Origin of the sequence: Antarcticirhabdus aurantiaca, assembly GCF_009765365.1 — a bacterium.
GTDB lineage: Bacteria > Pseudomonadota > Alphaproteobacteria > Rhizobiales > Rhizobiaceae > Antarcticirhabdus > Antarcticirhabdus aurantiaca.
Window position 1 is genome coordinate 110,442 of sequence record NZ_VTOM01000014.1, and the last position, 55,238, is coordinate 165,679.

Consider the following 55,238-nt stretch of genomic DNA (forward strand, 5'->3'; position numbering starts at 1 on the left):
AGTCGTCGGCGGCGCGCTGCGCGGCCAGCGCCTCCATGTCGCCGGCGACGCGCCCTTCTGCGAGCGCCGGCCCGTCCACCACCGCGACGACGCCGTCGACGGTGACGCGCCCCTTGATCGCCGGCCACTGGAAGGCCTGGACGAGGGGCTTGGGGAGGGCGAGGCCGGAGGTCTCGATCAGGATGTGCTCGACCTTGGGCTCGCGCGACAGGATCGCGTCGAGTGCGGGCACGAAGTCGTCGGCCACGGTGCAGCAGATGCAGCCGTTGGCGAGCTCGACGACGTTCTCCTCCGGGCAGCTCTCGACGCCGCAGCCCCTCAGGATCTCGCCGTCGATGCCGACGTCGCCGAATTCGTTGACGATGACGGCGAGGCGGCGGCCGCCGGCATTCTCCAGGACGTGGCGGATCAACGTCGTCTTGCCGGCGCCCAGGAAGCCGGTGACGACGGTGCAGGGCACGCGGGACAGGTCGACGGCGGAAGGGTTGCTCATGTCTCGTCCAGGATCGATGCGGGAGGGATGCGGGCGACGAGCCCGCGCTTCAAACAGTCGGGCCGGCCGCGCCAGGGCATGATGCCGTCCGCGGCCTCGGACAGAAGGCGAGCGCCGAGAACGAGGTCGGGACCGCTCTCGTCGCTCAGGTCGCCGAAGACGTAGGACCATCCCGTCTGCGACAGGACCGCGGCCGACAGGCGGCGCTTGCAGTTGCCGAGGCACTCGACGGCCGAGACGCGAACGCCCGTGCCGGCAGCGGCCTGCGCCGCGGCGGCGGCCAAGCGCTCGCCGGGCCGCGGGCGCGCGTCGGCGCCGTCCGGGCCGCGGCAGGAGGAACAGACGACGATGCGGGCCGACAGCGGCTCGGGCGCCGGCTCGGCTGGCGCGTCGTCGCGCGGAAGGATTCGTTCGGGTGAACGCAAAACGGCAGAACTCCTCGCCCGGACCACCCGCCGGGCTCGTCGGATCTCGTCGGCGCGGCGGCAGGTCTCCTGGCTCGCGGGTCAAACGCCTCCGGCCGCCTTCCCGGGCCGAACATTGGCCCAGTGGCATCCGGCCGGATGCTCGCCGCTCACAGTTGCGGGGACAGCTGCGGAATCGGACGTGACTCACGTCCCCACCGCATTCCCTTTTGCGCCTCCCCGGCAAGAGGGAGGACCGTCGCGTCCCGGCATCTAGGCGCCGCCGGGGAGCGGTGTCAACGCGGGGTTCGATTGACGAATGGACGGCGCGGACGTAGAGGCGGGCCGATGACGAACGCACCCTTCCTCGCCGGAACCTATTACGCGCCGCTTCCATAGGCGGCGGGGTGCTTTCACGTGTCCTTCAACCGCTGCGTGGCCAGCGGTCGGGACACCCGGCAGGAACAGCGTCTGGCGCCGCAGCTCATCCGCGGAGCCTCCTTCCATGTCCATTCCCACCCTCGGCCGGCGCTCGCGCCCCGGCAGCCTCGGCCTGTTCGGCTTCGGCGCCTTCGGCCGCCTCGCCGCGCGGCATCTGGCAAGTCATTTCACGATTCGCGTGTTCGACCCGGCCCTCGATCCCGGCGAGCCCCTGCCGCCGAGCGTCGCGGCCTCGACGCTGGAGCGGGCGGCGGAGTGCGACGTCGTGGTCCTCGCTCTGCCCGTCGAGGGGATGGCCGACGCGTTGCGGGGGATCGCGCCGCATCTGCGGCCGGGTGCGCTGGTGCTCGACGTCGGCTCGGTGAAGACGGACCCGGCGCGGCTCATGGACGAGCTTCTGCCGGCGCATGTCGACGTCGTCGCGACGCATCCGCTCTTCGGGCCGGAAAGCGCGCGCGGCGGGCTCGCCGGCCTCAAGATCGCGCTGTGCCCGGTGCGGGGGCGGGGGCTCCGCTGGATCGAAGCCTTCCTGCGCCGCGCCTTCGGCCTGGAGGTCGTGGTCACCACGCCGGAGGCGCACGACCGCGAGGCGGCGATGGCGCAGGGGCTGACGCACCTCATCGCCAAGGTGCTGGTGGAGATGGGGCCGCTGCCGGAGCGGATCACGACGCGCAGCTTCGACCTGCTGCGCGAGGCGATCGGCATGGTGCGCAACGACGCGCCGTGCGTCTTCGACGCCATCGAGCGCGCCAATCCGCACGCGCCCGCCGTGCGCCGCCGCTTCCTGGAGCTGACCGCGGCACTCGGCGCCCGGCTCGACGCGCCGCCGCCCGCTTGAATGCGGGCTCGCGAGGGGCTTTCGGAATCGCCGGGATGGTCTATGCTCGCCCGCGTCGTCGGTTCTTCCGCGAGGAAGACTTGAGGGAACGCGGTCGGTTCGTCGGAAGACGGGCCGGAAGCCGCGGCTGCCCCCGCAACTGTGAGCGGCGAGCCCTTCGTCCATCCGTGCCACTGGTCCGATCCCGGGCCGGGAAGGCGGGCGAGGGCGCTTGAGCCGCGAGCCAGGAGACCTGCCGGCGGCGGCGCGCAACTCGTTCAAGCCTTCGGGTGGAAGGCGGAAGGACCCCATCATGACCACGACCACGGTTTCCCAGACCGCGACCTCCTCGACCGGCCGCCGCGTGCAGCTCGGCCTCGCGGCGCTCCTCGGCTTCTTCATCGTCGGTTTCACCGGCCTGTCGCAGGTCGAGGCGGTGCACAACGCCGCGCACGACTACCGGCATTCGCTCGGCTTCCCCTGCCACTGAGGGGATCGACCGACATGACAATCTTCCGCAACGCCGTGTTCCTCGCGGCGCTGGCGGGGCTCGTCGCCGGCCTGGCGCTCGCGCTTCTCCAGACCTTCACCACGGTTCCGCTGATCCTCCAGGCGGAAACCTACGAGACCTCGGCGCCCGCGCCTGCGGCTGACCACTCGCACGCGGCCGGCACGCCCGCCCACGACCACGCCGCGCCGGCGGAGGACGCGCACGGTCACGACGGCTGGATGCCGGCCGACGGCTTCGAGCGCTTCGCCTTCACGCTCGGCGCCAACATCGTCTCCGGCATCGGCTTCGCGCTCCTCCTGGTGACGCTCAGCGAGGCGTCGGGCGGCATCGCCTCCTGGCGCCAGGGGCTGCTCTGGGGCCTCGGCGGTTTCGCGGCCTTTACGCTGGCCCCCGGCCTCGGCCTGCCGCCGGAGCTGCCGGGCATGCCGGCCGCCGACCTCGTCGCCCGTCAGGTCTGGTGGCTGGGAGCGGTTGTCGCGACGGGGGCCGGATTGTGGCTCCTGGCTCTCGCGCGCTCGCCGCTGGCGAGCCTTGCGGGCGTCGCGCTCCTCGTCGCCCCGCACCTCGTCGGCGCGCCGCAGCCGGTGAGCCACGAAACGGCGGTGCCGGCAGGCCTCCACCACGACTTCGTGGTGGCCGTCACCGTCACCAACCTCCTGTTCTGGCTGGTGCTCGGCGCGGCTGCGGGAGCCTTGCGCTCGCGCCTCGACATGGGCGCGGCGCCGCGCCTCGAAGGGCGTCCGGCCTGAGCGGCGGGAGCCTCACCCTCGTTCTCGGCGGCGCGCGCTCGGGCAAGAGCCGCCACGCCGAGGGCCTCGTCGCGGAGCATTCCGCGCCCTGGCTCTACCTCGCGACGGGCCAGGCCTTCGACGCGGAGATGGAGGAGCGCATCCGCCATCACCGCGACCGGCGCGACGAGCGTTGGCACACGATCGACGCGCCGCTCGACCTCTGCGCGGCGCTCGACGCCGCGCCGGAGGGACGGCCTGTCCTGATCGACTGCCTGACCCTCTGGCTGTCGAACCACATGCTGGCCGGCCATGACGTCGAGGCGGAGAGCGAGCGGCTGTGCGCTCGGCTCGCCGCGCCGCGCGGGCCGTGGGTGGCGGTCTCCAACGAGGTCGGGCTCGGCATCGTGCCGGACAACGCGCTGGCCCGCGCCTTTCGCGACGCGCAGGGGCGGCTGAACCAGCGCGTGGCGGCCGTGGCGAGCGGCGTCCTCTTCATGGCGGCAGGCCTGCCGATGAAGCTGAAATGAGCGAAGCATGACGGATATCGACGAGGCGGAGGCCGCGCGCCACCGCGAGAAGATGAAGAAGCGCAAGGAGGTCCAGGACGCCGAGGTTGCCTCCAAGGCGATCGCCGAGAAGGGCCTCCTGATCGTCCACACCGGCAAGGGCAAGGGCAAGACGACCGCCGCCTTCGGCCTGGCGCTGCGCATGCTCGGCTACGGGAAGACGGTCGGCGTCGTCCAGTTCGTGAAGGGCGCCTGGCACACGGGCGAGCGCGACGCCTTCGCGGCCTTTGGCGACCGGGTGCGCTGGCACTCCATGGGCGAGGGCTTCACCTGGGAAACGCAGGATCTGCAGCGCGACGTCGCCGCGGCCGAGGCCGCCTGGGCGCAGGCCAAGGCGCTGATGGCGGACCCGGACGTCGCGCTCCTCGTCCTCGACGAGATCAACATCGCCCTGCGCTACGACTACCTGTCGCTCGCCGACGTCGTGGAAACGCTGCGCGGCCGGCGCGCGGGGCTGCACGTCGTCGCGACCGGGCGCAACGCCAAGCCGGAGCTGATCGAGGCGGCCGACCTCGTCACCGAGTTCGAGGCGGTGAAGCACCACTTCGCCGCCGGCGTGAAGGCGCAGGAAGGCATCGAGTTCTGAGCATGGGGCAGGCGCGGGCGCGGGCGATCATGGTCCAGGGCACGGGCTCGGACGTCGGCAAGTCGCTGATCGTCGCGGGACTCGCGCGGGCGCTGACGCGGCGCGGCTTCTCGGTGCGCCCGTTCAAGCCGCAGAACATGTCGAACAACGCCGCCGTCACCGCCGACGGCGGCGAGATCGGCCGGGCCCAGAGCCTCCAGGCGCGCGCGGCAGGCGTGCCGACCTCCGTCCACATGAACCCGGTGCTCTTGAAGCCGCAAAGCGAGACGGGCGCGCAGATCGTCGTCCAGGGCCGCGTCTACGGAACGGCCAGGGCGGCGGAGTATCAGGGCGTGAAGCCGAAGCTCCTGCCCTTCGTGCTCGACAGCTTCGCCCGGCTGCGAGCCGAGGCCGACATCGTTCTCGTCGAGGGCGCGGGCAGTGCTTCGGAAGTGAACCTGCGCGCCAACGACATCGCCAACATGGGCTTCGCCGAGGCAGCGAGCGTGCCGGTTATCCTTCTCGGCGACATCGACCGCGGCGGCGTCATCGCCAGCCTCGTCGGCACGCGCCACGTCCTGCCGGAGGCGGACGCCGCGCGCATCGTCGGCTTCCTGGTCAACCGCTTCCGCGGCGATCCCGCGCTCTTCGCCGAGGGCATGGCGACCATCGCCGACAGGACCGGCTGGCGCGCGCTCGGCCTCGTGCCGCACTTCCCCGACGCGCGCCGCCTGCCGGCTGAGGACGCGCTGGCGCTGACCCATGATGCCGGCCGGCCGGGCAGCGGCGGGCGCGTGCGCATCGCCGTGCCGATCCTGCCGCACATCGCCAATTTCGACGACCTCGATCCGCTGGAAGCCGAGCCGGACGTCGACCTCGTCCGAGTCCGGCCCGGAGAGGCGATCCCCGGCGATGCGAGCCTCGTCCTGCTGCCGGGCTCGAAGGCGACGCTGGCCGATCTCGCGGCGCTCCGGCGGGAGGGCTGGGACGTCGATATCGCGGCGCACCGTCGGCGCGGCGGACACGTGCTGGGCCTGTGCGGCGGCTACCAGATGATGGGCCGCTCCGTCGCCGATCCCGACGGGATCGAGGGGCCGCCGGGCGCGGCGCCGGGGCTCGGGCTCCTCGACGTCGAGACGCGGCTTTCGGGCTCGAAGCGGCTGGAAAGCGTGTCCGGCCGCACGCTTGCCGACGACGCGCCGTTCTCGGGCTACGAGATGCACATGGGCGTCACGGCGGGGCCGGACGCGGCGCGACCCTTCGCGCGCATCGGTGGCGCGGACGAGGGCGCGGTCTCGGCGGACGGGCGCGCCTGCGGCACCTATGTCCACGGGCTCTTCGCCGACGACCGGCAGCGCGCCGCCTGGCTGGCGCGGCTCGGCGGAACGCCGGCCGGCATCGACTACGAGGCGGGCGTCGAGGCGGCGCTGGACGGACTCGCGACCCACCTCGAACGACACGTCGATATCGATGCGATCCTGTCCCTCAGCCGATGAGCGCGGCGGCGTAGAAGACGCCCGCGCAAAGCGCCAGCAGGAGCGCCGACAGGAGCGTATGCGCCGCGCGCTCGACCTGGAGCGCCGCGCGGATGTCGGCGGCGGTGGCGTCGCGCCGGCCGCCCGCGTTCATGACGGCGTCGTCCACCAGGACGCCGCCATAGGCGCGCGGGCCCGCGAGGCCGAGGCCGAGCGCGCCGGCCATCGCCGCTTCCGGCCAGCCGGCGTTGGGCGAGCGATGGCGCCGCGCATCGCGCCGCACGGCCGCCCAGGCGGAGTGCCCGGAAGCGCCGGGCACCAGCCAGGCCGCACCGACGATCAGGAGCGCCGACAGGCGCGAGGCCGGCAGGTTGATCCAGTCGTCGAAGATGGCGGCGGCGCGGCCGAAGTCCTCGTGGCGGGCCGTGCGGTGACCGATCATGCTGTCGGCCGTGTTCGCCGCCTTGTAGGCGATGATGCCCGGCAGGCCGCCCACCGCCAGCCAGAAGGCGGGCGCCACGACGCCGTCGGAGAAGTTCTCGGACAGGCTCTCGATCGCGGCGCGCGACACCCCCGCCTCGTCCAGCGCTTCGGGATCGCGCCCGACGATCATCGACACGGCCCGGCGGCCGCCCGCGAGCCCCTCCGTTTCCAGCCCTTGCGCGACGCGTGCGACGTGCTCGTCGAGGCTCTTCTGCGCGATCAGCGTGCTGGCGAGGAGAGTGGCGGGAAGGATGGCGACGAGGCCGAAGGCTGCGTCCAGCACGCTGGCGAGGATCACGCCAGCCAGCGCCGGCACGCCGACGATCACGGCGAGTGCGCGCTGGCCGGCGAGGCGGCGCGCGGCGGGAGCGGCGCCGTCATGGTTCCAGTGCTCGTCGAGACGGCCGACGAGCCGGCCGATCCAGGTCACGGGATGGCCGATCCGGCGATAGGTCTCGGCCGGGTAGCCGGCGGCGCGCTCGACGAGAAGGGCGAGAAGGGCGAGTTCGAGGTACATGGGCACGATTGACGAGGTGCGCGACCATGGCGGAAGCCTCGGGCGCGCGTGGCTGAACTTTCCGGATGCGCCGGAACCCTGGGTCGACCTGTCGACCGGCATCAACCCGCACCCCTATCCCGTCGGGCCGATCCCCGCCAGCGCCTGGACGCGCCTGCCGGAGGACGCCGACGCCGACGCGCTTCGCGATCGCGCCGCCGAGGTCTACGGCGCGCCGGGCGGAGCCAATCTGGCGGACGCGCCGGGCACGCAGATCCTCCTGCCGCTGGTGGCGGGGCTCGTGCCGCCCGGCCGCGCGCGGGTGCTCGGGCCGACCTATGCCGAGCACGTCCGGGCCGCGCGCATCGCGGGCCACGCCGCCGCGGAGGTGGCGAGCCTCGACGAACTCGCGGAGGCCGATCTCGCCGTCCTCGTGAACCCCAACAATCCGGACGGGCGGCTCGTCGCCCCCGACGATCTGCGCGACCTCGCCCGGCGGCTGGCGCGGCGGGGCGGATTCCTCGTCATTGACGAGGCCTTCATGGACGTTCTGGCGCCCGCGCCGAGCCTTGCCGGCGCCATCGAGGAACACCCGAATCTCGTGGTGCTGCGCTCCTTCGGCAAGTTCTTCGGCCTCGCGGGGGCGCGGCTCGGCTTCGCCGTAGCGGCGAAGGAGACGGCGGCGCTTCTGCGGGCACGCCTCGGTCCCTGGGCTGTACCGGGGCCGACCTTGCATGTCGGGCTCCAAGCGCTCGCCGATGGACGCTGGCAGGCCGAGATGCGCGCCCGCCTCGCCGCCGAGGCAGCGCGGCTCGACGCGGTTCTGGCGGCACGCGGGCTCGCGCCATCCGGCGGCACCAGCCTTTATCGCTTCCTGCGCACGCCCCGCGCGGCCGACATCTTCGAGGCCTGCGGGCGCCGCGGGATCTGGCTGCGGCGTTTCGAGTCCATGCCGGATGCCCTGCGGATCGGCCTGCCGCCCGACGCGCAGGGGCTCGCGCGCCTCGACGAGGCGCTGGGAAGCCTCGGATGAGCGCGATCCTCGTCTCGCCGGCCTCGCAGGTGCGCGCCGTCCTCGACGCCCGATCGCCCGGCCGCTTCGTTGCGCTCCGCTCCCCGGGAGCGACGGCCTTCCATCCCGAGACCATCGCGTCGGCCGACCAGCTGCACCTGGAGATGAACGACATCGCCTTCGATCGGCCCGGCCTCGTTTCGCCGCGGGTCGAGCAGGTCGAGGCTCTGCTCGCTCTCGCCCAAGGTTGGGACCGTCGCGCGCCGCTCCTCGTCCACTGCTATGCCGGCATCTCGCGCTCGACCGCCGCGGCGCTCTTGATCGCGGCGATGCTTCGACCGGAAGCGGAGGAGCGCCAGCTCGCCGCCGAGCTGCGACGCCTCTCGCCCGCGGCGACGCCGAACCCCTACCTCGTGCGCCTCGGCGACGCGCTGCTTCGTCGCTCGGGCCGGCTCGTCGCGGCGGTCGAAGAGATCGGGCGGGGTGCGGAGGCCTTCGAGGGCACGCCCTTCGCCTGGAACGTGTCCTAGCCGTCCAGGCTCGAATCGATCAGGCGGCTGAAGGCTTCGAAAACCTCGGGCCTGACCGCCTTCAGCCGCTCCAGGCGCTCGATCTCGTCGGGCAGGAGCGAGGGCGAGCGCAGCGCGGGTCGCTGTGGGAAGAACCAGGCGGGTGGAAGCTCCAGCGCGTCCGCGACGGCCTTCAACCGCCCGGCGGACGGGCGGCTCGCGCCGGTCTCGTATTTCAGCACCTGCTGCGCGCTGATGCCGAGCCGCGACGCGAGAGCCTCCAGCGTCAGGCCGCGCTTCATGCGCCCTTCGCGCAGACGGGCTGCGATGATCCGATCGACGGCCTGGATGTCTTGGTCGATCGCCGGCTTGTCCATCCTCGTCCTCGATCCGATGATCTGCAATCACCGGTTCATGGATCGGGACGCGACTTGCGCGGAACTGGTGCTAAGCGGCGCGACGCAAATAGCGCGACGCCCCGAGGTCTTGCGCGTCGATCTCGGCCGCGCGCCCCGAGAAGAGGTCGGCCAGGAGCTTCCCCGAGCCGCAGCTCATCGTCCAGCCCAGCGTCCCGTGGCCGGTGTTGAGGAAGAGGCCGCCCACTTTGGTCGGGCCGATGATCGGCGTTCCGTCCGGCGTCATCGGGCGAAGGCCCGACCAGAAGCTCGCGGCCTTGAGGTCGCCGCCGGGAAAGAGGTCGGTCACGGAATGCTCGAGCGTCTGCCGCCGCTTGTCCGGCCGGTCGTTCGTGAAGCCGGAGATCTCGGCCATGCCGCCGACGCGGATGCGGTCGCCGAGGCGGGTGATGGCGATCTTGTAGGTCTCGTCCATCACGGTCGATTCCGGCGCGCGCGACGGATCGACGATCGGGATCGTCAGCGAGTAGCCCTTCACCGGGTAGACGGGAACGTCGATGCCGAGCGGGCCGACGAGCTTGGGCGTGTAGGAGCCCATCGCCGCGACCACCGCGTCGGCGCGAACGTGCCCCGTGTCGAGCCGCACGCCCACGGCGCGCCCCTTCTCGACCTCGATGCTCTCGATCGTCCGGCCCCACTGGAACGTCACGCCGCTGCTGGCGCAGAGCTCCGCGAGGGCGTTGGCGAACTTGAAGCAATCGCCCGTCTCGTCCTGCGGCGTCTGGAGGCCGCCGACGAACTTGTCACGGGCATTCGCGAGAGCCGGCTCCGCGCGGATGCAGGCGTCGCGATCGAGGATCTCGTAGGGAATGCCGTCGGCCGCCAGCGCCTTCACGTCCTTGGCCGAAGCGTCGAGCTGCGCCTCAGTGCGGAAGAGCTGGAGCGTGCCCTTCATCCGCTGATCGTAGACGATGTTGGTCTCGCGCCGCAGCTCCGCGAGGCAGAGGCGGCTGTAGTCGGACAGGCGCAGCATCCGGCTCTTGTTGCGTGCATAGGCCTCGCTCGTGCAGTTGGCGAGCATCTTCGCCAGCCAGGACAGCATGGCTGGGTCGAGCTTCGGCCGCAGGATCAGCGGCGCGTGCTCCATCATCAGCCACTTGATGGCCTTTCTCGGAATGCCGGGCGCGGCCCAGGGCGAGCAGTAGCCGAACGACACCTCGCCGGCATTGGCGAAGCTCGTCTCAAGCGCCGGGCCGGCCTGCCGGTCGACCACCACGACCTCGTGGCCCGCCCGCGAAAGGTACCAGGCGGAGGTGACGCCGATGATGCCGGCTCCGAGAACGACGACCTTCATGAACGAACTCCGGACGTGTCAGCAAAGATAGCGCCGCTCGTAGCGGTGCCCGAGCGAGGTGAGGATCTCGTAGGAGATGGTGCCGGCGGCTTCCGCCACCGCGTCGAGCGACTGGCTCGGCCCGATCAGCTCGATGAGGTCGCCGCCTTTGAGGGCGCCCGCCGGAAGTGCTGACGCGTCGAGGATGAGCGAGTCCATCGAAACGCGCCCGACGACCGGCAGCCGCCGTCCTGCGACGAAGCCGGCAAGGCGGTTGCTGAGCGCGCGCGGCCAGCCGTCGGCATAGCCGAGGCCGAGCGTCGCGAGGCGCATCGGGCCGTCCGCGACGCGGGTGAAGCCATAGCCGATGCCCGCGCCCGCCGGCACCTCGCGCGTCTGGATGACGCGTCCGTCGAGGCGGACCACGGGCCGCATCGGGTTCGCCGCGCCGCCCGTCGGCGCGCCGCCGTAGAGCGCGACGCCGGGGCGCGCGAGGTCGAAGCGGAAGTCGGGTCCGAGAAACAGGCCGGCCGAATTGGCGAGCGAGCGCCGCGCGGCGGGGAGCTTGGCTTCCATCGCGCGGAAAGCGGCGAGCTGGGCGGCATTGGCGGGATGATCGGGATCGTCGGCGCAGGCGAGGTGGCTCATCACCAGCACCGTCTCGACGCCGGCGAGACGCGACGGGTCGCGGACGAGGCTCTCGACCTCGTCCGCGGCGAGCCCGAGGCGCGACATGCCGGAATCCACCTGGATCGCCGCCGGCAGTCGCCCGCCGCGGCGCCGCCCCTCGGCGCCCCAGGCGCGGACCTGATCCAGCGCGTTGAGGACGGGGCGGACCCGAGCGTCGGCGCAGAGGCGCTCGTCGCCGGGCGCGAGGCCGTTGAGGACGAAGATCTCGGCGTCGGCCGGCAGGACGGGCCGCAGGGCGAGCGCTTCGCCGAGATGGGCGACGAAGAAGGTGCGGCAGCCCTCGTCCCAGAGCGCCGGCGCGACCCGCTCCGCCCCGAGGCCGTAGGCATTCGCCTTGACGACGCCCGCCACCGCCGCGCCGCCGACGCGCTGGCGCAGCAGCCGGTAGTTCGCCCGGAGCGCCGAAAGATCGATCGTCAGGACGCCGCCAGCCGCGGCGCCGGACGCGTCCGCGCGGGGTGCCGAGGCTCCGCCGCCGATGCGCGGGCCGGATGCGGGAACTGCCTTCGCGAGAGCCGACATCGCCTGTCTCCCATGGATGGGGCACAGGGGCATGATGATCGAAAAATCCTCGAATGTTCGTTCCTTCTGTCGAAGATTATGCGATCTTGAGCGGAAAAATCGCACGATCTTCGAAGGACACGCATCATCATGCCCGAGCTCGATCGGCTCGACCGCCGCATCGTCCAGGCGCTGCGCCGCGACGGGCGCATGAGCAACGTCGCGTTGGCCAAGGAGGTCGGCCTCTCGCCCTCCGCCTGTTTGCGGCGGGTTCAGATCCTGGAGCAGCAGGGAACGATCCGCGGCTACACCGCCATCGTCGCCGCGCCCGGCGAGCGAGAGCGTCACGTCGTGATCGTGCGCATCAGCGTGGAGCGCCAGACCGAAGACGTCCTGAACCGCTTCGAGGCGGAGGTGCTGAAGCACCCGGAGATCCGCGAGTGCTACCTGATGACGGGCGAGGAGGACTACCTCCTGCGCCTGGAGGCCGACGGCGCCGGCGACTACGAGCGCATCCACAAGGAAGTGCTTTCGCGCCTTCCGGGCGTGTCCCGCATCAATTCCAGCTTCGCCATCCGCTCGGTGCTGTGAAGCGGCGCAGGGTTGCGTCCTCGGCCACGGGCGGGCAACACAGGAGATCAAGCGCGTTCGGTTTGGGAGGATCGGTCATGCGGGCGAGTCGAACGATTCCGTGGGAGCGTTCATGCAGTTCGACCTGACGGACGAGCAGCGCGAGATCCAGGAGCTGGCGCGGCGCTTCACGGCGGACCGCATCACGCCGTTCGCCGCGGACTGGGACGAGCGCTCCATCTTTCCGCGCGATACGATCCGCGCGGCGGCCGAGCTCGGCTTCGGCGCGATCTACGTGTCGGAGGAGGGCTGGGGAATCGCGCTCGGCCGGCTCGAATCCGCCCTGATCATGGAAGCCATGGCCTATGGCTGCCCCTCCACGGCGGCCTTCATCTCCATCCACAACATGGCCGCCTGGATGCTCGACCGCTTCGGGCCGCCGGAGCTGAAGGCGGCGCACCTTACCGCCCTCGTCACGATGGAGCGCATGGCGTCCTACTGCCTGACCGAGGCCTCCTCCGGCTCGGACGCGGCGGCGCTGAAGACCAGGGCGGTTCGCGACGGTGACACCTACGTCGTCACCGGTTCCAAGCAGTTCATTTCCGGCGCCGGCGAGAACGAGGTCTACCTCGTGATGGTGCGCACCGGCGGCGAGGGGCCGGGCGGCATCTCCTGCCTCCTGATCGAGAAGGACATGCCGGGCGTGTCCTTCGGCGCGCAGGAGAAGAAGCTCGGCTGGCATTCGCAGCCGACCGCCGCGCTGATCCTCGACGGCGTGCGCGTGCCGGTCGGAAACCGGCTGGGCACGGAGGGCGAGGGGTTCAAGATCGCCATGGCCGGGCTCGACGGCGGACGCGTCAACATCGGCGCCTGCTCGCTCGGCGGGGCGCAGCGCTGCCTGGACGAAGCGGTGCGCTACACGCGGGATCGCAAGCAGTTCGGCCGCGCCGTCGCGGAGTTCCAGAACACGCAGTTCGCCCTCGCCGACATGGAGACCGAGCTCCAGGCCGCGCGCCAACTCCTCTACGCGGCGGCGGAGAAGGTGACGGCGGATGCGCCTGACAAGACGCGCTTCGCCGCCATGGCCAAGCGCCTCGCGACCGACACCGGCTCCAAGGTCGCCGACGCCGCCCTCCAGCTCCACGGCGGCTACGGCTACCTCAGGGATTATCCGATCGAGCGCTTCTGGCGCGATCTGCGCGTCCATTCCATCCTGGAAGGAACGAACCAGGTGATGCGCATGATCGTCGGGCGCGAGCTGACGCGGGATTGAAGGGATAGGCATGACAGATGAGGTGATCGTCGCCGTCGAGGGCCGGGCCGGCCGGCTGCGGCTGAACCGGCCGAAGGCGATCCATGCCCTGAACCGGCCGATGTGCGCGAGCATGCTGGACGCGCTCGACGCCTTCGGGACGGACGGACGCGTCGAGGTCGTCATGATCGACCATGCCGAGGGCCGCGGCTTCTGCGCCGGCGGCGACATCCGCGCGGCGGCCGAATCGGGCAAGACCGGCGGGGCGGAGGCGAAGGCCTTCTTCTTCACCGAGTACCAGCTCAACCACCGGCTCTTCACCTACGAAAAGCCCGTCGTCGCCTTCATGGACGGCATCACCATGGGCGGGGGCGTCGGCCTGTCGCTGCCGGCGCGCTTGCGCGTCGCGACGGAGAACACGCGCTTCGCCATGCCCGAAACCGGCATCGGCCTGTTCCCCGACGTCGGCGGCGGCTGGTACCTGTCGCGTCTTCCCGGCCGCACGGGGCAGTTCCTGGCGCTGACCGGACACCGGCTGAACGGCGCGGAATGTGTGGCACTCGGCCTCGCGACCCACCTCCTGCCGGCTGCACGCCTCGACGAGGCCAAGCGCCGGATCGCCGATGCGCCGGACGACCGAGCCGCGATCCTCGACGACCTGTCGGAGCCGGCCGGCGAGGCGCCGATCCTCGCGCATGCCGAGGCCATCGACCGGCTGTTCGCATCCGACGATCTCGACGAGGTTCTCGCCGCGCTCGACGCCGACGGCGGCGATTTCGCGCGCGCCCAGCGCGCCGTCCTCGCCACCAAGTCGCCGCAGACCATGAAGGTCGCGTTGCGCCTCCTGAAGGAGGGCGGCGGCATGACCGACTTCGCCGACGAGATGGCGCAGGAATACGCCGTCGCCTGTCGGATCGTCGTCAAGCACGACTTCATCGAGGGCGTGCGCGCCGTCATCGTCGACAAGGACAACGCGCCGCGCTGGAGCCCGGCGCCGGACGCGGCCGGGATCGACGCGATCTTCGCGCCGCTGCCGGAAGCGCAGGCCTGGACACCCCACGAAGGAGCCCGCCCATGAGCTACGAGACGCTGCTCGTCGAGACCCGCGGCACGGTGACGCTCGTCACGCTGAATCGGCCGGACGCGCTGAACGCGCTGAATTCCCAGGTCCTGGCCGATCTCGTCGCGGCCTTCGCGGCCTTCGATGCCGATCCGTCGCAGGGCTGCGCCGTGCTCACCGGCTCGGCCAAGGCCTTCGCGGCGGGCGCCGACATCAAGGAGATGCAGGCGATGGACTTCGCCGGCATGTACGGCGGCGACCATTTCGCCGGCTATCTGCGCTTCACCGCGACGAGGAAGCCGGTGATCGCGGCCGTGTCGGGCTTCGCGCTCGGCGGCGGCTGCGAGCTCGCCATGATGTGCGACATCATCATCGCCGCGGACAACGCCAAGTTCGGCCAGCCCGAGATCAAGCTCGGCGTCGCGCCCGGCATGGGCGGCACGCAGCGGCTGACACGCGCGGTCGGCAAGGCCAAGGCCATGGAGCTCTGCCTGACCGGCCGGCTGATGGATGCGGCCGAGGCCGAGCGCTCGGGCCTTGTCGCCCGCGTCGTGCCGGCGGACAACCTCCTGGCGGAAGCGATCAAGGCCGCAGAGACCATCGCCGGCATGGCGCCGATCGCGGTCAAGGCGGTGAAGGAGATGGTCAACTCGGCCTACGAGACGACGCTGACCCAGGGCATCCAGTTCGAGCGCCGTCTCTTCGCCGGCCTGTTCGGCACCGCCGACCAGACCGAGGGCATGGCCGCCTTCGTGGAGAAGCGGCCGGCGAACTGGACGGGACGCTGAAGAAGGGAATGGATATGGCGCGCATCGCCTTTATCGGGCTCGGCAACATGGGCGGCGGCATGGCCGCCAACCTCGCGAAGGCCAGGCATTCCGTCGTCGCCTTCGACCTGTCGGAGGCGGCGCTGGAGCGCGCAGAGGCCGCGGGCTGCGAGCGGGCCACGAACGCGCGGGAGGCCTGCGCCGAGGCCGCGGCCGTCGTCACCATGCTGCCCGCCGGCCGCAACGTCGAGGCGGTCTACACCGCCGAGGTCTTCGGCGCGGCGCCCGCGAGCGCGGTCCTGATCGACTGCTCCACCATCGACGTCGCGACCGCCCGGCGCGTTTCGGCGATCGCCGAGGAGCGCGGCTACGACATGGTCGACGCGCCGGTGTCCGGCGGCATCGCAGCCGCCGCCGCGGGCACGCTGACCTTCATGGTCGGCGGCTCGGACGAAGCCTTCGCCAAGGCCGAGCCGATCCTGTCGGCCATGGGCAAGGCGGTGATCCACGCGGGCGCCGGCGGTTCGGGGCAGGCGGCGAAGATCTGCAACAACATGGTGCTCGGCGCGACCATGGTCGCGACCTGCGAGGCCTTTCTCCTGGCGAGAAAGCTCGGCCTCGATCCCCAGACCTTCTACGACATCGCCAGCCAGTCCTCCGGGCAGAGCTGGTCGCTGACGAGCTACGCGCCGCTCCCTGGCGTCGGCCCGCAGACCCCCGCCGACCGCGACTACCAAGGGGGTTTCGCGGCCGCGCTGATGCTGAAGGACCTGACGCTGGCGATGGAGGCCGGCACGCAGGCCGGCGCAGACACGCCGATGGGCCGGCGCGCCGCCGAGCTCTACGCCGCCTTCGTCGAGGACGGGCACGCGACGACGGACTTTTCCGGCATCATCCGCATGCTGGAGGCCCGCTCCGAAGGCGGCGCCTGACGCGCGGGCCGCCGAGCCGATCGGGTCGCGTCCACGGATCGCGTCCGATCGGCGGCCAAGCGGGTAGACGTCCGCGTCGTCCTCCCCAACTTGTGCCCGATGACGATCCTCGCTAGGCCGTCGGCCCGGCGGGTGATCGACCGAACCGAACTGGTGAAGACGGGGTAGTGTTCGACGCATGGCGTTGAGTCTGGAGTCGCTCGGCGGTGGGATGGGAGCCCTGATCCGCAATGCGGACTGGTCCGCGTCGCCGCTCGGATTGCCCAAAACCTGGCCGCCCCACCTTTGCACGACGCTCGACCTGATTTCGGGCGCACAGGCGGAGATCGTGGTGTTCTGGGGCGACGACTACGTCGCGCTCTACAACGAGGCCTATGCCCCGACGATCGGCGAGAAGCATCCCCGCGCCTTCGGCCGGCCGGCCCGCGAGAACTGGGCGGAGCTCTGGGACGACCTCGAGCCGCTCCTTGCCGACGTGCGCCGGACCGGCAAGACGCTGGCGGCCAAGGACCGCCCCTTCCGCATCGAGCGCCGCGGCTTCCTGGAGGACGTCTTCTTCGACATCAGCTACTCGGCGCTGCGCGGCGAGAACGGCGAGGTCGAGGGCGTCCTGTGCATCGTCACGGATACGACGGAGCGGGTGCTGGCCGCGCGCACCCTCGCCGAGAGCGAGCAGCGCTTCCGCAACATGGCCGACCACGCGCCGGTCATGATGTGGGTGACCGATCCCGACGGACGCTGCACCTACCTCAACAGCGCCTGGTATGACGCGACCGGTCAGTCGCGCGAGGAGGCCGAGGGCTTCGGCTGGCTGAAGGCCGTGCATCCCGCCGACGCCGCGGCCTCCGAGCGGGCCTTCCGGGACGCCAATGCCGGCCAGTACCCGTTTCGGGTGGAGTACCGGCTGCGCTATGCCGACGGGACCTATCGCTGGGCGATCGACGCGGCCTCGCCGCGTTTCGGTTCGGACGGCGGCTTCCTTGGCTTCATCGGCTCGGTGATCGACATCGACGAGCGGCACGCCTCGGAGGAGCGCCTGCGCGCCAGCGAGGCGAACTTCCAGGCCATCGCCAACTCGATCGACCAGATGGTCTGGGCGACGCAGCCGGACGGCTTCCACGACTACTACAACGAGCGCTGGTACGAATTCACCGGCGTTCCGCGCGGCACCACGGACGGCGAGGGTTGGAACGACATGTTCCATCCCGAGGATCGCGAGCGCGCCTGGGCTCGCTGGCGCGAGAGCCTTGCCACCGGCGAGCCCTACCGCATCGAGTACCGCCTCCGGCACCGATCGGGCGAGTATCGCTGGGTGCTCGGCCGCGCCCAGGCGGTGCGCGACGACGAGGGGCGGATCATCCGCTGGTTCGGCACCTGCACCGACGTCCACGAGATCAAGCTCGCGGAGGCGCGGCGCGACTTCCTTTTGGCCCTCAGCGCCCGGATGCTCGCCGAGCGCGATCCGTCGACCGTATCGCTGGCGGTCGCCGAGATGCTCGGCCACCATCTCGGCGTCGGGCGGTTGGGCTTCGGCGAGATCGACGTCGGCGGGCAGGTCGTGCGCGTCGAGCGCGACTGGACCGGACGACCGGGCATGGTCAGCCTCGCGGGCGAGGCGCGGATGCTGGAGGGCTTCGGACCGCGGATCATCGACGAGCTGAAGGCGGGACGCACGCTCGTCGTCGCGGACTGCTTCGAGGATCCGCGCGTCGGTCCGGAATTCGCGGAGAGCTGGAACAGCATCGGATGCCGCGCGCTCGTCGTCGTCCCGCTGCATCGCGACGGCATGCTGAACGCGATCCTCTACCTTCACGAGCCCGAGCCGCGCCGGTGGACCGAGAGCGACGTGCTTCTCGCCGAGGAGGTCGCGGAGCGCACGCGCGAGGCGGTGGAGCGCGCCCGCGTCGAGGTGATCCTGCGCGACCTCAACGCCAATCTGGAGGAGCGCATCGCCGCGCGCACGGCCGAGCTCCAGCGCGCCCAGGAGATCCTGCGCCAGGCGCAGAAGATGGAGGCGGTCGGGCAGCTCACCGGCGGCATCGCCCACGACTTCAACAACATGCTGTCCGTCATCATCGGCTCGCTCGACCTTCTCGGCCGGCGCGTCGCGGAGGACGACGCCCGCAGCCGCCGCTACGTCGACAACGCCATGGAGGGCGCGCGCCGCGCCGCGACGCTGACGCACCGGCTCCTGGCCTTCTCGCGCCAGCAGCCGCTGAGCCCGGAGCCCGTCGACGCCAACAAGCTCGTCGCCGGGATGTCGGAGCTTCTGCGCCACACGCTGAGCGGGACGATCCGGCTGGAAACCGTGCTCGGCGGCGGCCTTTGGCGCTGCAACGTCGATCCGAACCAGCTCGAGAACGTCATCGTCAACCTGGCGGTCAACGCGCGCGATGCGATGCCGAACGGCGGCCGGCTGACGATCGAGACCCAGAACGCCCATCTCGACGACCGCTACGTCGCCCGCAACGTCGGGCTCGTGCCCGGCCAGTACGTCCTCGTCGCCGTGACCGACACGGGCACGGGCATGAGCGACGAGGTCATCGAGAAGGCCTTCGACCCGTTCTTCACCACCAAGGAGATCGGCAAGGGCACCGGCCTCGGTCTCAGTCAGGTCTACGGCTTCGTGAAGCAGTCGGGCGGCCACGTGAAGATCTATTCGGAGGTCGGGCTCGGCACGACCGTCAAGATCTACCTGCCGCGCCATACCGGCGAGGAGGACGAGGCGACGGCCAGCGCGCAGCCCGCGGGAGCGGACGGCGGACTGGAGCTGATCCTCGTCGTCGAGGACGACGAGAGCGTGCGCCGCGTGACCTTGGACGCGGTTCAGGAGCTCGGCTACCGGACGCTCGAAGCGGACGGCGCGACGGAAGCGCTGCGCCTTCTCGACATGCATCCAGAGATCGCGCTGCTCTTCACGGACATCGTCATGCCGGAAATCGACGGGCGCAACCTCGCCGACGAAGCGATGCGGCGACGGCCCGGTCTCAAGGTCGTGTTCACCACCGGCTACACGCGCAACGCCGTGGTGCACAACGGCGTGCTCGACGCGGGCGTGCGTCTCCTGACCAAGCCCTTCACGCTGGACGAGCTGTCGGCCAAGCTGCGCGAGGCGCTCGACGAGGGCTGAGCGTCAGCCGCACAGCGGCAGGTCGATCGTGCAGCGCACGCCGTCCGCGGTCAGCTCGTAGGCGGTCCGGGCCTTGAGCTGATAGGGCAGGGCGCGCTCGATCAGCTCGCGGCCGTACCCGCCGCCGCGGGGCTGCGCATCGTCCGCCGGCACGTCGGGAACCCCGCTTTCGTGCCAGTCGACGCGCAGCCGCGCTTCTCCGTGGCCGTCCCACTCGACGCTCCAGCGCACGCTGAGCTGACCTTCCGGCGCGGCGAGCGCGCCGTACTTCACGGCGTTCGTCGTCAATTCGTGCAGCGCGAGCGCGAAGGTCTGCACCGTCGCCGAGCGCAGCCGCACGCCGGACGGGCCGTCGAGGGCAAGCTTGCCGATCCATTCATCGTCGAGCACGCCCCGGGCCGAAAGCTCGCTGCGCAGCAGCTCGTCGAAGGTGATCCGCTGGCCTTCGTCGAGCCTGGACAGGAGGCCGTTAACGCGGGCGAGGGCGGCGAGCCGCTCCCGAAAGAGGAGCATGAAGTCCTCGATCGAATCCAGGCCGGTGGACGTTCGCTGGGCCAGCGAGCGCACGACGCCGAGGAGGTTGCGGGTGCGGTGCTGCAGCTCGGCGATCAGCACCTGCTGGCGGTCCTGCCATTCGTGGCGTTGGGTCACGTCGCGCTGCAGGCCGATCATGCGAAACGGCGCGCCGACGTCGTCGTAGAAGAACATGCCGGTGGACGCGCACCAGGCGATGTCGCCGTCCAGCCGCCTGATGCGGAACTCGGCTTCGAAGGGTTGGTGGCCGTCGCGCGCGGCGGCCAGCATGGCCTCCACGTGGGGGCGGTCCTCCGGGTGGATCGTCGAGAACCAGAACTCCAGGCTCGGCTGGATGGTGCCGACCTCCAGCCCGTGCATCCTGAACACCTGGTCCGACCAGATTACGGTGCCGGACAGAATGTTCCAGTCCCAGGTCGCGAAATTGCCGGCCTGCAGAGCGAGCCGCAGCCGCTGTTCGCTCTGGCGCAACGCCTCCTCGGCCTCGCGCCGGGCCGTCAGGTCCGTCACGACGACGAGCAGCGTTTCGACCTCGCCGGCCGCGTCGCGCAGCGGCGTCAGGCTGCTGTGCGCCCAGACGATGCGGCCGTCCGGGCGGACGTAGCGCTTGTCGAGGCCGGTGGTCTCGCCCGTCTTCACGGTCCGCGCGACGGCCTCCATGCTCGGCTGGAGATCCGCGTGGAAGGTCACGTCCGCGACGCCGAGCCCGAGCAGCATCTCCCGCGGGCGTCCGAGGAGTCGGCAGAGCGCGTCGTTGACGATCAGGAAGCGACCGTCGAGGCCGATCCGCGTCAGCCCGACGGCGGCGCTGTCGAACAGAACCTCGTAGGAGTTGCGGGCGGCGTCCGCCGACCCCGTATCCGGCTCCGGCGCGTCCGCGCCCGGGCTGTGGCGCCGGCCCGGCATCACCGCCGCTTCATCGCGTCGGCGAGCGCCGCGCCGAAGGCGCCGCGCGCGTCGGCCGGCGGCTTCGCCTCGCGCCGCTCCGGCCGGGGCGCGGCGCCGGGGCGCGGTGCCTGCTGGGACGGCCGGCCCTCGTCCTCGGTCTTCGACTTCATGGAGAGCGAGATGCGCTTGCGCTTCGGATCGACCTCGAGGACGCGCACGCGAACGACCTGCCCCGCCTTCACAACTTCGGCCGGGTCCTTCACGAAGCGGTCGGCGAGCTGCGAGACGTGGACGAGGCCGTCCTGGTGGACGCCGATGTCGACGAAGGCGCCGAAGGCCGCGACGTTGGTCACGGTCCCTTCCAGCATCATGCCGGGCTTGAGGTCGCCGATCTCGTCGACGCCATCCGCGAAGGTCGCCGTGCGGAAGGCCGGGCGCGGGTCGCGGCCGGGCTTTTCCAGCTCGGTTAGGATGTCCTTGACCGTCGGCAGGCCGAAGCCGTCGCCGACGAAGCGGTTCGGGTCGAGGGTCTTCAGCGTCGCGCTGTCGCCCATCAGCGCCCGCACGTCCTTGGCGGCCGCCGCGACGATCTTCTTGGCCACGGGATAGGATTCGGGATGCACCGCCGACGCGTCCAGAGGCTCGGCGCCGTCGCGGATCCGGAGGAAGCCCGCGCACTGCTCGAAGGCCTTCGGCCCGAGGCGCGGCACGTCGAGGAGCTTGCGCCGCGTCTTGAAGGGACCCTGCGCGTCGCGATGCGCGACGATCGCCTCGGCGAGCGAGGGGCCGATGCCCGAGACGTGGGACAGGAGCGCGGCGGAGGCCGTGTTCACGTCGACGCCGACGGCGTTCACCGCGTCCTCGACAACCGTTTCCAGCGCCCGCGACAGCGCGCCCTGATCGACGTCGTGCTGGTACTGGCCGACGCCGATCGCCTTCGGGTCGACCTTGACGATCTCGGCGAGGGGGTCCTGCAGGCGCCGGGCGATGGACGCGGCCCCGCGCAGCGACACGTCGACGCCCGGAAGCTCGCGCGAGGCGACCTCGGACGCGGAGTACACCGAGGCACCGGCCTCGGAGACCACGACCTTCGTCGGCCTGGCGCCGGGCAGGGCGGCGATGACGCTTTCCGCCAGCTTCTCGGTTTCGCGGCTCGCCGTGCCGTTCCCGATGGCGACGAGCTCGACGGCGTGCTTCGCGATGAGCTTGGCCAGCGTCGCCGAGGCGCCGGCGACGTCGTTGCGGGGCTGGAACGGGTAGACCGTCGCGGTGTCGACGAGGCGCCCCGTCGCGTCCACGACCGCGACCTTCACGCCGGTGCGGATGCCCGGATCGAGGCCCATCGTGGCTTTCGCGCCGGCGGGAGCGGCGAGAAGGATGTCCTTGAGATTGCGCGAGAAGACGCGGATCGCCTCGGCGTCTGCGCCTTCCTTCATCGTGCCCATCAACTCGGCCGAGAGATGGCCGTGGATCTTCTGGCGCCAGGCCCACCGCGCGACGCCCATCAGCCATGCGTCGGCCGGCGAGCCGCCGGAGGTCCTCACGTTGAACTGGCGCGCGATCATCGCCTCGACGGGCTTCACCGGCGAGGGATCGTCCGCGTCGACCTCGATGTCGAGCGAGACGACGCCTTCCTTGGCCGCGCGCAGCAGCGCCAGAACGCGGTGGCTCGGCGCCGTCGCCCACTTCTCCTCGTGGTCGAAGTAGTCCGAGAACTTCGCGCCCGCCTCCTCCTTGCCCTTCACGACGCGGGCGCGGATGCGCGCCCGGGTGACGAGGTGGTTGCGGATCGCCCCGACGAGGGCGGGCGTCTCGGCCATGGTCTCGGCGACGATGTCGCGCGCCCCTTCGAGAGCCGCCTTGGCGTCCGGCACCTGGTCGTTGAGGAAGCGCGCGGCGAGCTTGGCCGGGTCGGCGGAACGGTCGGAGAGGATCGTTTCCGCGAGCGGCCCGAGACCCTTCTCCCGCGCGGCGTCGGCACGGGTACGGCGCTTGGGGCGGAACGGGAGGTAAAGGTCTTCGAGCACGGCGCGTGTCGTCGCGCCTTCGATCTGGCGGGCGAGCGCGTCGGTGAGCTTGCCCTGCTCGCGAACGGAGCGCAGCACGGTTTCGCGCCGCGACTCCAGCTCGCGCAGGTAGGCGAGGCGGGTTTCCAGCGTGCGCAGCTGCGCGTCGTCGAGCCCGCCCGTCGCTTCCTTGCGGTAGCGCGCGACGAAAGGCACCGTCGCGCCGCCGTCGAGCAGGGCCACGGCAGCCGAGACCTGTCCGGCGCCGGCGCCGATCTCGCCGGCGATGATGGTTTCGATGCTGGGGCGGGCGGCAGCGGCCATGCGGTGTGTCCTTCGTGCGTTCGGTCGATGGTTAAACCTTCGATCCGTGGCGGCGGCAAGACATCGCGGGCGCTTGACGAGTCCGTTACCGCGTCGCAGATATCCGGCACCGAACGGCCTTGCGCGGGCCGTCATCAGACGGATTCGTCAATCTATGCCCAGCCACAGTTGCAGTCGAACAATTAGGCCGTTGGCCGGCTGAGGGACGGGATCCAGCGTCTCCCGGGCGGCGGTCGTCCGGTTGCGGGAGACTTTTCGATGATCTTCAGAACGCATTCCGCGAGCCAGGCCCGCCGCTCCTCCGACGTGGGTATGATGCTCGCCCTCGCGCTCGGCGCCGTGTTCGGACCCGTCATCGCCGTCGACCTCGTCGCGTTTCTCGCGGGATGGGCGGGACAATGATCACGCTTCACACGGTGGACGGCGGACGCCTCGTTTCGGCCGGCAGCGACTGCTCGCGGCTGCCGGAGGGGCTGGTCTGGGTCGACCTGCACAACCCGACCAAGGACGAGGAGAAGGCCGTCGAGTCGATGCTCGGCATCCAGGTGCCGACGCAGCTCGAAATGGCCGAGATCGAGGAATCGTCGCGCCTCTACGAGGAGGGCGGCGCGCTCGTCATGACCGCCGTCCTGATCGAGAACGCGACGCACAAGCGGCCGGCGCGCACGCCGGTCACCTTCGTCCTGACGAAAGAGCGCCTGATCACCGTGCGCTACGCCGATCCCATGCCCTTCCGCGCCTTCGAGGCCAAGCGGCACAAGGCGCCCGAGAGCTACACGACGGCGACGCTCCTCTTCATCGCGCTCCTCGACAGCATCGTTGAGCGCATCGCCGATCTCATCGAGGTCGCCGAAACGGCGGTGGGAGACGTCTCGACCCGGATCTTCTACGACGAGGAGGTCAAGCCGAACGCCGAGGAGCGCAGCGCGAACCTGCGCAACCTCCTCATCCTTCTCGGCCGCAAGAACCGCATGCTGGCGATCCTGCGCGAGAGCCTCCTCAGCCTCAACCGGCTGATCCTCTTCGTGCGCGCCGGCGCGAGCTTCATCAAGGACGGCGCCAACGGCAAGCTGAAGGCGGTGGAGCGCGACATCCGCTCGCTGGCGGAGTACGAGGCCCGGGTCGAGGCGGAAATCGCCTATCTCCAGGATTCGACCCTCGGCCTCATCAACATCGAGCAGAACACCATCATCAAGGTGTTCTCGATCGCCGCCGTCCTGTTCCTGCCGCCGACCCTCGTCGGCACGATCTACGGGATGAACTTCGAGCATATGCCGGAGCTCTCCTGGCGCGTCGGCTACCCGCTGGCGCTCGTGATGATGATCGTCTCGGCGATCATTCCGTTCTGGTGGTTCAAGCGGAAGGGCTGGCTCTGAGCCGACCGGCTGCGGAAGGTCGGGCGGGGCCGTCACCCGGAACCGGCCAAGCCCCCCTTCGTTGAAACGCGAAGAGGGCCGGCAACCTCCGGCCGCAACGGGAGACAGCCGCCATGGCACAGCAGCAGACCGACGCCCAGAAGGAAACCGTCGCGCGCGTCATGCACGAATTCAAGCACGGCGAACTGCGGGTCCGAGGCACCGGCGCCAAGGTGACGGACCGCAGCCAGGCCGTCGCCATTGCCCTACGCGAAGCCGGGGCGACGAACCAGGAAGACCCGGAGACGAACCGCGAGACCCTGCGCAAGACCAAGTCGAAGGAAGCGCGCGGGAAAACAGCGCAGGCCGAAGCCGAAGGCAAGGGCGCGCAGAAGCGCACGATGGACGCGGCAACGAAGCGCCGAACGGCAAGCGACAGCCAGGGCCGGACCAAGCAGGCGCTCTACGCCGAGGCCCGCAAGCGCGACATTCCCGGCCGCTCGTCCATGACGAAGTCCGAGCTGGAGCGCGCGCTCGCCAAGTGAGCCGTCACTCCGCGGACGCGCCGGCGGACAAGGGCAGGTCGATGGTGCAGCTGACGCCGTCCGGCGTCAGCTGGTAGGTCGTCCGTGCGCCCAACTGGTAGGGCAGCGCCCGCTCGATCAGCTCGCGCCCGTAGCCGCCGCCGCGCGGCGGAGCGTCCGGCGCGGGCATGTCGGGAACGTCCATTTCCGTCCACTCGACCCGCAGTCGCCGCGCCCCGTCGTCGTCCTTGTAGGTCGCCCAGGCGACGGTGAGCCGACCGGCGGGTGCGGCGAGGGCGCCGTACTTCACCGCGTTGGTCGCCAGCTCGTGGATGGCGAGGGCGAAGGTCTGAACCGTCGCGGAGCGCAGCCGCACCCCGGCCGTCCCCAGAAGAACCACGCGTCCGTCCTGCTCGTCGGGATCGACGCCGAGGGCGCCCAGTTCGGTGCGCACCAGCGTGTCGAAGGTCAGCCGCTCGTGCTGGTCCAGCCGCGACAGGAGACTGTTGACGCGCGAAAGGGCGCCGAGGCGGGCGCGGTAGCTCGGCAGGAAGACGCTCAGCGACGTCGTATTCCCGGCCATCCGGTCGGCCATGGCGCGCACGACCCCGAGAATGTTGCGCGTGCGGTGCTGCAGCTCCGCGACGAGGACGATTTGGCGGTCGGCGAGTTCGCGCTCCTCGGTGATGTCGCGGCTGATGCTGCCGATGCCGGCGATCGTCCCGTTCGAGCCGGGCACGGGAAAGTCGGTGTTGCGCACCCAGCGGATCTCGCCATCCGACGAGCGCCGGATGCGGTAGTCGAGACTGACGCGCTCGCCCTTGCGAACCCGCCGGATGGCCTTCAGCGCGGTGCGACGGTCCTCGGGCAGGATCATCTTCAGCCAGTTGCGCACGTCGTTGCCCGCGAGCGCCACCTCGCGCGGCACGCCGTAGATCCGCTCGAACGCCGGCGTCAGGTAGCTCCAGCGAAGCGTTTGGGCATCCCGGATCCAGAGGACGTCCGAGGACGCCTCGCCGAAGCGCCGCAGCCGCTCTTCGCTCTGCGCCAGGGCCTCCGCCATGCGCTTGCTCAGGAGGGCCTGGAGGATCGCGGGGGCGAGCGCTTCGGCCGCTTTGCGCTCGTCCTCGCCGTAGCCGCCCTCGCGGTTGCCGAGCCCGACCATGCCGATGGTCTGCCCGTCATGGACGAGGGGCACGCCGAGGAAGCTCCGCAGCGGCGGGTGCCCGGCGGGCGTGCCGATGCGATCGGGATGGGTCGCCGGGTCGTTCGCGATCAGGCTCCGGCCCTCGACCAGGACCCGACCGTAGATGCCGTGGATCTTCAGGCCGACGGGCGCCTTACGATACGGAAACCTCGGATCGTCCATGGCGAAGGCCTGCCAGCCTCGATCGCTGATCGACAGCTCGTCGAAGCGGTTCGTCGCGAAGTTGACCTCGCCCATGAAGCTGAAGCCGCTCTCCGTCACGTCCTCTGCGACGGCGAGGCACAGGCGGCCGAGCTCCTCGGCCGTGCTGGCGCCCAGAGCCTCGCGGAAGATGCGGGCGATCCCTTCGAGGACGGCGTTCTTCCGCCGCAGGCGCCTTTCCATCTGCAGCTGGCCGGTGACGTTCGCCCCGACGCCGACGAGCCGGGGCGACGCGCCGTCGGCCATTCGCGACGGCGTTCCGCGCGCCTCTATCCAGATCGGCGACCCGTCCTCCGGATGGATGATGGGAGCGGTTTCGCGGAAGTCCGATCGCCCGCCGATCGCCGCGAGGGCCGCCAGCCTGTGCCGCTCCTGCTCGTCGGACGCAACGTCCGCCGGGATGCGCCGCATGATGTCCCAGGCGTCCCGGTGATCGGGCAGCTCGCGGGTTTCGGCGAGGTCGTCGGAAAACTCCATCCGCCCCGTCGCCGCGTCGACGCTCCAGAGATAGAGCCCCGCCGACTTCATCGCCAACCGCAACTGCCGCTCGGAGCGCCGCAGGGCTTGCATGGCCCGGGCCCGGTCCGCGGCATCCCAGGTCTGCTCGGCCGCGTCCCGGACGAGCCGGATCTCGTCGTCCGACCAGCGGCGAGGCGTCCGCGACGCCGTCGCCATGCAGGCGACGAGCCTTCCGCTGTCGAGAACGGGCAGCGCGAGAAGGGCGCGGATCGATCGCGCGGCCAGTCCCTGCCGCTCCTCGTCAAAGAGAAGCGAAGCGACCTCGACATCGGAGAGGGCGATCGGGCGTCCCGCCGCCAGCGCCTGGAGGATCGAAGGGCAGAGGGCGACGACGTTTGAAGCGGAAGGGCCTGATCCGCCTGATCGCAGATGATCCGCTTCGAAGAGGGCGGCCGTGTCCGATCCTGCGAGGCGCAGGTAGAAGCAGCGGTCCGCGTCGAGCCGCTCGCCGAGAAGGCGGGCGGCCTCGGCCTGGATCGCTTCCGGATCGGCAAGCGGCCGAAGGCGGTGGGACAGCGCGAGAAGAAAGCTGTCGCGGGTCAATTCCGCCGGTGCCTCCCCGTCGATCGCACCGAGGCGCTTGGCCGCCCGCGGGCCCGTCGTCTCCGCCAGCGCGACGAGCACGCCGGCGATCCCGTTTCCCTCCCCGCGGATCGGGCTGTAGCTCAGCCTGAACCGGTGGTCCGCCCGATCGCCGCCGCATGCGGGCGGAAAGGGCGCGTCCTCGCAGATGACGGTTTCCCCGCCGCGAACGCGCTCGAAGATCGGCGCATCGCGCCGCCACGCGTCCGGCCACCACGCGGCGATGGGCTCTCCCAGGCCCGCGGCGGGCCGCAGGCCCATGAGATCGCGGTAGCCGTCATTGTAGATCTGAACGAGGTCGCGTCCGAGAAGCGCGAGCATGGGGACGCCGCACGACAGCACGAGGTCGACCGCCGCTTTGACGCTCGGCGACCAGGCATCGGACGCGCCGAGCGCCGTCGCGGACCAGTCGCGGCATCTCACCCATCCCGCCATCTCGCTGGTGCCGTCGGGCCAACTCGTCGGCTCGTTCGGTTCGACCTGGATCATGCGCACGTTCCGCTATCCTCACGCGTCCACCATAGGTCAGGCGGGGGGTGGAGTTGCAATCTTCGGTAACATAGCTGGCCGTTGATGCATGCGGGAGACGCCGCGCCCCCCGAAATTTCGCGGTCGGTATTGCTTACCCGGCCGGCTAACGAGGCATGGCCCGCCTGCCGATGCGACCTAGCTCCCGACCGTGTTTGACGAGGAGCGATGCGATGAACGGGACCGAGAGCGAAACGCGTACCGCGACGGATGCCGAGCTTGGGCTTCTCGATCGGTACTGGCGGGCGGCCAACTACCTGTCCGTCGGCCAGATCTACCTCATGGACAACCCGCTCCTGCGCGAGCCGCTGCGGGCCGAGCACGTGAAGCCGCGGCTCCTCGGCCACTGGGGTACGACGCCGGGCCTCAACTTCGTCTACGCCCACCTCAACCGCGTGATCGCCGCGCGCGACGTATCGGTGCTCTACGTCTGCGGTCCCGGCCATGGCGGGCCGGGCATGGTCGCCAACACCTGGCTGGAGGGGACCTACAGCGAGATCTATCCCAAGGTCTCGGAAGACACGGCGGGCATGGCCCGATTGTTCCGCCAGTTCTCCTTTCCCGGCGGCATCCCCAGCCACGTGGCGCCGGAAACGCCGGGCTCCATCCACGAGGGCGGCGAGCTCGGCTACGCGCTCGTCCACGCCTTCGGCGCCGCCTTCGACGCGCCGGACCTCGTGGTCGCCTGCGTCGTCGGCGATGGCGAGGCCGAAACGGGGCCGCTGGCAGCCTCCTGGCATTCCAACAAGTTCCTGAACCCCGCGACCGACGGGGCTGTCCTGCCGATCCTCCACCTCAACGGTTACAAGATCGCCAACCCGACGATCCTGGCGCGCCTGGACGACGACGAACTGCGCCAGCTCTTCACCGGCTACGGCTACGAGCCGGTCTTCGTTGAGGGCGAGGAGCCGATGCCGATGCACCGCGCGATGTCGCAGGCGCTTGATCGCTGCTTCGACCGCATCGCCGCGATCCAGGCCGCGGCGCGCAGCGGCGGAGTTGACGAGCGGCCGCGCTGGCCGATGATCGTCCTTCGCAGCCCCAAGGGCTGGACCGGCCCGAAGGAGGTCGACGGCAAGAAGGTCGAAGGCTTCTGGCGCGCCCATCAGGTGCCCGTCTCGGCGGCGCGCCAGGACGAGGGCCACCGCGCCATCCTGGAGCGCTGGATGCGCTCCTACGAGCCCGACGACCTCTTCGACGCGAACGGCCGCCTGAAGCCGGAACTCGCGGCCCTGGCGCCCAAGGGCGAGCGGCGCATGGGCGCCAATCCGCGCGCGAACGGCGGCCTTCTGAAGACGGACCTTCGCCGTCCGGACCCGGCCGAGTTCGCCCTCGACGTCGGCACGCCGGGCGGCACCATCGGCGAGGCGACGAGCGTTCTCGGCCGCTATCTGGCGCGGGTCATGACGCTGAACGAGGAGACCCGCAACTTCCGCGTCTTCGGACCCGACGAGACCGCATCCAACCGCCTGTCCGCGCTGTTCGAGACGACCGACCGGACCTGGATGGAGCCGCGGCTGCCCTATGACGACCACCTGGCACCGGACGGCCGGGTGATGGAGGTGCTCAGCGAGCACCTCTGCCAGGGCTGGCTGGAGGGCTACCTCCTGACCGGCCGGCACGGCTTCTTCTCCTGCTACGAGGCCTTCATCCACATCGTGGATTCGATGTTCAACCAGCATTCCAAATGGCTGAAGGTCACGCGCCACCTGCCTTGGCGGGCGCCGATCGCCTCGCTGAACTACCTCCTGACCTCTCACGTCTGGCGGCAGGACCATAACGGCTTCAGCCACCAGGACCCCGGCTTCGTCGACCACATCGCCAACAAGAAGAGCGACATCGTCCGCGTCTATTTTCCGCCGGACGCCAACACGCTGCTCTGGGTCGCCGACCACTGCCTGGGCACCTGGAACCGGGTGAACGTCATCGTCGCGGGCAAGCAGCCGGCGCCGCAATGGTTGAGCTACGAGGCCGCGCGCCGCCACTGCGAGGCGGGCGCGGGGATCTGGCGCTGGGCCGGCGCCAACGACGTCGAGGTGGGCGAGCCCGACCTCGTGATCGCCTGTGCCGGCGACGTTCCGACCCTGGAGGCGCTCGCGGCCGTCGACCTCCTGCGGCAGTCGCTGCCGAGCCTGCGCATCCGCGTCGTCAACGTCGTCGACCTGATGGCGCTGCAGTCGCCGGACCAGCACCCGCACGGCCTGACCGACGAGCGCTTCGACGCGCTGTTCACGCGCGACCGGCCGGTGGTCTTCGCCTATCACGGCTATCCCGCGCTCGTTCACCGCCTGACCTACAAGCGCGCCAACCACCGCAACATCCACGTGCGCGGATACATGGAGGAGGGCACGACGACGACACCCTTCGACATGGTCGTACTGAACGGGCTCGACCGGTTCAGCCTCGGGATCCTGGCGGTCGAGCGGCTGGGCGGGCTCGGCGAGGCGGGCGAGGCGGCGAAGTCACGCTTCGAGGCCAAGCTCGCCGAGCACAAGCGCTACATCGTCGAGCACGGCGAGGACATGCCGGAGATTTCCGGCTGGAGCTGGCCCTACGGCACGGCCGCCGAAGCGGGCGATTGAGGCATGAGCGACGCCGTCCTCGCGCTGAACGCCGGTTCCTCCTCGATCAAGTTCGCGCTCTACGCCCGCGCCGGCGACGACCTCGTCCTCGCGCGGCGCGGCGAGGTCGAGGACGTGGGCGGCGACGGCCGCTTCCGGGCGCGCGATGCCGACGGCACCGCGCTCGCCGACGAGGACTGGGGCGGGGCGGGCGAAGAGGCGCCCGCGCGGCTTCTGGACTGGATCGAGGACCATCTTGGGGCGGAACGGCTCGCGGCGGTCGGCCATCGCATCGTCCACGGCGGCGACGACTTCTGCGCGCCGGTGCGGCTCGACGAGCGCACGGTCGCGCGCCTCGAAGCGCTGACGCCGCTGGCGCCGCTGCACCAGCCGCGCAGCCTTTCGGCGGCGAAGGCGCTCGCGCGCGAGCGGCCGGACCTCGTCCAGGTCGGCTGCTTCGACACGGCCTTCCACGCGACGATCCCGCCCGCGTCCCGGCGCTTCGCCATTCCCCGCCGTTTCGAGGCGGAGGGCGTGCGCCGCTTCGGCTTCCACGGCCTGTCCTACACCCACGTCGCCGAGCGCCTGCCCGCGCTGATGCCCGGACGGCGTCGGGTCGTGGCGGCGCATCTCGGCAGCGGCGCGAGCCTCGGCGCGCTCCTGGACGGGCGGAGCGTCGACACGACCATGGGCTTCTCGGCGCTGGACGGGCTCGTCATGGCGACGCGCTGCGGGGCGCTCGATCCGGGCGTGATCCTGTTCCTCCTGAAGGAGAAGGGCCTCGGTGCCGAGGAGATCGAGCGGCTCCTCTACAAGGAGTCCGGTCTCAAGGGCGTGTCCGGCCTGTCTTCGGACATCCGCGATCTCCAGGCGAGCAATGACAAGGCCGCCAAGGAGGCGGTGGAGCTGTTCGTCCTGCGGGCGGCCAAGGAGATCGCGGCGATGGCCGCGAGCCTCCAGGGCCTTGACGGGCTCGTCTTCACGGGCGGCATCGGGGAGCATCAGCCGGCCGTTCGTGCGATGATCGGCGCATGCCTCCGCTGGCTCGGCGTCGAGCTCGACGAGGCGGCCAATGCTGCGGCGACCGGCGGCGAGGCGACCATCGCAGCCCCCGGCTCGCGCGTTGCCGCCGTGGTGCTGCCGGCGGACGAGGAGGGCGTCATCGCACGCCAGACGCTTCGGGTCGTCGCGGGCTGACCCCGCTTCAATGGGCGCCGGACGGCGCGCCGCCGCCGAGCTTGACGTTGCGCAGGATCAGCGCCAGCGGGATGGCGCAGGCCGAGATGATCATCAGGACAAAGAAGACGTCGATATAGGCGCCGTAGCCCGCCTGCTCCTGCACCGTGCGGCCGATCACGGCGAGGGCCTGCGCCCGCGCGTCGGCCGTCGAGCCCACGCCGCGCGACAGGAAGTAGCTCGTCAGCTCGGACAGGCGCTGCTGGAACGCGACGTCGGAGGGGATCAGGTTCTCCACCAGCCGGCTCTGGTGAAACTGCTCGCGGTGGGCGAGCGTGTTGGTCGCGACGCAGACGCCGATCGAGCCGCCGACGTTGCGCGCCACGTTGATGAGCGCCGAGGCCTGGTCGGTCTTGTCCGGCGGGATGCCGTCATAGGAGGCCGTGGTGATCGGGATGAAGATCAGCGGCAGCCCGATGCCGATATAGACGCGCGACCAGGCGAAGAAGCCGAAGTCGAGCCCGGCATAGATGCGCGTGAGGTCCCACATGGCGCAGGCGATGATCGCCGCGCCCAAAGCGATCAGGTATTTGGGCTGCACGAAGCCGGTCAGGCGGCCGACGACGAACATCATGCACATCGTCACGAAGCCGCCGGGCGACAAGGCGAGCCCGGCCCAGGTTGCGGTGTAGCCGTAGTATTCCTGCAGGAGCTGGGGCATGAACTGCGTCGTCGCGATGAGGATCGCGCCCGTCGCCATCATCACCAGGAAGCACGAGCCGAACTGCCGGGTCAGCACCATGCGGATGTCGACCACCGGATTGCCGTGCCGCAGCTCCCACGGGATCATCGCGGCGAACAGCGTCACGCAGATCACCGTCGCGACGATGATGAAGGGGGAGCCGAACCAGTCCTCGATCTGGCCGCGGTCGAGGATCAGTTCGAGCGAGCCGAGGAAACCCGCGACGAGCAGGAAGCCGACGATGTCGAAGCGGACCTTGCGCCGCTTCAGGTCCTCGCGCAGCCGCTGCGCCTCCTTCGAATCCTGCACGAGGTACCAGACCAGCGCGAAGGCGATGAGGCCGACCGGCCCGTTGATCAGGAAGCACCAGTGCCAGGAGTAATTGTCGGAAAGCCAGCCGCCGAGCGTCGGCCCGACCACCGGCGCGACGACCACCGCGACGCCGAAAAGCGCGAAAGCCTGACCGCGCTTTTCCGGCGGAAAGGAGTCGGCGAGGATCGACTGCGAGATCGGCACCATGCCGCCGCCCGCAAAGCCCTGGAGGACCCGGAAGAACAGCAGGGACTCGATGTTCCAGGCGAAGCCGCAGAGCACCGATGAGGCGGTGAAGAGTGCGAGGCAGACGAGGTAGAAGCGCTTCCGCCCGAAGCGCTTGGCGATGAAGCTCGATGCCGTGAGAACGATGGCGTTGGCGACGAGATAGGTCGTCACCACCCAGGACGCTTCGTCGGCCGACACCGCGAGGCCGCCGGAGATGTAGCGGAGCGCGACGTTGGCGATCGTCGTGTCCAGGACCTCCATGAAGGTCGCGATCGAGACGACCACCGCGACGATCCAGGGATTGGTCGCGCGGGGGCGGCTCGCGCTGCCGGCGGCGGCCGCGGCGGTCCCTGCCACGGCGGCTCAGTCCTTCGGCCGGACGGTGACGGTCGGCACGACCGACATGCCGGGGCCGACCGACACGCCCTCCGGCCAACTGTCGACGACGATCTTCACCGGCACGCGCTGGACGACCTTCACGTAGTTGCCGGTCGCGTTCTCGGCCGGCAGCAGCGAGAAGGCAGTGCCCGAACCCGGCTGGATGGAGTCGACCCGGCCGCGGATCGCCGCCTCGGGATAAGCGTCGATGTGGATTTCCGCCGGCTGTCCCGGCCGCATGTCGGCGATCTGCGTTTCCTTGAAGTTGGCGGTGACCCACTTCTGGTCCGGCACGAACATCGCGAGCGCCTGTCCGGTCTGGGCGTAGCCGCCGACCGCGCCCGTCACCTGGACGAGGCGCCCGGCCTGCGGCGCCGTCACGGTGGTGTAGTCGAGGTTCAGTTGCGCCTGTTCCTGTGCGGCCTGCGCTCGTTGCAGGTCGGCGAGCGCGCTCGCCTTCTGGGCCTGAAGCGAGCCGATCTGCTTCTGCGTCGACACGACGGCGGCGCGCGCCTTGGCGGCGGTCGCGCGCTGCTGGTCGAGGTTCGACGTCGCCTGCTGGGCCGTCTGGACGGTGCCGGTGCCTTCCTGGGCGAGCTTCTGGTAGCGGGCCGCGTCCTCTTCGGCGAAGCGGAGGCTCGCCTCGGCCTGAGCGACGGCCGCCTGCGCCTCGGCGACCTGCGCCTCCTGAGCGGCGATCTGCGCGTCGGCGCTGCCGATCGCGGCCTTCGCGGACTCGACCTGCGCCACGGCCTGGTCGAGGGCCGCCTGATAGGTGCGCGGGTCGATCCGGAACAGGACGTCGCCGGGCCGGACGTGCTGGTTGTCGGCGACGTTCGCCTCGATCACCGAACCCGCCACCTGCGGCGCCACCGGGAAGCTCCGGGCGTCGACGAAGGCGTCGTCGGTGCTCTCATAGGGCTCCAGCGCCACCGACCAGTAGAACCAGCCGCCGACCCCGAGCGCGACGATCGCCACGATCGCGAGCAGCACCCAGATTGGATGCCGGCGCAGCAGCGACGCCTTCTTGCGGGGTGCTTCGGTGTGCGGATCCTCGTGCCGCGCTTCGTCGTCGCGGCCCTCACCGTCGCGGGCTCGTGCGGTCGCTTCGGAGTGGCTCGCGCCCCCCGGCCCATTGTCTGGCTTGTCCAGCATGACGCTGCCTGTGATGATGGTCGGAGCCGAAGCCGGTTCCGTCGCATCGCAGTCAATTCGCGGACACGGCGCTGGTTCCGTGCGATGCAGCAATCTCCACGTGCTCGGCGAGCATGTCGATCGAAGGACGAAGCTTGAGCGCGGGACAAGGGATGGGGAGCGGCGGGGCGACGATCGGCCTCGTTCTCGCGGGCGGCTTGTCGCGCCGCATGGGCGGCGGCGACAAGCCGCTGCGCCTCGTCGGCGGCGAGACCATTCTCGACCGTGTCGTGGCGCGCCTGGTGCCGCAATGCGACGGTCTCGTTCTCAACGCCAACGGCGATCCCGCGCGCTTCGCCGCGCTCGGCCTGCCCGTGGTGTCCGATCCGCTGCCGGATCATCCGGGACCGCTCGCGGGCATCCTGGCCGGGCTCGACTGGGCTGCGGAGCATCGGCCGGACGCGGCGCTTCTCGCGAGCGTCGCGGGCGACGGCCCCTTTCTGCCGCCGGATCTCGTCGAGCGCCTGCGCGCGGCGCGAAGCGCGGCGGGCGCGACGATCGCCGTCGCCGCCTCCGGCGGGCGTGACCATCCGGTGATCGCGCTCTGGCCCGTCGCGCTGCGCGGCGCCTTGCGCGAGGCGCTCGTCGGGGAGGGGCTGCGCAAGGTCGGTGCCTTCGTGGGCCGCTTTCCCGTCGCCCGCGCCGAATGGCCGACCGATCCGGTCGACCCGTTCTTCAACGCCAACACCCCGGACGACCTCGCCGAAGCGGAGCGGCTGGCGCGGCTCTGAGCCTCACGGCGCGCGGATGGACAATCGCCGCGCGAGGCGCCATCAGCGCGTCGCGAGGACAAGGAGGGGTGGATCATGACCGACACAATGCCAGCGATCGAGGACGACGAGGCCGCCGCGCCGCGCATCCTGGCCGAGGTCAATCCCTGCCTCGCCTACGCCTCGTTCCAGAACGCCGTTCCGGTGCTGAAGGACCTGCGCCTCGCCAATCCGGGCGAGGCGACCATCTCGGGCGCGCGGCTCGAGCTGACCGCCGCGCCGCCGTTCATCCGCGCCAGGAGCTGGGCGATCGACCGCCTGGACCCCGGCGCCGAGATCGCGCTGTCGGACCGCCGCGTCGAGCTCGACGCCGCCTACCTCGCCGGCCTCAACGAGGCCGAGCGCGGCACCGCGACCTTCCGCCTCGTTTCGGGCGAGACGCTGCTCGCCGAGGCGCAGGTACCGGTTAGGCTCCTCGCCCGCGACGAGTGGGGCGGGGCGGGCGACATGGCGCAGCTCCTGCCGGCCTTCGTCATGCCGAACGATCCGGCAACGGCCAAGCTCCTGCGCGCCGCCGCCGAACGCCTCGCCGCCCACGGCCACAACGCGGCGCTGGATGGTTACCAGAGCAGCGATCCGCGCCGCGCCTACATGCTGGCCGCCGCCCTGTATTCGGCCGCCGCGGGCTTTGGGCTCCATTATGCCGAGCCGCCTGCGAGCTTCGAGGCGCGAGGGCAGAAGGTGCGGCGTCCCGCGACGATGCTCGCCGAAGGGCTCGCGACCTGCCTCGATACGGCTCTCCTGCTTGCCGCGGGGCTGGAGGGCGCGGGGCTCAACGCCGTCGTCGCTCTCGTCGAAGGGCACGCGGCGACCGGCGTCTGGCTGGTCAAGCGCACGCTCGGCCTCGCCGTCGAGCCCGATCCCGTCGAGATCCGGAAGGCGCTGGCGGCGCGAGAGCTGGTGCTGTTCGAGACGACCGGCGTGACGCGCCGCCCGCCTGTCCCCTTCGATCAGGCGTGCCGCGACGGCGCGGCCCTCGTCGCCGAGGATGCGCCCAAGCGCTTCGTCGCGGCGGTGGACGTCGCCCGGACGCGCAGCGGCGGCATCGCGCCGCTCGCCTCGCACGAGGTCGCGGCGCCGACGGACGAGATGGAGACGAGCGGCGACCTGCCGCTCCCAGCCATGCCGGACTTCGGCGGCATGCCCGGTGAGCCGGCGGAGGAGAAGCCGACGACGCCGGCCGGCCGCATCGATCGCTGGCAGCGCAAGCTTCTCGACCTGTCGCTGCGCAACCGCCTCCTCAACTTCGGCACCCGCGGCGGCGCCGTGCCCTTCCTGTGCCCGGACGCCGCGGGAATGGAGGATCGGCTGGCGGCCGGCCACGCGCTGCGCATCGTCTCGATCCCCGAGCAGAACCCGCTCGGCGAGCGTGATCCCGCGCTCTATCGCGAGGCGCGCGGCGAGGACATCCAGCGCCGCTTCGCCGAGGACGCGCTCCTGCGCGACGAGCTGGCCTCGACCCTAAACAAGGACGATCTCGACGCGCGGCTGACCGCGCTCTACCGGCAGGCGCGCAGCGACCTCGCGGAAGGAGGCACCAACACGCTCTTCGTCGCGGTCGGCTTCCTGCGCTGGCGCAAGAAGCCGGGCGACGAGCGCGTCTACCGCGCGCCGCTCCTGCTGCTGCCGGCCAAGCTGGAGCGCCGCAGCGCTTCCTCGCCGTTCCGCCTGCTGCACCACGAGGACGAGGTCCGCTTCAACGCGACGCTGCTCCAGTTCCTGGAGCGCGACTTCGACCTCAAGGTGCCGGCGCTGGCGGGCGAGCTGCCGAGCGACGAGAAGGGCATCGACGTCGCGCGGGTTCTCGACGCGATGCGCCGGGCGGTACGCGACACGCCGGGCTTCGAGGTGGTGGACGAGGCGGCGCTCGGCACCTTCTCCTTCGCCAAGTACCTGATGTGGAAGGACCTGACGGAGCGCACCGACGCCCTGCGGCAGAACCGCGTGGTGCGCCACCTCATCGACAATCCGGACGTGCCCTTCGCCGATGCCGTGCCCTTCCGCGCCGAGCGCGAGATCGACCGCGCCTACGCGCCGGCCGACATTGTGACGCCGCTGCCGGCGGACTCCTCGCAGATCGTCGCGACGATGGCCGCCGCCGAGGGCAAGGACTTCGTGATCATCGGCCCGCCCGGCACGGGCAAGAGCCAGACCATCGCCAACATGATCGCGCAGTGCCTGGCGAGCCGGCGCACGGTGCTCTTCGTCGCCGAGAAGACCGCCGCGCTCGACGTCGTCTACCGCCGCCTGCGCGAGCACGGGCTCGGCAGCCGCTGCCTGGAGCTGCACTCTTCCAAGGCCGACCGCCGCCACGTGCTCGCCCAGCTCCGCAGCGCCTGGGAGCACGGCGGCGCGGCGGAGCCGGGCGACTGGGTCGAGCTGAACGGCCGGTTGAAGGTGAAGCGCGACGAGCTGAACGGCTACGCCGAGGCGCTGCACGCGGAAGGACCGAGCGGCATGACGCCCTATCGCGCGCTCGGCCTCGCGCTGCGCGGCGAGAACCGCCATGCCCCGGCGCTCGCCTGGCCCTCAAAGGATGCGCACGACAGGGCCGCCTTCGCCGAGCTGGAGGACCTCGCGCAGGCGCTCGGCCGCACTTTCGCCGCCGTGGGATCGACGCCCGCGCTCCGGCTGGTGGACGTGTCCGAATGGAGTTCGGCCTGGCAGGACAGGCTCCTCGCCGCCGCCGCGAACGCGCGCGACGCGGCCGAGGCGGTGGAGGGAACGTCGGCGCGCTTGATACGCGTTCTCGGGCTCCATCCCGGCGAAACGACCCGGGACGACGCGATACGGCTGGCCGAGTTCGCGGAAGCGCTCGACGGGCTAGACGACGAGGGCGCGCGCCTCGCCGTCCGCGCCGATTTCGCGCGGCTGCGCGAGGCGGGAGGCGAGCTCGGGCGGCTGGTTGCGGACTTTGCCGCCGAGGAAGCCCGGCTTTCGGCGCGCTATGACCGGGCGGAGCTGCGGCGCGTCCCGGTGGAGGACATCGACCGGCGCTGGCGAGAGGCGAGCGCGAGCTTCTGGCCGCTCTCCTGGTTCAAGCGGCGGAGCGTCGCCAAGCTTCTCGGCACCTATGCGCGGGAGGGGGCGCCCGATCCGTCCACGGATCTGCCCTTGATCCGCGGCCTCCAGGCCAAGGCCGCCGCCATCGAGGCGAGCCCGCTCGCGGCGGCGGGGCCGCTCGTCGCCGGGCTCGACACGGACACTGCGCGCTTGTCGCTGCAGCTGGAACGGGCGGCGCACCTGCGCGAGACCGCCGCGCGCCTCGCCGGCACGCCCGAGCGGTTCGCGTCGCTGCTCGCGGTGATCGCCCCCGCGCTCGATCAGCCGGAGCGCGGCGCGCTCGGCCAGGCCGCGCGCGAGCACCGCGAGGCTCATCGGCGCTTCGCCGAGGCCGAGCGGCAATTCACGGATGCGAGCGGCGGACTTGGCCTCACGCAGGCTGGCGAGACGTTCGCTGACATCCGCGCTCGTCTCGCCGATCTCGCCGCCGGCCGGACGCAGCTGCGCGACTGGACCTCCTGGTGCGCGATCCGCCGGCGGGCTGAGGTGCAGGGCCTGCAGGCGCTCGTCGCCGACCTCGAAGCCGGCGCGGTGGCGCCGAACGAGACCGTCTCCGCCTTCCGGCTCGGCTATGCCCGCTGGTGGCTGCCGCTCGCGATCGACGCGGACAAGCGCCTGCGTGACTTCCGCCGCTTCCAGCACGAGCACGCCATCGACGACTTCCGCGCGCTCGACGACCTCGTGCGAAAAGCGGCCTCGGCCCGCGTCCACGCTGCGATCGCCCACGACCTGCCGGCGCCGGACGCGGTGGTGCGCAAGTCCGAGCTCGGACTCCTGCGCCACCAGATGGAGCTGAAGCGGCCGAGCCGGTCGATCCGCGAGATGATCGGCGCGATGCCCGAGAGCTTCGCCAAGCTTGCCCCCTGCGTGCTGATGTCGCCGCTCTCGATCGCGCAGTACCTGCCGCCGGACCAGGCGCTGTTCGACGTCGTGATCTTCGACGAGGCCTCGCAGATCACCACCTGGGATGCCGTCGGCGCCGTCGCGCGCGGCCGCCAGACCGTGATCGTCGGCGATCCGAAGCAGCTGCCGCCGACGAACTTCTTCGGCCGCAACGAGGCGGAGGAGGAGGGCGAGGCGCCCGACCACGAGCGCGACCTCGAAAGCATCCTCGACGAGGCCCGCGCGTCCGGCCTGCCGGTCCACGGGCTTCGCTGGCACTACCGCTCGCGGCACGAGTCGCTGATCGCCTTCTCGAACCACCACTACTACGACAACCGCCTGATCACCTTTCCCTCGCCGGTGACGGAGGATCGCGCGGTGTCGCTGCGCCACGTGCCGGAGGCGGTCTACGACCGCGGCAAGAGCCGCACGAACAAGGCCGAGGCGCGGGCGATCGCGAGCGACATCGCCGCGCGTCTGCGCACATGGCTCGACCTGCCGGAGGCCGAGCGGCCGACGCTCGGCGTCATCACCTTCAACAGCCAGCAGCAGGCGCTGATCCAGGATCTTCTCGACGACGAGCGGCGCGAGGACCCGCGGCTCGAATGGTTCTTCGACGACGAGCGGCTGGAGCCGGTCTTCGTGAAGAACCTCGAAAACGTCCAGGGCGACGAGCGCGACGTGATCCTGTTCTCGATCACCTTCGGCAAGGACGCCGCCGGCAAGCTCGCCATGGATTTCGGCGCGCTGAACCGCGACGGCGGCGAGCGCCGGCTCAACGTCGCGGTGACCCGCGCCCGGCGCGAGCTCATGCTGTTCTCCTCGATCAAGGCCGAGGCGATCGACCTGTCGCGCAGCAAGGCGGCCGGCGTGCGCGACCTCAAGACCTTCCTGGACTATGCCGATCGCGGCGCCGTGGCGCTGCCGGCCGCGGATGCCGGCTCGCTCGGCGGCGCCGAGTCGCCCTTCGAGGAGGCGGTGGCCGAAGCGCTCAAGGCGCGAGGCTGGCGGATCGTGCCGCAGGTCGGCGTGTCCGGCTTCCGCGTCGACATGGGCGTGCGCCATCCCGACCATGCCGGCGCCTTCGTGGCCGGCATCGAGTGCGACGGAGCGACCTATCACCGCTCGGCGACGGCGCGGGACCGCGACAAGGTGCGCGAACAGGTGCTGCGCGGCCTTGGCTGGACCATTCTGCGGGTCTGGTCGACGGACTGGTGGTTCGATCCGGCCGGCGCGACCGACCGGCTGCACGCCGCCTTGGACGCGCTCGTCGCGCAAAGCCGGGCAAAGGTGGCGGCGCAGGCTCCGCCCGCCGCCGAGGAGGAGCAGTCGGCCGGCTAGGAGGCGGCTCGAAGCGCGGCCTTCATGCGGCGCACTTCGTCGGCGCTGGTGCGTCGCGGCGGCGCCGTGGCGAAGCCGAAGGCGGCGGCGCGCGGGTTCAGGACGCCGGCGGCGCGCGAGCAGGTGCCGTGCACCTCGGCGAGCGGCACTGCGGCGAGGAGCGCTGCGACGGTGTCGGGACCGAGGCCGGATCCGGCCATGATGCCGATGCGCCCGGCCGCGGCATCCTGTGCCCGGCGCAGATCGGCGACGCCGTCGATGGCGCGGGGCGCCCGGCCGGAGGTGAGGATTCGCTCGAAGCCGAGCGCGACCGCCGTCTCGATCGCCGCGTCGATGTCCGGGACGAGGTCGAAGGCGCGGTGGAGCGTCGTGCCGAGGCCGCGGCTCGCCCCCGCCAGCTCGCCCAGCGCATCCGCGTCGAGGCTGCCGTCGGACAGCGAGGCGCCGAGAACGACGCCGGCAAGGCCCGCCGCGCGGACCGCGGCGATGTCGGCGAGCATGGCCGCACGCTCGGCCGCCGAGAACACGAAGTCGCCGCCGCGCGGGCGGATCATCGCGTAGACGGGGACGGGCGCCCGGGCCGCGAGGGCGAGGAGACCGGGCGGCGGCGTCAGGCCGCCGAGCTCCAGCGTCGAGCAGAGCTCGATGCGGTCGGCCCCGCCTTCGATCGCGGCGGAGAGGCTCTCGGGATCGCCGACGCAGACCTCAAGCAGCGGCGGCATGGGCGCCCTCGCGTGAGCCCATGATCGCCGCGCCGATCAGGCCCGGCTCGACGCGGCACTGCGCGGGCACGACGAGCGGCGCGCCCGTCCGGCGCAGGATGCGGGCGCGCACCGCGGCGTCGAGGCGTTCGAGCAGCGGTCGCACGTTGGACAGGCCCCCGCCGACCGGAATGATGTCCGCGCCGATCACGTTGACGACGAGCGCCAGCGGGTCGGCGACGAGGTCGGTGAAGACGTCGATCGTGCGCGCGGCGGCCGCGTCGCCGGCGAGCCAGGCGTCGGTGATCTCGCGGCTGGTGCGCCCGACGCCGTGGAGGTGGGCGTGCAGGCGCTCCAGGCCGCGGGCGCCGCCGACCGCGTCGACGCAGCCCACCTGGCCGCAGCCGCAGGGAAAGCGCGGCACCTCGACGGGCGGCGTGCCGGCGCGCGTCGCCGTGATCGGGCCGTGGCCCCATTCGCCGGCAAAGCCCCCGGCGCCCTGGACGAGCCGCCCGTCGATCACGAGCCCGCCGCCGACGCCGGTTCCGAGGATCGCGCCGAAGACGATGCGGTGGCCGGCCCCCGCGCCCTCGACGGCTTCGGCGAGCGCGAAGCAGTCCGCGTCGTTGGCGACGGTGACGGGACGGCCGAGCCGCTGCGTCAGGTCGGGGCCGAGGGTGCGGCCGTCGATGCAGGGAATGTTGGCGACCTTGATCGTGCCGCTTGCGGGATCGACGACGCCGGTGATGGAGAGGGCGGCGGGCGCGTGCGGCGGCAGTCCGGCTTCCGCGATCGCGGCGGCCAGCGCGTCGGCGAAGGCGTCGAAGTCGCGCAGCGGCGTCGGCCGGCTGCCGAGGATCTCGATGTCCGAGGGCGAGCGGGCGATCGCGGCCTTGATCGCCGAGCCGCCGATGTCGAAGCAGGCGATCATGCGGCGCGCAGCGCCAGGCCGTCGGCGCCGAAGCGGTGCAGGCGCCCGGGCAGCGGCGACAGGCGCACCGCGTCGTCGACCGCGATCGGCGTTTCCTCGGGGATGCGCACCGTCACCTCCTGCCCGTCCTCCAGGACGACGTAGAGATAGGTGTCGGAGCCCAGGTGCTCGGCATGGCGCACCGTGCCGGCCCAGGCGCCGGCTGGGTCCACCTTCAGGTGCTCCGGCCGCACGCCGAGCGTCGCCGCGCCCGCCTCTTCGGCGAAGCGCTTCGTGAGGAAGTTCATCTTCGGTGAGCCGATGAAGCCGGCGACGAAGAGGTTGTCGGGCCTGTTGTAGAGGTCGATCGGCCGGCCGACCTGCTGCACCGTGCCGCCGTTGAGGACCACGATGCGGTCGGCGAGGGTCATCGCCTCGATCTGGTCGTGGGTCACGTAGATCATCGTCGCGCCGAGCGTCCGGTGGAGCTTGGCGATCTCCAGGCGCGTTGCGACGCGCAAGGCCGCGTCGAGGTTCGACAGCGGCTCGTCGAAGAGGAACAGCGTCGGCTCGCGCACGATGGCGCGCCCGATCGCCACGCGCTGGCGCTGGCCGCCCGACAGCTCCGCCGGGCGGCGCTTGAGGAGGGGCGAGAGCTGGAGGAGCCCCGCCGCCTTCTCGACGCGCGCCTCGCGCTCGGCCTTGGGCACGCCGTCCTCCTTCAGCGCCAGCGTCATATTGCCGGCGACGGTCAGGTGCGGATAGAGCGCATAGGACTGGAAGACCATCGCGATGCCTCGGCGTGCCGGCACCGTGGCATCGACGTTGCGCCCGCCGATCTCGACCGTGCCCGAGGTCTGCGTTTCCAGCCCCGCGATGATCCGCATCAGCGTGGACTTGCCGCAGCCGGAGGGGCCGACGAAGACGACGAACTCGCCCGTCTCCACCTCCAGGTCGACGCCCTTCAAGACCTCCACCTGGCCGAAGGTCTTCACGATGCGGGTCAGCTTCAGGGAGTGCACGGGGGCTTGGTCCTCGGCGGGGGAAGGGCGCTTCACAGGCGGACGGGCCGGCCTTCGCGCATCGAGCGGTCGGCGGCAAGCACCACGGCGAGCGAGCGGACCGCGTCGTCCATGTGGCGGGTGAGGTCCATGTCCTCGCGGATGGCCTTGAGCACGAAGCGCTGCTCGGCGTCGCAGAGCGCCTGATGGCCGGGCTCGCCGGCCATGGAGACCATCTCGTCGGCCTTGGCGAAGGTGCCGTCGGGGCCGCGCTCGGCGCGGTGGATGCGCAGGCGCGCGGTCTTGGTGTGGGTGTCGATGTCGGCGGACCTGGCGCCCTCGTCCATGACGATCGAGACCGCGCCGTTCGGGCTCATCACGTCCTTCACGAAGAAGGCGGTCTCCGAGATCATCGGCCCCCAGCCCGCCTCGTACCAGCCGAGCGAGCCGTCGGCGAAGAGCACCTGGAGGTGGCCGTAATTGACCTGTGTCTCGGCGATCTCGTCCGACAGCCGCAGGCCCATGCCGCGCACCTCGACGGGCGCCGCGTCGGTGATCTGGAGCATGACGTCGAGATAGTGGACGCCGCAGTCGACCACGGGCGAGGTCGTCTCCATCAGCCGCTTGTGGATCTCCCAGGCGGGGCCGGCGGACTGTTGGTTGAGGTTCATGCGGAAGACGTAAGGCCCGCCGAGGTCCCGCGCCCGGGCGATGAACTCGATCCACGAGGGATGGTGGCGCAGGATGTAGCCGATCACGAGCTTGCGGCCCGTGCGCCTTGCCGCGGCGACGACGCGCTCCGCGTCCTCGACGGTGCCGGCGAGCGGCTTCTCCACGAAGACGTGGGCGCCGGCTTCCATGGCGCGGATCGCGAGGTCGGCATGGCTGTCGGTGTAGGTGTTGATCGAGACGAGGTCGGGCTTCAGCGCCAAGCCCGCCTCGAAGCCGGCGAGCATGGGGTAGCCGGCGAGCTCGGCCGGCAGATCGACCGGCGAGCGGTTGGCGAGGCCGACGATCTCGAAGCCGGGATCGGCGTGATAGGCGAGGGCGTGGCTGCGGCCCATCTGGCCGAGGCCCATGACGAAGGTGCGAAGCGGGGGCATGGTCATTTCACGGCTCCGGCGGTGATTCCGCGGATGAGCTGGCGGGAGAAGAGGAGGTAGAGAACGAGGATCGGCAGGATCGCCAGCGACAGGGCCGACAGGACGGCCTCCCAGTTGGTGACGAACTGGCCGAGGAAGATCTGCGCGCCGAGCGTCACGGTCTTGGTGCTCTCGCCGGGCGCGAGGATCAGCGGGAACCAGAGGTCGTTCCAGATCGGGATCATGGTGAAGACCGCGACGGTCGCGAGCGCCGGGCGCACCAGCGGCAGGACGAGGACGAAGAAGATCCGGTACTCCGACAGTCCGTCGATGCGGCCGGCGTTCTTCAGGTCGTCGGAGACGTTGCGCATGAACTCCGACAGGATGAACACCGCGAGCGGCAGCCCCTGCGCCGTGTAGACGAGGACGAGCGCCGTCAGCGTGTTCACGAGGCCGGCCGACACCATCATCTGGAGGATCGCGACGGTGCCGAGGCGGATCGGCACCATGATGCCGAGCGCCAGGAACAGGCCGAGGAAGGTGTTGAGCTTGAAGCGGTATTCCGACAGGGCGAAGGCCGCCATCGCGCCGAACAAGAGCACGAAGAACAGCGAGCCAATCGTCACGACGAGGCTGTTCTGGAAGTAGAGCAGGAAGTCGCTCTGCGTGATCACCGTCCGGTAGCCGGCGAGGCTCGCGGTGGAGGGGAGCGGGGGCTCCAGCGGCGCGTTGAAGATCGCCCGGCGCGTCTTGAACGAGTTCATGACGACGACGAGCACCGGCAGCACCGAGATCAGCGCGTAGGCGATCAGCGCGAGGTGGACGAGGGCGAGGCGGAAGCGCTGGGTCGGGGCGCGCGTGCTCATGAGGGCCGCCTCACATCTGGTAGCGGCGCATGCGCCGCTGGATGACGAAGAGGTAGAAGCAGACGCCGAGAAGGATGATCACGAACATGGCCGTCGCCACCGCCGCGCCCATGTAGCGGTCGCCGGCCTGGAGCTGGAAGCCGAAGAAGATGCGGTAGAGATAGGTGCCGAGGATGTCGGTCGAGAAGTTCGGCCCGGCGAGCGCCCCCTGCATGGCGTAGATCAGGTCGAAGGCGTTGAAGTTGCCGACGAAGGTGAGAACGCCGACGAGGCCGATGGTGGGCAGGATCAATGGCAGCTTGATCTTGAAGAACTGCTTGAAGCCGGTGATGCCGTCGCACTCCGCCGCCTCGATCACCTCGTTCGGGATGGTGATGAGCGCGGCGTAGATCAGCATCATCGGAATGCCGACGAACTGCCAGATCGACACGAGCGAGACGGTGGTCAGTGCGTAGGCCTCCTGGCCGAGCCAGGGCGCGAAGAGCGACTTCAGGCCGACGGCGCCCAGAAGGTTCGGCGCCACGCCCCAGAGCGGCGAGAGCAGCAGCTTCCACAGGAAGCCGACGATGACGAAGGACAGGATGGTCGGCAGGAACAGCGCCGTGCGGTAGATCGCGACGCCGCGCAGGCGCGGCACGGAGAGAAGGGCGGCCAGCGCGATGCCGATCGGGTTCTGGATCAGCATGTGGAGGACGAAGAAGTAGACGTTGTTGCGCAGCGCGTTCCAGAACCCTTCCGAAAAGCGCGGATCGCCGAACAGCATGCGGAAATTGTCGAGCCCGACGAAGACGCGTTCCCCGTCGCGCACGTTCTCCAGCGCCAGCAGCAGCGTCTGCATCAGCGGCACGAGCATGATCACGGTGTAGACGAGGAGGGCCGGCGCCAGGAACACGGCGATGTGCCAGCGGGGGCGCGCCTTCGGTCTGTCCGTCATTGGGTTCCGTTCGGGGCTCGTAGCGCGGGACAGGAATGCGGGGAGGCGGCCGGGCGGCCGCCTCCCCGTCGAAGCGGAACGATCAGTTCGCGGCGGCCGGAGGCGTCGCCTCGCCGGGCTTGTACCAGGTGTCGAGGCCCTTCTGGAGCTTCTCGGCGGCGGCCTGCGGGGTCTCGGTGCCGTTGATCACGTTGGCCGAGGCCGTCCAGGTCTCGTTCTCGAGGTTCGGGGTCCCGCGCGACAGGATTTGGTAGGTCGAGCGGATGGTCGGCTGGCACTGCTCGCGCCAGGCGACGATCTCCTTGGCGAGCGCGTTCTCCAGCGTGACCGGCTTGTCGATCAGCGGGAAGAAGCCGGGTGCGGCGTTGGCGTAGATCTCGGCGAATTCCGGGCTCGCGACCCAGGACAGGAAGGTCTTGGCGGCTTCCTGGTTGGGCGAGGCGGCGTTGAGGCCGAGCGCGATGTCCGGATGGTCGGAGATGTAGCAGGTGTCGCCGGCGTTCTGCACCGGCGGCAGGAAGGCGCCGATCTCGAAGTCCGCCTGCGCCTCGAAGGTCGCGATCTCCCAGGAGCCGGCGGGGTAGATCGCGGCGCGGCCGAGGGTGAAGAGGTTCTGGCTGTCGGGATAGGTCTGCGCCTCGAAGCCGTCGCCCAGGTAGGGACCCCACTTGGCGAGGGTCTCGAAGGGCTTCTCCCAGTCGGCGTCGGTGAGCTTCTGCTTGCCCTCGATCAGGGCTTTCCGGCCGTCCTCGCCCTTCCAGTAGTTCGGGCCGATGTTCTGGTAGCCCATAGTCGCGGCTTCCCACTGGTCCTTCGTGCCCATGGCGAGCGGCACGTAGGTCCCGTTCTCTTTGATCTTGTCGAGGAGGGCGAAGAACTCGGCTTCCGTCTTTGGCGGCTGAACGCCCAGCTCGGCGAACGCGGCCTTGTTGTACATGAAGCCGTGGAGCACGGCGGCCATGGGCACGCAGAAGGTCTGGGCGCCGTCGTCGGTCGACCAGGCGGTCTTGGCGACGGCCGAGAAGTTCTCCATGCCGGGCAGGCCGGTCAGGTCCGCGAGCTGCTTCTTCTGGTAGAGCGCCAGCGAGGCGTCGAAGGGGCGACAGGCGACGAGATCGCCGGCCGAGCCCGCGTCGAGCTTGGCGGAGAGCGCCGAGTTGTACTCGGTCGGCGCGGTTGGCGAGAACGTGACCTTGATGTCGGGGTGCTTGGCCTCGAAGGCCGGGATGATCTTTTCCTGCCAGGTGGCGAGATCGTCGTTGCGCCAGCTCTCGATGGTGAGCGTGGTCTGGGCGAGGGCGGCGGTCGAAAGGGCGGCAAGCGCCGAAAGCGCCACCGTTGCCTTGAGGATGCTCGTCTTCATAGCCGTCTCCTGTTGCGCTCCGGGTGGCCCCGGCTTCGTTTTTATTCGGCGAGGCTCGCGAGAGCCCGGCGAAGGTTCCCGTCGGCTTCGGCAAGGCGCGCCCGCGCATCGGCCAGGTCGACGGCGCCCGCGGCGAGAAGCACGGCGGGCTTGACCTCGTTGGCGCTGGCCTCGAGGGCCCGTTCCGCCGCTTCCGGCGAGGCGTCCGCGGCCTCGGCGACCATGTGGGCGGCGCGCTCGCGCAGCTTCGCGTTGTCGACCCGCAGGCTCACCATGTGGCCGTCATGGACGTGCCCGCGGCGCACGGCGAGCGCGGTCGAGATCATGTTGAGAACGGCCTTCTGCGCCGTGCCCGCGCCCATGCGCGTCGAGCCGGCGACGATCTCCGGGCCGGTGTCGAGAAAGATCGGCGCGTCCGCGGCAAGGAGGATCGGCGCGCCGGGATTGTTGGCGATGGCGACCGTCGCGGCGCCCGCCTTGTGCGCGGCCTCGATGCCGGCGAGGACGTAAGGGGTGGAGCCGCTGGCGGAGATGGCGACGACGCAATCGTCGGGACCGATGTCGGCCGCCTCGACGTCCCGCCGCGCGGCGTCCGCATCGTCTTCCGGGCCGCCGCCGAAGTCGCGGACGATGTCGAGCCCGCCGGCGAGGATGGCGAGGAAGCGCTCCGGCGGTTCGGAATAGGTCTGCGGGATTTCCAGCGCGTCGGCGAGGGCGATCAGCGCGGGGCTTCCGGCCGCGAGGTAAGCGAGGCGCCCGCCGCGATCGAGCGCCGCGCCGGCCACCTCGACCGCCCGTGCGATCGCTGGCAGGGCCGCTTCCACCGTGCCGAGCGCCCGCACCTGGCCGCCGAGCAGGCGCGCCAGCACCTCCTCGGTCCCGCAGGCGTCGATCCCCGCGGAAGCGGGGTCGCGCTGCTCGGTGCGGCGAAGAACGGTCGCCAAGGCGGGTCTCCCGTGAAAGCCCGCGCGGCATCCTGGACGCACGCTGCCGGGCTGGATGGATCGGGGAGGGCGGGGCGGCCGATGCCGGATCGGCAGGACGTGGAACGCCGATCCGCCGCGAGCCGAGTCGCGGGCGAGTGCCTGTTCCATCTGCCGAATCGTCGATGCCGGCTTTGCCGACGCTTCCCTGTCTTTTGTTGGAAGGGATCGTACCAACCTAGAACCATTTGTCTAGGAGCGCCTGCGAAAATTTCCGACACTCTTCGCAGGTGCAAAAAATTCAAGCGGCACGAAGCCGAAAACCGCCGCGGCGCTGGGGGCTTAGCCCCAGCGGATCCACCGCATGCGGTCGCCGGGATCGAAATTGCAGGTAGCGAGCGGCCTGCGGCTGACGTATAGACCGAAGTGGTATTCTTTTGGTCATCGTGAGGCGGCGCATGTCCGATGTGCTTCTCGTGGGCGTGGATGGCGGCGGCACGGCCTGTCGCGTCCGGGTTCGCCGCCCCGACGGCGCCTTCATCGGCGAGGCGGAGGGCGGCACCGCCAACGTCTTCGCCGGGCTCGACCCCGCGCTCGCGATGATCGTCGCGACCACCGAGCGCGCGTTGGAGCGCAGCGGTCTCGGCACGGCCGATCTCGGACGATGCTTCGCCGGCCTCGGTCTTGCCGGCGCGAACATGCCGTCCGTCGCCGAGGCGCTGCACGCGCGGCGCCTGCCCTTCGCCGCCTTCGGCCTGGAAACCGACGCCGTCACCGCCTGTCGCGGCGCCTTTGCCGGAGGCGAGGGCGGCATCGCCATTCTCGGCACCGGCACGGCCTACTGCGTCCGCGCCCGCGGGCGTCTGACGCTTCTCGGCGGCTGGGGCATGCTGGTCTCCGACCAGGGCAGCGGCGCCGATCTCGGCCGCCGCGCGCTCGCCGCGGCCCTCCTGGCGCTCGACGGCGCCAAGCCCCGCACCCCCTTCTGCGATGCCGTTCTCGCGCGCTTCGACAACTCGGCCGAGGCGACCGTCGAGTTTGCCCGGACGGCGCTGCCCCGTGACTTCGGCCGCCTCGCCCCGCTCGTCTGGGACCACGCCGAAGCGGGCGACCCGGCGGCGGACCGGCTGATCGCGGATTCGCTTCTCGACATCGAGCCCATGCTCCGGCGCATGATCGAGCTTGGCGCCCCGGCCATCGCGCTTCTCGGCGGCCAGGCGCCGCGCTATCGCCCGCGCCTGCCGCCCGATCTCGCCGCCCGCCTCGCGGAGCCCGCGGGCGACGCGATGGAGGGCGGCATCGATCTCGCGCGCTCGGTCTGGCGGGCGAAAGGGGGTGCGGCGTGAGCGCGCTGTTCCGCACCGGCGCGCTGCCGCAGGGCGAGGGTCCGCTTTATCTCCGCCTCCAGGCGCTGATCCGCGGCGCGGTGGAGGCTGGCGAGCTGAAGCCGGCCGACGCGCTGCCGTCCGAGCGCGATCTGGCGGAAGGCATGGGCATCTCGCGCGTCACCGTGCGCAAGGCGCTGACGGGCCTCGTCGAGGAGGGCGTCGTCGAGCAGCGGCAGGGCTCCGGCACCTTCGTGTCGGGCGGGCGGCGCAAGCTCCAGCAGGGCCTGTCGCATCTCACCTCCTTCAGCGAAGACATGGCGACGCGCGGTCGCCGCACCACCTCGGACTGGTTGCTGAGAAGTCTCGAACGCGTCACGCCCGCCGAGGCGATGCAGCTCGCGCTCTCGCCGGGCGACCTCGTCTGCCGCATCCATCGCCTGCGTCGCGCCGACGGCGTGCCGCTCGCCATCGAGCGCGCCTGCGTGCCCGCGACGATCCTGCCCGATCCCGGCTTGGTCGGCGCCTCGCTTTACGCCGCGATGGCCGCCGCCGGGCGCCACCCGGTGCGCGCGCTCCAGCGCATCAGCGCGGCCAACCTGTCCGCCGACGAGGCCGCGCTTCTCGGCGTTTCGCCGGGCACCGCGGCGCTTGCCATCATGCGCGTGTCCTTCGACGAGGAAGGGCGACCGGTGGAACTCACGCAATCCCATTATCGCGGCGACGCCTACGACTTCGTCGCCGAACTCAGCCTGTCGGATCAGGGACGTTCATGACCGAACACAGCCTCATGCGCCGGGAGATCGACGAGATCCCCGCCGCCGTCCACCGCTTCCTCGACGGATCCGCCGAGGCGGTCGAGGCGGTCGGCCGCCGTCTGGCCGAGCTCGCGCCGGCGGTGACCGTGACGGTCGCGCGCGGCTCGTCCGACCACGCGGCGACCTACTTCAAATATGCGAGCGAGATCGTCACCGGGCGCCCCGTCGCCTCGCTCGGTCCCTCCGTCGTGTCCGTCTACGGCACCAAGCTGCGGCTCGCCGGCCAAGCCGCGCTCGCCATCTCGCAATCCGGAAAGAGCCCCGACATCGTTGCGCTCCTCGCCGCCGCGCGCGAGGGCGGGGCCGAGACCATCGCCATCGGCAACGTCGAAGGCTCGCCGCTTCTCCAGGCCGCGCATTGGCAGCTACCGCTGCGCGCCGGCCCCGAGCGCAGCGTCGCCGCGACGAAGAGCTTCGTCACATCCGTCGTCGCGGCGCTCGCCGTGCTCGCGGCCTGGAGCGGCGATGAAGGCCTCAAGGCGGCGCTCGCCGCCCTGCCGGACCGCCTCGCCGGGGCGCTCGGCCTCGACTGGTCGCCGGCGCTGGGCACCGCCGCCCGCGCGACCTCGCTCTACGCCCTGGGCCGCGGCCCGGGCTTCGCGGTCGCGAGCGAGGCGGCGCTGAAGCTGAAGGAAACCTCCGTCCTCCACGCCGAGGCCTATTCCGGGGCCGAGGTGCTGCACGGTCCCGTCTCGCTCGTCGAGGAGGGCTTCCCCGTTCTCGCCTTCGTGCCGGACGACGCGGCGCGGCCGGGTCTCGCGGAAATCTGCTCGCGCGTCTCCGCCTCGGGCGCCGCGCTCTTCACCGTCGGCGAGGCGGGCGTCGGCACGCGCCTGCCGCACGCGCCGACCGGCCATCCCTTGACCGAGCCGCTGTCGATGCTCGTATCCTTCTACCGCTTCGTGGAGGAGGTCGCCCGCATCCGCGGCCAGGATCCGGACGTGCCGCGCGGCCTCAAGAAGGTGACGGAGACGCTCTGATGGCCATCGCCCTTGTCGGCGCCGACATCTTCGACGGCGAGGCCCGGAGAGCCGGCCGCGCCCTTCTGATCGAAGGCGCGCGCGTCGAAGCCGTGCTGCCGGAAGACCAGGTCCCGCCGGGGATCGAGACGCGGCGCCTCGCGGGCGGCCTTCTCGCGCCCGGCTTCGTCGACATCCAGGTGAACGGCGGCGGCGGCGTCCTCTTCAACGAGGCGCCGAGCGTCGAGGGCATCCGCGCCATCTGCGCTGCCCATGCCCGCTTCGGCTCCACGGCGCTGCTGCCGACCGTGATTACCGATCGCCCCGAGGTGACCTTCGCCGCCATTGCTGCGGCGCAGGCCGCGATGGAACAAGGCGTGCCGGGCTGCGCCGGCATTCACGTCGAGGGCCCGTTCCTGTCGCTCGCCCGCAAGGGCGCGCACGATCCCGCGCTGATCCGGCGCATGGAGCCGGACGACCTCGCCGCGCTCTGCGCCACGACGGTGCGCCCGCTTCTCCTCACCGTCGCGCCGGAAAGCGTTTCGAATGAGCAGATCGCCGCCCTCGCCGCCGCCGGCATTCGCGTCTCGCTCGGTCATACCGACACGAGCTACGACACGGCCACCGCCGCCTTCGCGGCTGGCGCTTCGTGCGTTACGCACCTCTTCAACGCCATGAGCCAGCTCGGCAACCGCGAGCCCGGCCTCGTCGGCGCGGCGCTCGACAGCCTCGACGTCTGGTGCGGCTTCATCCCGGACGGCCAGCACGTGCACCCGGCCGCTCTCGGTACCGCGCTGCGGGCGAAGCGCGATCCCTGCAAGCTCGTCGCCATCACCGACGCCATGCCGACTGTGGGCTCGAACGAGGACGTCTTCCAGCTCAACGGGCGCACCGCCCGCCGCGAGAACGGCCGCCTGACGCTCGCCGACGACACACTTGCCGGCTCCGACCTCTCGATGATCGGGGCGCTGCGCTACCTCGTAGGACCGCTCGGCATGCCCCTGGACGATGCCCTGCGCATGTGCGCGCTCCACGCGGCCGAGTTCCTCGGCCTTTTCCAAACGCACGGACGCCTCGCGGCCGGCACCCGCGCCGACATGGTCTGGATCGACGAGAGCCTCGACCTCAAGGGCGTCTGGATCGGCGGCGAGCCCGTCGCCCTGTCCTGAGCGGTTCGCCGTCAGCCGGACCGGTCCGCCGCCATCCGCGCTTGCGCCGCCGGCACGATCGTTTCGGCGACGAGACGGTGGAGATCCTGCACGTAGCCGGAGCGGCCCGAGGGCTGGTTCTCGTCCGAGGTGATCGCGACGGTGAGTTCGAGGTCCGGAAAGACGTAGATCATCTGCCCGCCATAGCCCCAGCCATATTGCCCCTGGTGACCGGCGAAGCTGTCGATGAACCAGCCGTAGCCGTAGCGGCCGTCGTGGAAGCGCGAGGTCGTGCGCGGCTCCCAGGATCGGTCGATCCACGCCTTCGACACGACGCGCTCGCCATCCGGTCCGAGCCCGTCGCGCCGGTAGATCTCGCCGAAGGCGAGGAGCGAGCGCGGCGTCATCGCCATCTGGTTTCCGCCGAGATAGACGCCCTGCGGATCGCGCTCCCAGTCGGCGACCCGCACGCCCGCCGGCTCCAGCCATTCGCGCGCGAGCGCCAAGGTCGAGCGCCCGCTCGCCTTCGTGAGGATCGCAGAGAGGAGGTGCGTCGAGCCGGTGGAGTAGAGCATCCGCCCGCCCGGCGGCTCCACGAAGGGGCGGTCGAGCGCCGAGCGCACCCAGTTGCGGCTGGCGATCCAGCCGCCGTAATTGCCGCCGGAGGTCCGCTCCAGCCCCGCCTGCATCGAAAGAAGGTTGCCGACCGTGATCTCGTTCAGCCGCGGATCGGGGTTCGCGGGGAAGTCGGCGCGCAGGAAGTCGGCGATCGGCTGGTCCGGCCCTTCGATCAGCCCCTTGTCGATGGCGATGCCGATCAGCGCCGAGACGATCGACTTCGAGGCCGATTTGATGTTGGTCGCCCGGTCCGTCCGGTTGCCGCGGAAGCCTTCGTCGACGATCCGCTCGCCGTCCTGCGCGATCAGCAGCGTTTCGAGCGCTGCGAGCCCCGACGCGCGCTCAACGGCCGCCGAGAAGTCCGGCCGAGCGGGCGCGGGATCGGGCGCGCGGGCATCCGGCGGCACCGCGAGGCCGGCCTCCGGCGCCTGCGCCGCGGCGGGGAGGGGCGCCAGAAGCAGGAGGGCGAGCCCGGCTGTGGCAAGGCGGCTCAAACGGGAGTTGCTGACGAGCAGGTTCATGCGTCGCAGATTGCCCCGCGACTGGAAAAAAGCGAGGGCACCAACGCAAAGGTGATGCCGAGCGGCCTCCGCCTCTCGGCATCACCGTTCGGTTCCCATCCCAGCGTGGATGCTGCGTCGCGAGCACGCGCCCCTCTCTTCCCTCGCCGCCCGCGCTAGATGCGTTTGCCGACGACCGGCGCAGACCAAAGGCCGCCGCAACGCTTCGCACAAGGGACGGAATGCCATGCAGATCGGGATCATTGGCCTCGGGCGCATGGGCGCCAACATCGCGCGGCGCCTTCAGCGCGGCGGCCACGATTGCGTCGTCTACGATCGGGCGGCCGAGGCCGTGACGGCGCTCGCGGGCGAAGGCATGACGGGGGCGACCTCGCTGGAGGGCCTGGCGGAAGCGCTCGCGGCGCCCCGCATCTTCTGGGTGATGCTGCCGGCGGGCGACCCGACGGAAGCGACCATCGCGCAGCTGTCCGATATCGCGAAGGCCGGCGACATCGTGATCGACGGCGGCAACACCTTCTACAAGGACGACATCCGCCGCGCCAAGGCGCTCGCGCCCAAGGGACTGCATTACGTGGACGTCGGAACCTCCGGCGGCGTCTGGGGCCTGGAGCGCGGCTACTGCATGATGATCGGCGGCGAGGTGGAGACCGTGCGCTACCTCGACCCGATCTTCGACTGCCTCGCGCCCGGCCTCGGCACCATCGAGCGCACCCGCGGCCGCCACGCCGCCGATGACCGGGCCGAGCGCGGCTACATCCATGCGGGGCCGGCCGGCGCCGGCCACTTCGTGAAGATGGTCCACAACGGCATCGAGTACGGCCTGATGCAGGCCTATGCGGAAGGCTTCGACATCCTCAAGACGAAGAACTCGACCATGCTGCCGGAGGACGAGCGCTACGACCTCGACCTGCGCGACGTCGCCGAGGTCTGGCGCCGCGGCAGCGTGATCTCGTCCTGGCTGCTCGACCTCACGGCCGAAGCCCTGGTGGAGGACCCCTCGCTGGAGCACTTCTCCGGGCACGTCGCGGATTCGGGGGAGGGACGCTGGACGATCCACGCGGCGATGGAGCAGGCGGTTCCCGTCAGCGTGCTCTCGGCCGCGCTCTACGCGCGCTATCGCTCGCGCCGCGACCACACCTATGCCGACCGCCTCCTCTCCGCCATGCGTTTCGGCTTCGGCGGCCACGTCGAGATCCCGCAATAGCGCGGGGTCAAGGATCCGCGGGGAGAGGGACGACGTCTCTGGCACGTCGAGCCTTGCCGGCTCCAGTCAACGAGATCTGCTTTGCTTCAACGGCGTCCGCGCCTTCGTCAGCGGACCTCCGCGATCAGCGGACCTCCAGACGCAGCAAAGCCCCGCGAGCGTGTGGCTCTGCGGGGCTTTGGTGATGATCTCGTGCTGATGCGATGCGGGCCGATGGGTCGGCGTGTTCGGGTTCTGCCGGCGTGTTCTGGATCTGGGATGGTGGTGAAGACGGCCTGCCGGAGCGTGGTTCGCAGCTGCGGAGCTGCGGAGCTACGGCTACGGAGGTGTGTTGCGTTTGGCGGACCTGGCGGCGACCGACTTTCCCGCGTCTTGAGACGAAGTATCATGGGCGCTGGGGCGTTTCACGGCCGAGTTCGGAATGGGATCGGGTGCGGCCGCCCCGCCAGAACCACC

The 55,238-nt window shown here is 70.9% G+C and carries 46 protein-coding genes, 1 rRNA gene and 2 riboswitches (1 of these 49 only partly in view); of the genes, 26 read left to right on the forward strand and 21 right to left on the reverse strand.

Features of this window, described 5'->3' with window-relative positions; genetic code table 11:
• Together cobW and FZN60_RS17195 are read right to left on the reverse strand one after the other, a co-directional pair.
• On the reverse strand, positions 1-493 hold the beginning of the coding sequence (gene cobW / locus FZN60_RS17190; RefSeq protein ID WP_158874722.1) for a cobalamin biosynthesis protein CobW. The gene continues 563 nt to the left of window position 1, outside the view; only the first 493 of its 1,056 coding nucleotides appear in the window; it begins with the start codon at positions 491-493; its stop codon lies beyond the left edge, outside the window.
• Positions 490-900, reverse strand: a complete 411-nt coding sequence (locus FZN60_RS17195) for a DUF1636 family protein (RefSeq protein ID WP_246726905.1) — start codon at positions 898-900, stop codon at positions 490-492. The genes cobW and FZN60_RS17195 overlap by 4 nt, the downstream gene beginning before the upstream one ends.
• Positions 901-960: 60 nt before the next feature.
• Positions 961-1,173: riboswitch (cobalamin riboswitch) on the reverse strand.
• Positions 1,174-1,408: 235 nt separating this feature from the next.
• Here FZN60_RS17195 and FZN60_RS17200 point away from each other — a divergent pair.
• The 6 genes from FZN60_RS17200 to FZN60_RS17225 all read left to right on the forward strand — a co-directional run bounded on the left by FZN60_RS17200 (position 1,409) and on the right by FZN60_RS17225 (position 6,024).
• The gene (locus FZN60_RS17200; RefSeq protein ID WP_422570300.1) at positions 1,409-2,176 is read left to right on the forward strand and encodes a prephenate dehydrogenase/arogenate dehydrogenase family protein; all 768 of its coding nucleotides are present in this window, start codon (positions 1,409-1,411) and stop codon (positions 2,174-2,176) included.
• Between the two features lie 42 nt (positions 2,177-2,218).
• A riboswitch (cobalamin riboswitch) is annotated at positions 2,219-2,430 on the forward strand.
• A gap of 38 nt (positions 2,431-2,468) precedes the next feature.
• The gene (locus tag FZN60_RS17205) at positions 2,469-2,645 is read left to right on the forward strand and encodes a CbtB domain-containing protein (RefSeq protein ID WP_158874725.1); all 177 of its coding nucleotides are present in this window, start codon (positions 2,469-2,471) and stop codon (positions 2,643-2,645) included.
• Positions 2,646-2,659: 14 nt separating this feature from the next.
• Positions 2,660-3,415 carry a CbtA family protein gene (locus FZN60_RS17210; RefSeq protein WP_158874726.1) on the forward strand — a complete coding sequence of 252 codons (756 nt, stop codon included), beginning with the start codon at positions 2,660-2,662 and terminating at the stop codon, positions 3,413-3,415.
• The gene (gene cobU, locus FZN60_RS17215) at positions 3,412-3,924 is read left to right on the forward strand and encodes a bifunctional adenosylcobinamide kinase/adenosylcobinamide-phosphate guanylyltransferase (protein ID WP_158874779.1); all 513 of its coding nucleotides are present in this window, start codon (positions 3,412-3,414) and stop codon (positions 3,922-3,924) included. Before FZN60_RS17210 ends, cobU begins: the two co-directional genes overlap by 4 nt.
• A gap of 7 nt (positions 3,925-3,931) precedes the next feature.
• A complete protein-coding gene (gene cobO, locus FZN60_RS17220; protein WP_158874727.1) occupies positions 3,932-4,549 on the forward strand; it encodes a cob(I)yrinic acid a,c-diamide adenosyltransferase in 618 nt (205 codons plus the stop codon).
• 29 nt (positions 4,550-4,578) lie between these two features.
• On the forward strand, positions 4,579-6,024 hold the full coding sequence (locus tag FZN60_RS17225) for a cobyric acid synthase (RefSeq protein WP_158874780.1): 1,446 nt from the start codon (positions 4,579-4,581) through the stop codon (positions 6,022-6,024).
• Here the strand turns inward: FZN60_RS17225 and cbiB are convergent.
• Positions 6,014-7,003: an adenosylcobinamide-phosphate synthase CbiB gene (gene cbiB / locus FZN60_RS17230; protein WP_158874728.1), complete on the reverse strand. Its 990-nt coding sequence runs from the start codon at positions 7,001-7,003 to the stop codon at positions 6,014-6,016. The two genes, FZN60_RS17225 and cbiB, sit on opposite strands and share 11 nt — an antisense overlap.
• Between cbiB and cobD the strand changes: the two genes are divergently transcribed.
• Positions 7,002-8,015, forward strand: a complete 1,014-nt coding sequence (gene cobD, locus FZN60_RS17235) for a threonine-phosphate decarboxylase CobD (protein ID WP_158874729.1) — start codon at positions 7,002-7,004, stop codon at positions 8,013-8,015. The genes cbiB and cobD overlap by 2 nt on opposite strands.
• Positions 8,012-8,524, forward strand: a complete 513-nt coding sequence (locus tag FZN60_RS17240; protein WP_158874730.1) for a tyrosine phosphatase family protein — start codon at positions 8,012-8,014, stop codon at positions 8,522-8,524. Before cobD ends, FZN60_RS17240 begins: the two co-directional genes overlap by 4 nt.
• On the opposite strand, the gene FZN60_RS17245 is transcribed toward FZN60_RS17240, so the two are convergent.
• The 3 genes from FZN60_RS17245 to alr all read right to left on the reverse strand — a co-directional run bounded on the left by FZN60_RS17245 (position 8,521) and on the right by alr (position 11,404).
• Positions 8,521-8,880: a helix-turn-helix domain-containing protein gene (locus tag FZN60_RS17245; protein WP_158874731.1), complete on the reverse strand. Its 360-nt coding sequence runs from the start codon at positions 8,878-8,880 to the stop codon at positions 8,521-8,523. The genes FZN60_RS17240 and FZN60_RS17245 overlap by 4 nt on opposite strands.
• Positions 8,881-8,950: 70 nt before the next feature.
• Complete coding sequence (locus FZN60_RS17250) at positions 8,951-10,213, reverse strand: D-amino acid dehydrogenase (protein ID WP_158874732.1); 1,263 nt, start codon at positions 10,211-10,213, stop codon at positions 8,951-8,953.
• An 18-nt stretch (positions 10,214-10,231) separates the two neighbouring features.
• Positions 10,232-11,404: an alanine racemase gene (alr, locus tag FZN60_RS17255; protein WP_158874733.1), complete on the reverse strand. Its 1,173-nt coding sequence runs from the start codon at positions 11,402-11,404 to the stop codon at positions 10,232-10,234.
• A gap of 129 nt (positions 11,405-11,533) precedes the next feature.
• Here alr and FZN60_RS17260 point away from each other — a divergent pair, with 129 nt between their 5' ends.
• The 6 genes from FZN60_RS17260 (at position 11,534) to FZN60_RS17285 (ending at position 19,094) form a co-directional block, all read left to right on the forward strand.
• Positions 11,534-11,974 (forward strand): Lrp/AsnC family transcriptional regulator, encoded by a 441-nt coding sequence (locus FZN60_RS17260; protein WP_158874734.1) that lies wholly within the window; start codon positions 11,534-11,536, stop codon positions 11,972-11,974.
• Positions 11,975-12,086: 112 nt separating this feature from the next.
• Positions 12,087-13,226 carry an acyl-CoA dehydrogenase family protein gene (locus tag FZN60_RS17265; protein ID WP_158874735.1) on the forward strand — a complete coding sequence of 380 codons (1,140 nt, stop codon included), beginning with the start codon at positions 12,087-12,089 and terminating at the stop codon, positions 13,224-13,226.
• 10 nt (positions 13,227-13,236) lie between these two features.
• The gene (locus FZN60_RS17270; protein ID WP_158874736.1) at positions 13,237-14,283 is read left to right on the forward strand and encodes an enoyl-CoA hydratase/isomerase family protein; all 1,047 of its coding nucleotides are present in this window, start codon (positions 13,237-13,239) and stop codon (positions 14,281-14,283) included.
• On the forward strand, positions 14,280-15,053 hold the full coding sequence (locus FZN60_RS17275; protein ID WP_158874737.1) for an enoyl-CoA hydratase: 774 nt from the start codon (positions 14,280-14,282) through the stop codon (positions 15,051-15,053). The genes FZN60_RS17270 and FZN60_RS17275 overlap by 4 nt, the downstream gene beginning before the upstream one ends.
• Before the next feature lie 14 nt (positions 15,054-15,067).
• Positions 15,068-15,964, forward strand: a complete 897-nt coding sequence (mmsB, locus tag FZN60_RS17280; RefSeq protein ID WP_246726908.1) for a 3-hydroxyisobutyrate dehydrogenase — start codon at positions 15,068-15,070, stop codon at positions 15,962-15,964.
• Between the two features lie 211 nt (positions 15,965-16,175).
• On the forward strand, positions 16,176-19,094 hold the full coding sequence (locus FZN60_RS17285) for a PAS domain S-box protein (protein ID WP_158874739.1): 2,919 nt from the start codon (positions 16,176-16,178) through the stop codon (positions 19,092-19,094).
• A gap of 3 nt (positions 19,095-19,097) precedes the next feature.
• On the opposite strand, the gene FZN60_RS17290 is transcribed toward FZN60_RS17285, so the two are convergent.
• Together FZN60_RS17290 and FZN60_RS17295 are read right to left on the reverse strand one after the other, a co-directional pair.
• Positions 19,098-20,534: a sensor histidine kinase gene (locus FZN60_RS17290; protein WP_158874740.1), complete on the reverse strand. Its 1,437-nt coding sequence runs from the start codon at positions 20,532-20,534 to the stop codon at positions 19,098-19,100.
• The gene (locus FZN60_RS17295; RefSeq protein ID WP_158874741.1) at positions 20,534-22,846 is read right to left on the reverse strand and encodes a Tex family protein; all 2,313 of its coding nucleotides are present in this window, start codon (positions 22,844-22,846) and stop codon (positions 20,534-20,536) included. Before FZN60_RS17295 ends, FZN60_RS17290 begins: the two co-directional genes overlap by 1 nt.
• 258 nt (positions 22,847-23,104) lie before the next feature.
• On the opposite strand from FZN60_RS17295, the gene FZN60_RS17300 reads away from it, so the two are divergent.
• The 3 genes from FZN60_RS17300 (at position 23,105) to FZN60_RS17310 (ending at position 24,746) form a co-directional block, all read left to right on the forward strand.
• Positions 23,105-23,248, forward strand: a complete 144-nt coding sequence (locus tag FZN60_RS17300) for a hypothetical protein (RefSeq protein ID WP_158874742.1) — start codon at positions 23,105-23,107, stop codon at positions 23,246-23,248.
• Positions 23,245-24,222, forward strand: a complete 978-nt coding sequence (locus tag FZN60_RS17305) for a magnesium transporter CorA family protein (RefSeq protein ID WP_158874743.1) — start codon at positions 23,245-23,247, stop codon at positions 24,220-24,222. The genes FZN60_RS17300 and FZN60_RS17305 overlap by 4 nt, the downstream gene beginning before the upstream one ends.
• 113 nt (positions 24,223-24,335) lie before the next feature.
• Entirely contained in the window at positions 24,336-24,746 is a 411-nt protein-coding gene (locus FZN60_RS17310; RefSeq protein ID WP_158874744.1) for a DUF6496 domain-containing protein, read from the forward strand.
• Positions 24,747-24,750: 4 nt separating this feature from the next.
• Here the strand turns inward: FZN60_RS17310 and FZN60_RS17315 are convergent, their stop codons facing one another.
• Entirely contained in the window at positions 24,751-27,723 is a 2,973-nt protein-coding gene (locus FZN60_RS17315) for a GAF domain-containing protein (RefSeq protein ID WP_158874745.1), read from the reverse strand.
• A gap of 212 nt (positions 27,724-27,935) precedes the next feature.
• Between FZN60_RS17315 and FZN60_RS17320 the strand changes: the two genes are divergently transcribed.
• Together FZN60_RS17320 and FZN60_RS17325 are read left to right on the forward strand one after the other, a co-directional pair.
• Positions 27,936-30,344 carry a phosphoketolase family protein gene (locus tag FZN60_RS17320; protein ID WP_158874746.1) on the forward strand — a complete coding sequence of 803 codons (2,409 nt, stop codon included), beginning with the start codon at positions 27,936-27,938 and terminating at the stop codon, positions 30,342-30,344.
• 3 nt (positions 30,345-30,347) lie between these two features.
• Positions 30,348-31,520, forward strand: a complete 1,173-nt coding sequence (locus FZN60_RS17325) for an acetate/propionate family kinase (protein ID WP_158874747.1) — start codon at positions 30,348-30,350, stop codon at positions 31,518-31,520.
• A gap of 7 nt (positions 31,521-31,527) precedes the next feature.
• Here FZN60_RS17325 and FZN60_RS17330 read toward each other — a convergent pair whose 3' ends face one another.
• Positions 31,528-33,138, reverse strand: a complete 1,611-nt coding sequence (locus FZN60_RS17330) for a DHA2 family efflux MFS transporter permease subunit (protein WP_158874748.1) — start codon at positions 33,136-33,138, stop codon at positions 31,528-31,530.
• 6 nt (positions 33,139-33,144) lie between these two features.
• Positions 33,145-34,314 (reverse strand): HlyD family secretion protein, encoded by a 1,170-nt coding sequence (locus tag FZN60_RS17335; RefSeq protein ID WP_158874749.1) that lies wholly within the window; start codon positions 34,312-34,314, stop codon positions 33,145-33,147.
• Between the two features lie 152 nt (positions 34,315-34,466).
• Here FZN60_RS17335 and mobA point away from each other — a divergent pair, with 152 nt between their 5' ends.
• Both mobA and proA read left to right on the forward strand, forming a co-directional pair.
• On the forward strand, positions 34,467-35,084 hold the full coding sequence (gene mobA / locus FZN60_RS17340) for a molybdenum cofactor guanylyltransferase MobA (protein ID WP_158874781.1): 618 nt from the start codon (positions 34,467-34,469) through the stop codon (positions 35,082-35,084).
• Between the two features lie 75 nt (positions 35,085-35,159).
• Positions 35,160-40,409 carry an anti-phage protein ProA gene (proA, locus tag FZN60_RS17345; RefSeq protein WP_158874750.1) on the forward strand — a complete coding sequence of 1,750 codons (5,250 nt, stop codon included), beginning with the start codon at positions 35,160-35,162 and terminating at the stop codon, positions 40,407-40,409.
• On the opposite strand, the gene FZN60_RS17350 is transcribed toward proA, so the two are convergent.
• The 8 genes from FZN60_RS17350 to FZN60_RS17385 form a co-directional block, all read right to left on the reverse strand.
• Complete coding sequence (locus tag FZN60_RS17350; protein WP_158874751.1) at positions 40,406-41,131, reverse strand: copper homeostasis protein CutC; 726 nt, start codon at positions 41,129-41,131, stop codon at positions 40,406-40,408. The two genes, proA and FZN60_RS17350, sit on opposite strands and share 4 nt — an antisense overlap.
• Positions 41,115-42,041: an ROK family protein gene (locus FZN60_RS17355; RefSeq protein WP_158874752.1), complete on the reverse strand. Its 927-nt coding sequence runs from the start codon at positions 42,039-42,041 to the stop codon at positions 41,115-41,117. The genes FZN60_RS17350 and FZN60_RS17355 overlap by 17 nt, the downstream gene beginning before the upstream one ends.
• Complete coding sequence (locus tag FZN60_RS17360) at positions 42,038-43,042, reverse strand: ABC transporter ATP-binding protein (protein ID WP_158874753.1); 1,005 nt, start codon at positions 43,040-43,042, stop codon at positions 42,038-42,040. The genes FZN60_RS17355 and FZN60_RS17360 overlap by 4 nt, the downstream gene beginning before the upstream one ends.
• Before the next feature lie 32 nt (positions 43,043-43,074).
• A complete protein-coding gene (locus FZN60_RS17365; RefSeq protein ID WP_158874754.1) occupies positions 43,075-44,130 on the reverse strand; it encodes a Gfo/Idh/MocA family protein in 1,056 nt (351 codons plus the stop codon).
• Positions 44,127-44,969 (reverse strand): carbohydrate ABC transporter permease, encoded by an 843-nt coding sequence (locus FZN60_RS17370; RefSeq protein ID WP_158874755.1) that lies wholly within the window; start codon positions 44,967-44,969, stop codon positions 44,127-44,129. The genes FZN60_RS17365 and FZN60_RS17370 overlap by 4 nt, the downstream gene beginning before the upstream one ends.
• A gap of 10 nt (positions 44,970-44,979) precedes the next feature.
• Positions 44,980-45,903 carry a carbohydrate ABC transporter permease gene (locus tag FZN60_RS17375; protein WP_158874756.1) on the reverse strand — a complete coding sequence of 308 codons (924 nt, stop codon included), beginning with the start codon at positions 45,901-45,903 and terminating at the stop codon, positions 44,980-44,982.
• 82 nt (positions 45,904-45,985) lie between these two features.
• Positions 45,986-47,266 carry an ABC transporter substrate-binding protein gene (locus tag FZN60_RS17380; protein ID WP_158874757.1) on the reverse strand — a complete coding sequence of 427 codons (1,281 nt, stop codon included), beginning with the start codon at positions 47,264-47,266 and terminating at the stop codon, positions 45,986-45,988.
• A 41-nt stretch (positions 47,267-47,307) separates the two neighbouring features.
• Positions 47,308-48,210, reverse strand: a complete 903-nt coding sequence (locus FZN60_RS17385) for an N-acetylmuramic acid 6-phosphate etherase (protein WP_246726897.1) — start codon at positions 48,208-48,210, stop codon at positions 47,308-47,310.
• Between the two features lie 437 nt (positions 48,211-48,647).
• Between FZN60_RS17385 and FZN60_RS17390 the strand changes: the two genes are divergently transcribed.
• From FZN60_RS17390 to nagA, 4 genes are read left to right on the forward strand one after another with little or no spacing between them, the layout of a single operon-like run.
• A complete protein-coding gene (locus FZN60_RS17390; RefSeq protein ID WP_158874759.1) occupies positions 48,648-49,535 on the forward strand; it encodes a glucosamine kinase nucleotide-binding domain-containing protein in 888 nt (295 codons plus the stop codon).
• Positions 49,532-50,290: a GntR family transcriptional regulator gene (locus FZN60_RS17395; RefSeq protein WP_158874760.1), complete on the forward strand. Its 759-nt coding sequence runs from the start codon at positions 49,532-49,534 to the stop codon at positions 50,288-50,290. Before FZN60_RS17390 ends, FZN60_RS17395 begins: the two co-directional genes overlap by 4 nt.
• Positions 50,287-51,312 carry an SIS domain-containing protein gene (locus tag FZN60_RS17400; protein WP_158874761.1) on the forward strand — a complete coding sequence of 342 codons (1,026 nt, stop codon included), beginning with the start codon at positions 50,287-50,289 and terminating at the stop codon, positions 51,310-51,312. Before FZN60_RS17395 ends, FZN60_RS17400 begins: the two co-directional genes overlap by 4 nt.
• Positions 51,312-52,460, forward strand: a complete 1,149-nt coding sequence (nagA, locus tag FZN60_RS17405) for an N-acetylglucosamine-6-phosphate deacetylase (RefSeq protein ID WP_158874762.1) — start codon at positions 51,312-51,314, stop codon at positions 52,458-52,460. Before FZN60_RS17400 ends, nagA begins: the two co-directional genes overlap by 1 nt.
• 11 nt (positions 52,461-52,471) lie before the next feature.
• Here the strand turns inward: nagA and FZN60_RS17410 are convergent, their stop codons facing one another.
• The gene (locus FZN60_RS17410; RefSeq protein WP_158874763.1) at positions 52,472-53,578 is read right to left on the reverse strand and encodes a serine hydrolase domain-containing protein; all 1,107 of its coding nucleotides are present in this window, start codon (positions 53,576-53,578) and stop codon (positions 52,472-52,474) included.
• Between the two features lie 109 nt (positions 53,579-53,687).
• Here FZN60_RS17410 and gnd point away from each other — a divergent pair, with 109 nt between their 5' ends.
• Positions 53,688-54,782 (forward strand): phosphogluconate dehydrogenase (NAD(+)-dependent, decarboxylating), encoded by a 1,095-nt coding sequence (gene gnd / locus FZN60_RS17415; protein WP_158874764.1) that lies wholly within the window; start codon positions 53,688-53,690, stop codon positions 54,780-54,782.
• Between the two features lie 344 nt (positions 54,783-55,126).
• Here the strand turns inward: gnd and rrf are convergent.
• Positions 55,127-55,238 (reverse strand): 5S ribosomal RNA (rrf, locus tag FZN60_RS17420); the annotation flags it as partial.

What these genes read in the sequence shown, in the direction of transcription:
- FZN60_RS17205 (WP_158874725.1), top strand. Translation starts at nt 2,469, where the DNA reads ATGACCACGACCACGGTTTCCCAGACCGCGACCTCCTCGACCGGCCGC.
- FZN60_RS17210 (WP_158874726.1), top strand. Translation starts at nt 2,660, where the DNA reads ATGACAATCTTCCGCAACGCCGTGTTCCTCGCGGCGCTGGCGGGGCTC.
- cobO (WP_158874727.1), top strand. Translation starts at nt 3,932, where the DNA reads ATGACGGATATCGACGAGGCGGAGGCCGCGCGCCACCGCGAGAAGATG.
- FZN60_RS17225 (WP_158874780.1), top strand. Translation starts at nt 4,579, where the DNA reads ATGGTCCAGGGCACGGGCTCGGACGTCGGCAAGTCGCTGATCGTCGCG.
- cobD (WP_158874729.1), top strand. Translation starts at nt 7,002, where the DNA reads ATGGGCACGATTGACGAGGTGCGCGACCATGGCGGAAGCCTCGGGCGC.
- cbiB (WP_158874728.1), bottom strand. Translation starts at nt 7,003, where the DNA reads ATGTACCTCGAACTCGCCCTTCTCGCCCTTCTCGTCGAGCGCGCCGCC.
- FZN60_RS17240 (WP_158874730.1), top strand. Translation starts at nt 8,012, where the DNA reads ATGAGCGCGATCCTCGTCTCGCCGGCCTCGCAGGTGCGCGCCGTCCTC.
- FZN60_RS17245 (WP_158874731.1), bottom strand. Translation starts at nt 8,880, where the DNA reads ATGGACAAGCCGGCGATCGACCAAGACATCCAGGCCGTCGATCGGATC.
- FZN60_RS17250 (WP_158874732.1), bottom strand. Translation starts at nt 10,213, where the DNA reads ATGAAGGTCGTCGTTCTCGGAGCCGGCATCATCGGCGTCACCTCCGCC.
- alr (WP_158874733.1), bottom strand. Translation starts at nt 11,404, where the DNA reads ATGTCGGCTCTCGCGAAGGCAGTTCCCGCATCCGGCCCGCGCATCGGC.
- FZN60_RS17260 (WP_158874734.1), top strand. Translation starts at nt 11,534, where the DNA reads ATGCCCGAGCTCGATCGGCTCGACCGCCGCATCGTCCAGGCGCTGCGC.
- FZN60_RS17265 (WP_158874735.1), top strand. Translation starts at nt 12,087, where the DNA reads ATGCAGTTCGACCTGACGGACGAGCAGCGCGAGATCCAGGAGCTGGCG.
- FZN60_RS17270 (WP_158874736.1), top strand. Translation starts at nt 13,237, where the DNA reads ATGACAGATGAGGTGATCGTCGCCGTCGAGGGCCGGGCCGGCCGGCTG.
- FZN60_RS17275 (WP_158874737.1), top strand. Translation starts at nt 14,280, where the DNA reads ATGAGCTACGAGACGCTGCTCGTCGAGACCCGCGGCACGGTGACGCTC.
- mmsB (WP_246726908.1), top strand. Translation starts at nt 15,068, where the DNA reads ATGGCGCGCATCGCCTTTATCGGGCTCGGCAACATGGGCGGCGGCATG.
- FZN60_RS17285 (WP_158874739.1), top strand. Translation starts at nt 16,176, where the DNA reads ATGGGAGCCCTGATCCGCAATGCGGACTGGTCCGCGTCGCCGCTCGGA.
- FZN60_RS17290 (WP_158874740.1), bottom strand. Translation starts at nt 20,534, where the DNA reads ATGCCGGGCCGGCGCCACAGCCCGGGCGCGGACGCGCCGGAGCCGGAT.
- FZN60_RS17295 (WP_158874741.1), bottom strand. Translation starts at nt 22,846, where the DNA reads ATGGCCGCTGCCGCCCGCCCCAGCATCGAAACCATCATCGCCGGCGAG.
- FZN60_RS17300 (WP_158874742.1), top strand. Translation starts at nt 23,105, where the DNA reads ATGATCTTCAGAACGCATTCCGCGAGCCAGGCCCGCCGCTCCTCCGAC.
- FZN60_RS17305 (WP_158874743.1), top strand. Translation starts at nt 23,245, where the DNA reads ATGATCACGCTTCACACGGTGGACGGCGGACGCCTCGTTTCGGCCGGC.
- FZN60_RS17310 (WP_158874744.1), top strand. Translation starts at nt 24,336, where the DNA reads ATGGCACAGCAGCAGACCGACGCCCAGAAGGAAACCGTCGCGCGCGTC.
- FZN60_RS17315 (WP_158874745.1), bottom strand. Translation starts at nt 27,723, where the DNA reads ATGATCCAGGTCGAACCGAACGAGCCGACGAGTTGGCCCGACGGCACC.
- FZN60_RS17320 (WP_158874746.1), top strand. Translation starts at nt 27,936, where the DNA reads ATGAACGGGACCGAGAGCGAAACGCGTACCGCGACGGATGCCGAGCTT.
- FZN60_RS17325 (WP_158874747.1), top strand. Translation starts at nt 30,348, where the DNA reads ATGAGCGACGCCGTCCTCGCGCTGAACGCCGGTTCCTCCTCGATCAAG.
- FZN60_RS17335 (WP_158874749.1), bottom strand. Translation starts at nt 34,314, where the DNA reads ATGCTGGACAAGCCAGACAATGGGCCGGGGGGCGCGAGCCACTCCGAA.
- mobA (WP_158874781.1), top strand. Translation starts at nt 34,467, where the DNA reads ATGGGGAGCGGCGGGGCGACGATCGGCCTCGTTCTCGCGGGCGGCTTG.
- proA (WP_158874750.1), top strand. Translation starts at nt 35,160, where the DNA reads ATGACCGACACAATGCCAGCGATCGAGGACGACGAGGCCGCCGCGCCG.
- FZN60_RS17350 (WP_158874751.1), bottom strand. Translation starts at nt 41,131, where the DNA reads ATGCCGCCGCTGCTTGAGGTCTGCGTCGGCGATCCCGAGAGCCTCTCC.
- FZN60_RS17355 (WP_158874752.1), bottom strand. Translation starts at nt 42,041, where the DNA reads ATGATCGCCTGCTTCGACATCGGCGGCTCGGCGATCAAGGCCGCGATC.
- FZN60_RS17365 (WP_158874754.1), bottom strand. Translation starts at nt 44,130, where the DNA reads ATGACCATGCCCCCGCTTCGCACCTTCGTCATGGGCCTCGGCCAGATG.
- FZN60_RS17370 (WP_158874755.1), bottom strand. Translation starts at nt 44,969, where the DNA reads ATGAGCACGCGCGCCCCGACCCAGCGCTTCCGCCTCGCCCTCGTCCAC.
- FZN60_RS17375 (WP_158874756.1), bottom strand. Translation starts at nt 45,903, where the DNA reads ATGACGGACAGACCGAAGGCGCGCCCCCGCTGGCACATCGCCGTGTTC.
- FZN60_RS17380 (WP_158874757.1), bottom strand. Translation starts at nt 47,266, where the DNA reads ATGAAGACGAGCATCCTCAAGGCAACGGTGGCGCTTTCGGCGCTTGCC.
- FZN60_RS17390 (WP_158874759.1), top strand. Translation starts at nt 48,648, where the DNA reads ATGTCCGATGTGCTTCTCGTGGGCGTGGATGGCGGCGGCACGGCCTGT.
- FZN60_RS17400 (WP_158874761.1), top strand. Translation starts at nt 50,287, where the DNA reads ATGACCGAACACAGCCTCATGCGCCGGGAGATCGACGAGATCCCCGCC.
- nagA (WP_158874762.1), top strand. Translation starts at nt 51,312, where the DNA reads ATGGCCATCGCCCTTGTCGGCGCCGACATCTTCGACGGCGAGGCCCGG.
- FZN60_RS17410 (WP_158874763.1), bottom strand. Translation starts at nt 53,578, where the DNA reads ATGAACCTGCTCGTCAGCAACTCCCGTTTGAGCCGCCTTGCCACAGCC.
- gnd (WP_158874764.1), top strand. Translation starts at nt 53,688, where the DNA reads ATGCTGCGTCGCGAGCACGCGCCCCTCTCTTCCCTCGCCGCCCGCGCT.